At 60.2% G+C, this 55,862-nt stretch carries 54 protein-coding genes; 29 read left to right on the top strand and 25 right to left on the bottom strand.

Translation table 11 applies throughout. The annotated features are described in order from the left end of the window. Positions 1 to 51 precede the first annotated feature (51 nt). Positions 52 to 1,269 (top strand): argininosuccinate synthase, encoded by a 1,218-nt coding sequence (locus tag ACP7BX_RS03890; protein WP_038847848.1) that lies wholly within the window; start codon positions 52 to 54, stop codon positions 1,267 to 1,269. A 625-nt stretch (positions 1,270 to 1,894) separates the two neighbouring features. Then, positions 1,895 to 2,527, top strand: a complete 633-nt coding sequence (locus tag ACP7BX_RS03885; protein ID WP_010212736.1) for a response regulator transcription factor — start codon at positions 1,895 to 1,897, stop codon at positions 2,525 to 2,527. 84 nt (positions 2,528 to 2,611) lie between these two features. Here ACP7BX_RS03885 and ACP7BX_RS03880 read toward each other — a convergent pair whose 3' ends face one another. The 4 genes from ACP7BX_RS03880 to metG form a co-directional block, all read right to left on the bottom strand. Continuing rightward, positions 2,612 to 2,794, bottom strand: a complete 183-nt coding sequence (locus ACP7BX_RS03880) for a PA3496 family putative envelope integrity protein (protein ID WP_033899805.1) — start codon at positions 2,792 to 2,794, stop codon at positions 2,612 to 2,614. Positions 2,795 to 2,901: 107 nt separating this feature from the next. Next, the gene (nth, locus tag ACP7BX_RS03875) at positions 2,902 to 3,540 is read right to left on the bottom strand and encodes an endonuclease III (protein WP_038847851.1); all 639 of its coding nucleotides are present in this window, start codon (positions 3,538 to 3,540) and stop codon (positions 2,902 to 2,904) included. A gap of 58 nt (positions 3,541 to 3,598) precedes the next feature. Further along, the gene (rsxB, locus tag ACP7BX_RS03870) at positions 3,599 to 4,555 is read right to left on the bottom strand and encodes an electron transport complex subunit RsxB (RefSeq protein ID WP_426128418.1); all 957 of its coding nucleotides are present in this window, start codon (positions 4,553 to 4,555) and stop codon (positions 3,599 to 3,601) included. Between the two features lie 270 nt (positions 4,556 to 4,825). Continuing rightward, entirely contained in the window at positions 4,826 to 6,877 is a 2,052-nt protein-coding gene (metG, locus tag ACP7BX_RS03865) for a methionine--tRNA ligase (RefSeq protein WP_426128420.1), read from the bottom strand. 171 nt (positions 6,878 to 7,048) lie between these two features. Here metG and apbC point away from each other — a divergent pair, with 171 nt between their 5' ends. Next, positions 7,049 to 8,143, top strand: a complete 1,095-nt coding sequence (gene apbC / locus ACP7BX_RS03860; protein ID WP_426128422.1) for an iron-sulfur cluster carrier protein ApbC — start codon at positions 7,049 to 7,051, stop codon at positions 8,141 to 8,143. A gap of 492 nt (positions 8,144 to 8,635) precedes the next feature. Here apbC and fdxA read toward each other — a convergent pair whose 3' ends face one another. Both fdxA and mutS read right to left on the bottom strand, forming a co-directional pair. Next, positions 8,636 to 8,959: a ferredoxin FdxA gene (gene fdxA / locus ACP7BX_RS03855; RefSeq protein ID WP_033899812.1), complete on the bottom strand. Its 324-nt coding sequence runs from the start codon at positions 8,957 to 8,959 to the stop codon at positions 8,636 to 8,638. Positions 8,960 to 9,101: 142 nt separating this feature from the next. Beyond that, positions 9,102 to 11,693: a DNA mismatch repair protein MutS gene (mutS, locus tag ACP7BX_RS03850; RefSeq protein WP_177076295.1), complete on the bottom strand. Its 2,592-nt coding sequence runs from the start codon at positions 11,691 to 11,693 to the stop codon at positions 9,102 to 9,104. Between the two features lie 210 nt (positions 11,694 to 11,903). Here mutS and ACP7BX_RS03845 point away from each other — a divergent pair, with 210 nt between their 5' ends. From ACP7BX_RS03845 to recX, 10 genes are all read left to right on the top strand, one after another. Continuing rightward, the gene (locus ACP7BX_RS03845; RefSeq protein ID WP_314525263.1) at positions 11,904 to 12,638 is read left to right on the top strand and encodes a LexA family transcriptional regulator; all 735 of its coding nucleotides are present in this window, start codon (positions 11,904 to 11,906) and stop codon (positions 12,636 to 12,638) included. 592 nt (positions 12,639 to 13,230) lie between these two features. Continuing rightward, complete coding sequence (locus ACP7BX_RS03840; RefSeq protein WP_016977943.1) at positions 13,231 to 13,575, top strand: phage holin family protein; 345 nt, start codon at positions 13,231 to 13,233, stop codon at positions 13,573 to 13,575. 21 nt (positions 13,576 to 13,596) lie between these two features. Further along, a complete protein-coding gene (locus tag ACP7BX_RS03835; protein WP_426128425.1) occupies positions 13,597 to 14,154 on the top strand; it encodes a hypothetical protein in 558 nt (185 codons plus the stop codon). Further along, a complete protein-coding gene (locus ACP7BX_RS03830) occupies positions 14,148 to 14,333 on the top strand; it encodes a Com family DNA-binding transcriptional regulator (protein ID WP_314525270.1) in 186 nt (61 codons plus the stop codon). Before ACP7BX_RS03835 ends, ACP7BX_RS03830 begins: the two co-directional genes overlap by 7 nt. An 11-nt stretch (positions 14,334 to 14,344) precedes the next feature. Further along, a complete protein-coding gene (locus ACP7BX_RS03825) occupies positions 14,345 to 15,307 on the top strand; it encodes a hypothetical protein (protein WP_426128427.1) in 963 nt (320 codons plus the stop codon). Between the two features lie 391 nt (positions 15,308 to 15,698). Then, entirely contained in the window at positions 15,699 to 16,256 is a 558-nt protein-coding gene (locus ACP7BX_RS03820; RefSeq protein WP_426128429.1) for a glycoside hydrolase family 19 protein, read from the top strand. Then, positions 16,244 to 16,705 carry a lysis system i-spanin subunit Rz gene (locus tag ACP7BX_RS03815; protein ID WP_016977938.1) on the top strand — a complete coding sequence of 154 codons (462 nt, stop codon included), beginning with the start codon at positions 16,244 to 16,246 and terminating at the stop codon, positions 16,703 to 16,705. The genes ACP7BX_RS03820 and ACP7BX_RS03815 overlap by 13 nt, the downstream gene beginning before the upstream one ends. An 81-nt stretch (positions 16,706 to 16,786) precedes the next feature. Continuing rightward, complete coding sequence (locus tag ACP7BX_RS03810) at positions 16,787 to 17,287, top strand: nicotinamide-nucleotide amidohydrolase family protein (RefSeq protein WP_314525280.1); 501 nt, start codon at positions 16,787 to 16,789, stop codon at positions 17,285 to 17,287. A gap of 84 nt (positions 17,288 to 17,371) precedes the next feature. Continuing rightward, positions 17,372 to 18,430, top strand: coding sequence for a recombinase RecA (gene recA, locus ACP7BX_RS03805; RefSeq protein WP_003189042.1), 1,059 nt, complete (start codon positions 17,372 to 17,374; stop codon positions 18,428 to 18,430). A gap of 2 nt (positions 18,431 to 18,432) precedes the next feature. Next, positions 18,433 to 18,900, top strand: a complete 468-nt coding sequence (gene recX, locus ACP7BX_RS03800) for a recombination regulator RecX (protein ID WP_426128432.1) — start codon at positions 18,433 to 18,435, stop codon at positions 18,898 to 18,900. Positions 18,901 to 18,963: 63 nt separating this feature from the next. Here the strand turns inward: recX and ACP7BX_RS03795 are convergent, their stop codons facing one another. Together ACP7BX_RS03795 and ACP7BX_RS03790 are read right to left on the bottom strand one after the other, a co-directional pair. After that, a complete protein-coding gene (locus tag ACP7BX_RS03795; RefSeq protein WP_133074478.1) occupies positions 18,964 to 20,076 on the bottom strand; it encodes a TIGR00730 family Rossman fold protein in 1,113 nt (370 codons plus the stop codon). A 274-nt stretch (positions 20,077 to 20,350) separates the two neighbouring features. Continuing rightward, on the bottom strand, positions 20,351 to 20,785 hold the full coding sequence (locus ACP7BX_RS03790; protein ID WP_016977934.1) for a PA3611 family quorum-sensing-regulated virulence factor: 435 nt from the start codon (positions 20,783 to 20,785) through the stop codon (positions 20,351 to 20,353). Between the two features lie 179 nt (positions 20,786 to 20,964). On the opposite strand from ACP7BX_RS03790, the gene ACP7BX_RS03785 reads away from it, so the two are divergent. The 3 genes from ACP7BX_RS03785 to ACP7BX_RS03775 all read left to right on the top strand — a co-directional run bounded on the left by ACP7BX_RS03785 (position 20,965) and on the right by ACP7BX_RS03775 (position 22,912). Then, positions 20,965 to 21,684 carry a tRNA-uridine aminocarboxypropyltransferase gene (locus ACP7BX_RS03785; RefSeq protein ID WP_038847867.1) on the top strand — a complete coding sequence of 240 codons (720 nt, stop codon included), beginning with the start codon at positions 20,965 to 20,967 and terminating at the stop codon, positions 21,682 to 21,684. 139 nt (positions 21,685 to 21,823) lie between these two features. Further along, complete coding sequence (gene erdR / locus ACP7BX_RS03780) at positions 21,824 to 22,474, top strand: response regulator transcription factor ErdR (RefSeq protein ID WP_426128435.1); 651 nt, start codon at positions 21,824 to 21,826, stop codon at positions 22,472 to 22,474. 75 nt (positions 22,475 to 22,549) lie between these two features. After that, entirely contained in the window at positions 22,550 to 22,912 is a 363-nt protein-coding gene (locus tag ACP7BX_RS03775; RefSeq protein ID WP_003172176.1) for a diacylglycerol kinase, read from the top strand. A gap of 3 nt (positions 22,913 to 22,915) precedes the next feature. Here ACP7BX_RS03775 and ACP7BX_RS03770 read toward each other — a convergent pair whose 3' ends face one another. Then, positions 22,916 to 23,842 (bottom strand): LysR family transcriptional regulator, encoded by a 927-nt coding sequence (locus ACP7BX_RS03770; RefSeq protein WP_003189054.1) that lies wholly within the window; start codon positions 23,840 to 23,842, stop codon positions 22,916 to 22,918. Between the two features lie 123 nt (positions 23,843 to 23,965). Here ACP7BX_RS03770 and fpr point away from each other — a divergent pair, with 123 nt between their 5' ends. After that, positions 23,966 to 24,745: a ferredoxin-NADP reductase gene (fpr, locus tag ACP7BX_RS03765; RefSeq protein WP_003189055.1), complete on the top strand. Its 780-nt coding sequence runs from the start codon at positions 23,966 to 23,968 to the stop codon at positions 24,743 to 24,745. A gap of 53 nt (positions 24,746 to 24,798) precedes the next feature. Here fpr and tsaA read toward each other — a convergent pair whose 3' ends face one another. The 7 genes from tsaA to ACP7BX_RS03730 form a co-directional block, all read right to left on the bottom strand. Then, on the bottom strand, positions 24,799 to 25,494 hold the full coding sequence (gene tsaA, locus ACP7BX_RS03760) for a tRNA (N6-threonylcarbamoyladenosine(37)-N6)-methyltransferase TrmO (RefSeq protein ID WP_177111001.1): 696 nt from the start codon (positions 25,492 to 25,494) through the stop codon (positions 24,799 to 24,801). A 3-nt stretch (positions 25,495 to 25,497) separates the two neighbouring features. After that, positions 25,498 to 25,959, bottom strand: a complete 462-nt coding sequence (locus ACP7BX_RS03755) for a DUF1456 family protein (RefSeq protein WP_032893248.1) — start codon at positions 25,957 to 25,959, stop codon at positions 25,498 to 25,500. A gap of 70 nt (positions 25,960 to 26,029) precedes the next feature. Continuing rightward, positions 26,030 to 26,740, bottom strand: coding sequence for an rRNA pseudouridine synthase (locus ACP7BX_RS03750; protein WP_122724078.1), 711 nt, complete (start codon positions 26,738 to 26,740; stop codon positions 26,030 to 26,032). 71 nt (positions 26,741 to 26,811) lie between these two features. Further along, complete coding sequence (locus ACP7BX_RS03745) at positions 26,812 to 27,285, bottom strand: GNAT family N-acetyltransferase (protein ID WP_426128438.1); 474 nt, start codon at positions 27,283 to 27,285, stop codon at positions 26,812 to 26,814. A 104-nt stretch (positions 27,286 to 27,389) separates the two neighbouring features. Further along, positions 27,390 to 28,730, bottom strand: a complete 1,341-nt coding sequence (rimO, locus tag ACP7BX_RS03740) for a 30S ribosomal protein S12 methylthiotransferase RimO (protein WP_426128440.1) — start codon at positions 28,728 to 28,730, stop codon at positions 27,390 to 27,392. 181 nt (positions 28,731 to 28,911) lie between these two features. Continuing rightward, positions 28,912 to 29,247, bottom strand: coding sequence for an addiction module antidote protein (locus tag ACP7BX_RS03735; protein WP_426128442.1), 336 nt, complete (start codon positions 29,245 to 29,247; stop codon positions 28,912 to 28,914). Beyond that, on the bottom strand, positions 29,244 to 29,567 hold the full coding sequence (locus tag ACP7BX_RS03730; RefSeq protein WP_177111003.1) for a type II toxin-antitoxin system RelE/ParE family toxin: 324 nt from the start codon (positions 29,565 to 29,567) through the stop codon (positions 29,244 to 29,246). The genes ACP7BX_RS03735 and ACP7BX_RS03730 overlap by 4 nt, the downstream gene beginning before the upstream one ends. A 410-nt stretch (positions 29,568 to 29,977) precedes the next feature. Here ACP7BX_RS03730 and ACP7BX_RS03725 point away from each other — a divergent pair, with 410 nt between their 5' ends. The 4 genes from ACP7BX_RS03725 (at position 29,978) to ACP7BX_RS03710 (ending at position 34,143) form a co-directional block, all read left to right on the top strand. Beyond that, positions 29,978 to 31,879 (top strand): potassium transporter Kup, encoded by a 1,902-nt coding sequence (locus tag ACP7BX_RS03725; RefSeq protein WP_033899936.1) that lies wholly within the window; start codon positions 29,978 to 29,980, stop codon positions 31,877 to 31,879. Between the two features lie 127 nt (positions 31,880 to 32,006). Continuing rightward, complete coding sequence (locus ACP7BX_RS03720) at positions 32,007 to 33,113, top strand: NADH:flavin oxidoreductase/NADH oxidase (protein WP_033899937.1); 1,107 nt, start codon at positions 32,007 to 32,009, stop codon at positions 33,111 to 33,113. 104 nt (positions 33,114 to 33,217) lie between these two features. Then, entirely contained in the window at positions 33,218 to 33,763 is a 546-nt protein-coding gene (locus ACP7BX_RS03715) for a GNAT family N-acetyltransferase (protein ID WP_426128445.1), read from the top strand. Positions 33,764 to 33,957: 194 nt separating this feature from the next. Further along, entirely contained in the window at positions 33,958 to 34,143 is a 186-nt protein-coding gene (locus tag ACP7BX_RS03710) for a hypothetical protein (protein WP_269133043.1), read from the top strand. Between the two features lie 44 nt (positions 34,144 to 34,187). On the opposite strand, the gene ACP7BX_RS03705 is transcribed toward ACP7BX_RS03710, so the two are convergent. The 9 genes from ACP7BX_RS03705 to ACP7BX_RS03665 all read right to left on the bottom strand — a co-directional run bounded on the left by ACP7BX_RS03705 (position 34,188) and on the right by ACP7BX_RS03665 (position 46,225). After that, positions 34,188 to 35,813, bottom strand: coding sequence for a glucan biosynthesis protein D (locus ACP7BX_RS03705; protein WP_033899943.1), 1,626 nt, complete (start codon positions 35,811 to 35,813; stop codon positions 34,188 to 34,190). Between the two features lie 337 nt (positions 35,814 to 36,150). Further along, positions 36,151 to 38,013 carry an NAD(P)-binding protein gene (locus ACP7BX_RS03700; RefSeq protein WP_426129868.1) on the bottom strand — a complete coding sequence of 621 codons (1,863 nt, stop codon included), beginning with the start codon at positions 38,011 to 38,013 and terminating at the stop codon, positions 36,151 to 36,153. 63 nt (positions 38,014 to 38,076) lie between these two features. Next, positions 38,077 to 39,501, bottom strand: a complete 1,425-nt coding sequence (locus ACP7BX_RS03695) for a gamma-aminobutyraldehyde dehydrogenase (RefSeq protein WP_426129866.1) — start codon at positions 39,499 to 39,501, stop codon at positions 38,077 to 38,079. A gap of 21 nt (positions 39,502 to 39,522) precedes the next feature. Next, positions 39,523 to 40,332 carry an ABC transporter permease gene (locus tag ACP7BX_RS03690; protein WP_012722540.1) on the bottom strand — a complete coding sequence of 270 codons (810 nt, stop codon included), beginning with the start codon at positions 40,330 to 40,332 and terminating at the stop codon, positions 39,523 to 39,525. Then, complete coding sequence (locus ACP7BX_RS03685; RefSeq protein WP_016977918.1) at positions 40,322 to 41,251, bottom strand: ABC transporter permease; 930 nt, start codon at positions 41,249 to 41,251, stop codon at positions 40,322 to 40,324. Before ACP7BX_RS03685 ends, ACP7BX_RS03690 begins: the two co-directional genes overlap by 11 nt. A gap of 1 nt (position 41,252) precedes the next feature. Further along, positions 41,253 to 42,287 carry an ABC transporter ATP-binding protein gene (locus ACP7BX_RS03680; RefSeq protein ID WP_426129864.1) on the bottom strand — a complete coding sequence of 345 codons (1,035 nt, stop codon included), beginning with the start codon at positions 42,285 to 42,287 and terminating at the stop codon, positions 41,253 to 41,255. A gap of 211 nt (positions 42,288 to 42,498) precedes the next feature. Further along, the gene (gene ydcS, locus ACP7BX_RS03675) at positions 42,499 to 43,650 is read right to left on the bottom strand and encodes a putative ABC transporter substrate-binding protein YdcS (RefSeq protein ID WP_426129862.1); all 1,152 of its coding nucleotides are present in this window, start codon (positions 43,648 to 43,650) and stop codon (positions 42,499 to 42,501) included. Between the two features lie 72 nt (positions 43,651 to 43,722). Next, entirely contained in the window at positions 43,723 to 45,180 is a 1,458-nt protein-coding gene (locus tag ACP7BX_RS03670; protein WP_426129860.1) for a gamma-aminobutyraldehyde dehydrogenase, read from the bottom strand. Positions 45,181 to 45,313: 133 nt separating this feature from the next. Continuing rightward, positions 45,314 to 46,225, bottom strand: coding sequence for a LysR family transcriptional regulator (locus tag ACP7BX_RS03665; protein WP_003209548.1), 912 nt, complete (start codon positions 46,223 to 46,225; stop codon positions 45,314 to 45,316). A gap of 168 nt (positions 46,226 to 46,393) precedes the next feature. Here ACP7BX_RS03665 and ACP7BX_RS03660 point away from each other — a divergent pair, with 168 nt between their 5' ends. From ACP7BX_RS03660 to ACP7BX_RS03625, 8 genes are all read left to right on the top strand, one after another. Then, complete coding sequence (locus tag ACP7BX_RS03660) at positions 46,394 to 47,104, top strand: tellurite resistance TerB family protein (protein ID WP_426129858.1); 711 nt, start codon at positions 46,394 to 46,396, stop codon at positions 47,102 to 47,104. Between the two features lie 149 nt (positions 47,105 to 47,253). Continuing rightward, on the top strand, positions 47,254 to 48,876 hold the full coding sequence (locus ACP7BX_RS03655) for a methyl-accepting chemotaxis protein (RefSeq protein WP_033899957.1): 1,623 nt from the start codon (positions 47,254 to 47,256) through the stop codon (positions 48,874 to 48,876). Beyond that, entirely contained in the window at positions 48,876 to 49,388 is a 513-nt protein-coding gene (locus tag ACP7BX_RS03650; RefSeq protein ID WP_033899959.1) for a chemotaxis protein CheW, read from the top strand. The genes ACP7BX_RS03655 and ACP7BX_RS03650 overlap by 1 nt, the downstream gene beginning before the upstream one ends. Beyond that, the gene (locus tag ACP7BX_RS03645) at positions 49,385 to 50,644 is read left to right on the top strand and encodes a CheR family methyltransferase (RefSeq protein ID WP_426129856.1); all 1,260 of its coding nucleotides are present in this window, start codon (positions 49,385 to 49,387) and stop codon (positions 50,642 to 50,644) included. The genes ACP7BX_RS03650 and ACP7BX_RS03645 overlap by 4 nt, the downstream gene beginning before the upstream one ends. Continuing rightward, complete coding sequence (locus ACP7BX_RS03640; protein WP_033899964.1) at positions 50,641 to 51,342, top strand: chemotaxis protein CheW; 702 nt, start codon at positions 50,641 to 50,643, stop codon at positions 51,340 to 51,342. The genes ACP7BX_RS03645 and ACP7BX_RS03640 overlap by 4 nt, the downstream gene beginning before the upstream one ends. Then, entirely contained in the window at positions 51,339 to 53,609 is a 2,271-nt protein-coding gene (locus ACP7BX_RS03635) for a hybrid sensor histidine kinase/response regulator (RefSeq protein WP_314525353.1), read from the top strand. Before ACP7BX_RS03640 ends, ACP7BX_RS03635 begins: the two co-directional genes overlap by 4 nt. Further along, positions 53,606 to 54,616 (top strand): chemotaxis response regulator protein-glutamate methylesterase, encoded by a 1,011-nt coding sequence (locus ACP7BX_RS03630; RefSeq protein WP_033899968.1) that lies wholly within the window; start codon positions 53,606 to 53,608, stop codon positions 54,614 to 54,616. Before ACP7BX_RS03635 ends, ACP7BX_RS03630 begins: the two co-directional genes overlap by 4 nt. A 51-nt stretch (positions 54,617 to 54,667) precedes the next feature. Beyond that, positions 54,668 to 55,669, top strand: a complete 1,002-nt coding sequence (locus ACP7BX_RS03625; protein WP_133074457.1) for a diguanylate cyclase — start codon at positions 54,668 to 54,670, stop codon at positions 55,667 to 55,669. The last annotated feature ends 193 nt before the right edge of the window (positions 55,670 to 55,862 follow it).

Below are 55,862 nucleotides of genomic sequence, written 5' to 3'. Positions count from 1 at the left end.
TTTTGGTCGGTAGAATCGACGCCTTTCCGTACAACCCCGTGGAGTGATGGCATGGCCGACGTAAACAAGGTCGTTCTCGCGTATTCCGGCGGCCTGGACACTTCGGTGATCCTCAAGTGGCTGCAGGATACTTATAACTGTGAAGTGGTGACCTTCACCGCTGACCTGGGTCAGGGCGAAGAGGTCGAACCTGCACGTGCCAAGGCGCAAGCCATGGGCGTGAAAGAGATCTACATTGACGACCTGCGCGAAGAGTTCGTCCGCGATTTCGTTTTCCCGATGTTTCGCGCCAACACCGTCTACGAAGGCGAGTACCTGCTGGGTACCTCCATCGCACGTCCGCTGATCGCCAAGCGCCTGATCGAAATCGCCAACGAAACCGGCGCCGACGCCATTTCCCATGGCGCCACCGGCAAAGGCAACGACCAAGTGCGTTTCGAGCTGGGCGCCTACGCCCTCAAGCCAGGCGTGAAAGTGATTGCTCCTTGGCGTGAATGGGACCTGCTGTCCCGTGAAAAGCTGATGGATTACGCTGAAAAGCACGCAATCCCGATTGAGCGCCACGGCAAGAAAAAGTCCCCGTACTCGATGGACGCCAACTTGCTGCACATCTCCTATGAAGGCGGCGTGCTGGAAGACACCTGGACCGAGCACGAAGAAGACATGTGGAAGTGGACCGTCTCCCCGGAGAACGCGCCCGACAAGCCGCAATACCTGGAACTGACCTACCGCAACGGCGATATCGTCGCGCTGGACGGCGTCGAGATGACCCCGGCCACCGTGCTGGCGACCCTGAACCGTATCGGTGGCGAACACGGTATCGGCCGTCTCGACATCGTCGAGAACCGTTACGTGGGCATGAAGTCCCGTGGCTGCTACGAAACCCCTGGTGGCACCATCATGCTGCGCGCCCACCGTGCGATCGAATCGATCACCCTGGACCGCGAAGTGGCTCACCTCAAAGACGAGCTGATGCCCAAGTACGCCAGCCTGATCTACACCGGCTACTGGTGGAGCCCTGAGCGTCTGATGCTGCAGCAGATGATCGACGCTTCCCAGGCCCACGTGAACGGCGTTGTGCGCCTGAAGCTGTACAAGGGCAACGTGATCGTGACCGGTCGCAAGTCCGATGAGTCGCTGTTCGACGCCAACATCGCCACCTTCGAAGAAGACGGCGGTGCGTACAACCAGGCAGACGCGGCAGGCTTTATCAAGTTGAACGCATTGCGCATGCGCATTGCTGCCAACAAAGGTCGCTCGCTGTTCTAAGTCTCAGTCTGTTGTGAAGAATGGCCCCTTGTTCAAGGGGCCATTTTTTTTGTCCTGTGATTGTGTAGAGATGTTAGATGTTTATAACGATTAAACGACTGTGGATGTTTTTCCTCAAAATCTTTATCAGAAATGGGGTTTGAATGAATTGTTGTTGAAAGTTTGTAGGGGGAATGAATTTTTTACATCTATGTAGGAACTGGTCTTACAGATAATTCACTCATACAAGTGCGGAGAAGATACGAAGCGCCGAATAGTCTGTAGGAATTAAGGATGTAAGTGAATATGTTAAATGGAACTAAAGCAGACGGATCGTTCTGGCCGTTTTCCCCTGCAGCTGGTGAGAGGCAAGGGGCATTTCCTGAGAGTCATGTGCGGCACGTTTACCCAAACCCCTATAAGCCACGGATATTTCACTCAAAGTATGTAAGTCCCAGGAAAGGTCTGAAAGGATCCACAAAACCAGATCCCTCCGAGAGGGCGTTTTTTTGTAGGGCAATTCCTTTATCGCTGTGGGGTGGGTCTCTGCTTGCTGTTGCTTGGGGGGTAATGCTATGCCAACTAGGAAACGACTAGGCTATTGTGCTTGCTCTAAATAATTCGAACAGCGAAATTGGACTTTCTTATGAATAAAGTGCTGATCGTGGATGATCATCCCGTCATTCGTCTTGCTGTGCGTATGCTAATGGAACGTCATGGTTATGAGGTCGTTGCCGAGACCGATAACGGTGTCGATGCGTTGCAACTTGCACGGGAGCATATGCCGGACATTGTGATACTGGATATCGGGATTCCCAAACTTGATGGCCTGGAAGTTATTTGCCGGCTGTCTTCTACCAAGCAACCTGCGCCCTTCAAGGTGCTGGTGCTGACGTCCCAGGCCCCGGGTCATTTTTCCATGCGTTGCATGCAAGCGGGGGCTGCTGGCTACGTGTGCAAGCAACAGGACCTCACCGAGCTGCTGAGTGCGATCAAGGCGGTCTTGTCCGGCTACAGCTATTTCCCCAACCAGGCGCTCAACTCGGTACGCTCCACCATGGGCAACGCCAGCGAAGCCGATATGGTCGAGCGCCTGTCCGGGCGGGAAATGATGGTATTGCAGCAGTTGGCGCGGGGCAGGACCAACAAGGAGATTGCCGACGGCATGTTTCTCAGCAACAAGACCGTCAGCACCTACAAGACGCGTTTGCTGCTCAAGCTCAATGCGCGTTCGCTGGTGGACCTGATCGAACTGGCCCAGCGCAACGGCTTGGTATAGAGGAGGGCAAAGCACAGCGTATCGCCCGGGTCACCGGCAGAAAAAAGCCTCCCTGAAGGAGGCTTCCGGCTGTCGATCGCTCGATCAGAGATCGAAGTCGTAATCGGCCAGCTGTTTTTGCAAGCGTCGTTCTTCCAGTAGATTGTCGATAGTGCGGCGTTTGCTCAAATTGGTCTTGGCGACCTCTGCCACAGGTGTCTCCGCCCCCTCGTCGTCCGACTCAACGAGGTCGTCTTCCACTTCCAGTTGCTCTTTGCCAGTGCTCATAAGGTTCACTCCGGGCTAAGACTGCCGTTGGCGCTCCTTATAACGATAATCCATGATCCGGTAAAAAAGATTTTTTCAATCGACTGATCGAGAAAACCAATGATCCCTTAATCGTCGGACGTCTTGTCCTTGTATTCGCACAGGTCTTCGATGCGACAGCTGCCGCAGCGCGGCTTGCGGGCCTGGCAAACGTAGCGGCCATGAAGGATGAGCCAGTGGTGGGAATCCAGCAGATACGGCTTGGGCACGAACTTCATCAGTTGCTTTTCCACCTCCACCACGTTTTTGCCACGGGCGATGCCGGTTCGGTTGCTGACCCGGAAGATGTGGGTGTCCACGGCCATGGTCAGTTGCCGGAACGCGGTGTTGAGTACCACGTTGGCGGTTTTGCGGCCAACGCCTGGCAAGGCCTCCAGGGCTTCGCGGGTCTGCGGCACTTCACTGCCGTGCAGTTCCACCAGCAGGCGGCAGGTTTCGATGACGTTCTTGGCCTTGCTGTTGTACAGGCCGATGGTCTTGATGTATTCCGACAACCCCTCCACACCCAGGGCATAGATCGCCTCCGGCGTATTCGCCACGGGGTACAGCTTGGCCGTGGCCTTGTTCACGCCGACGTCCGTGGATTGGGCCGACAGGATCACCGCAATCAGCAACTCGAACGGCGTGGTGTAGGCCAGTTCGGTCTTGGGTTCTGGATTGTCTTCGTGGAGCCTGCGGAAAATTTCCAGGCGTTTTGCGGCGTTCATGGGGTGGGTTTTTCCTGGCAGTCGATCGGCGGGATTGTAGCAATACAGGCTTTGCGGGTCAGGCGTTGCCGTGGGCATCCACTTGGCGTTGCGCCTCGTCGAGGTCATGCTGCGCTTCGGCCAGTTGCTGCGGGTTGGCGTTCAGGTCCTGGGCTTTCTTCAACGCTGCGCGGCGCATCGCCAGTTGGATTTTGGCGCGTTTCAGGTCGGCGGTATTTCCGGTTGCTGCCATTGTCTTCGGCGCGGTGCCCAGCTCTAGCGTCGTCAGCGCGTGTTCTGCCGCTTCGAACTGCTGCTGCAAGACGATCAACTGCGACTGCTGTTCAAAGGTTGGCGGGTGACCGAAGGCCTTCAAGGACTTATGCAGTTGGGCGCGGCTCATGGCGACCGTGATTTTGGCTTTCTTGATCGCGGCATCCTGTGCTGCATCGGCTTGCACGGGTAAAACCGGCACTGAGCGTTTGGCCCGCGCCTGGCGTTCGGCAACTTTTTGCGCTTCCTCTCGTTGCAGCCGCGCGTTGCGTTGCTCATACCGCCGCCTTGCCCGGTCGCGCTTGAGGTGGCGTTCATGGCGTTGCTGATCATTTGTCGCCAGGCCACCGACGATTGGCAAGATCGTGGCTGTCGGGCGCATTTCAATGCAGTCAACGGGGCAGGGCGCGACGCAGAGGTCGCAACCGGTGCACTCATCGACGATGACCGTGTGCATCAGCTTGGCGGCGCCGACAATGGCGTCTACCGGGCAGGCCTGGATGCACTTGGTGCAACCGATGCATTCGGCCTCGCGGATATAGGCAATCTGGGCCGGGGCTTCCCCTCGGCTGATCTCCAGTTCCAGCACCGGAACGCGCAACAATTGCGCAAGGCCAGCAATGGTTTCCTGTCCACCAGGCGGGCACTTGTTGATCGCTTCGCCCTGAGCAATACCCTCGGCGTAAGGCTTGCAGCCTGGATGCCCGCATTTGCCGCATTGGGTCTGCGGCAGCAGCGCGTCGATACGTTGAATGAGGTTCATGGGGTGATCATGGGTAGGCCGGTTATGCAAACTTGGCTGGAGTGGTTGTGCTTTCTTGTGGTCAGCGGGCTTGTCAGTGGAGAGCGGGCTTTTGTGGTGAGCGGGCTTGCCCCGCGCTGGGCTGCGAAGCAGCCCCATCATTGCCACCGCGGTCTTTACAGATAGAACCGGGTGGCTGGTTTTAGGGCCGCTTCGCGCCCCAGCGCGGGGCAAGCCCGCTCACCACGGACAAGCCCGCTCACTACAACCACACCCACAGACCGTGCAGGCTTACTTGATACGTTGGCCCGGCTTGGCGCCGCTGTCAGGGCTGAGCAGGTAGATCTCTTCCCCACCAGGTCCGGCCGCCATCACCATGCCTTCGGAAACGCCAAACTTCATTTTCCGAGGCTTGAGGTTGGCGATCATCATGGTCAGGCGACCATCAAGCTTGGACGGGTCCGGATAAGCGCTCTTGATCCCGGAGAACACATTGCGTTGCTCGCCACCGAGGTCCAGGGTCAGACGCAGCAGCTTGTCGGCACCCTCCACGGCTTCGGCCTTGACGATCAGCGCGACACGCAGGTCCACGGCAGCAAAAGCATCAAAGTCGATTTCCGCAGAGATCGGGTCCTTGGCCAACTCACCATTGCCTGTAGGTGCAGCCGAACCGGTATCGGTCTGGCTGGCAACCAGGTCTTCTTTCGAAGCGTCGGTCATGGCCTGGACTTTCACCGGGTCGATACGGGTCATCAGCGGCTTGAACTCGTTCAACTGATGGTTGCTGAGCAAGGTGGCGTGATCGTTCCAGGTCAGCGGCGCCACATTGAGGAACGCCTCGGCGTCGGCGGCCAGCAACGGCAGCACCGGCTTGAGGAATATCACCAGTTGGCGGAACAGGTTGACGCCCGTGGCGCAGATCGCCTGGACTTCCGCCTGCTTGCCTTCCTGCTTGTTCAGCGACCACGGTGCCTTGTCGGCGATCCAGGCGTTGGCGCGGTCGGCCAGGCCCATGATCTCGCGCATGGCGCGGGCAAAGTCGCGCGCTTCATAAGCATCGGCAATGCTTGGCGCAGCGGCCAGGAACGCGTCAGTCAGTTCCGGCGCAGCGTTCTCGGCCACCAGCAGGCCCGCGTTGCCCTTGTGGATAAACCCGGCACAACGGCTGGCAATGTTGACGACCTTGCCGACCAGGTCCGAGTTGACCTTCTGTACAAAGTCTTCCAGGTTCAGGTCCAGGTCATCGACACCCCGGCCCAGCTTGGAGGCGTAGTAGTAGCGCAGGTATTCCGGCGACAAGTGGTCCAGGTAGGTGCGCGCCTTGATAAAGGTGCCACGGGACTTGGACATCTTCTGGCCGTTAACCGTCAGGTAGCCGTGCACCGCGATGGCGGTCGGCTTGCGGTAGCCCGACCCCTCAAGCATGGCCGGCCAGAACAGCGCGTGGAAGTTGACGATGTCCTTGCCGATGAAGTGGTACAGCTCGGCGGTGGAATCCTTGTTCCAGAACGCGTCGAAATCCAGCTCCGGCGTGCGGTCGCACAGGTTCTTGAAGCTGGCCATGTAGCCGATCGGCGCATCCAGCCACACGTAGAAATACTTGCCCGGCTCGCCTGGGATCTCGAAGCCGAAGTACGGCGCATCGCGGGAGATGTCCCACTGTTGCAGGCCGCTGTCGAGCCATTCGGAGAGTTTGTTGGCCACGGCGTCCTGCAGGGTGCCGCTGCGGGTCCAGGTTTGCAGCATCTGCTGGAAATCCGGGAGCTTGAAGAAGAAGTGCTGGGAGTCCTTGAGCACCGGGGTGGCGCCAGAAATTGCCGACTTGGGGTTCTTCAGCTCGGTGGGCGCATAGGTCGCACCGCATTTCTCGCAGTTGTCGCCGTACTGGTCTTCGGTGCCGCATTTCGGGCAGGTGCCCTTGATGAAGCGGTCGGCCAGGAACATTTTCTTTTCCGGGTCGAAATACTGGGTCACCGAACGCTGGTCGATATGCCCGGCTTCTTTCAAGCGCAGGTAGATCTGGCTCGACAGCTCACGGTTTTCTTCGGAGTGGGTCGAGTGGAAGTTATCGAAGTCCACCAGGAACTCGGCAAAGTCGGCGCTGTGTTCAGCCTGTACATTGGCGATCAGTTGTTCCGGGGTGATCCCTTCCTTTTCGGCGCGCAACATGATGGCCGAACCGTGGGCGTCGTCCGCGCAGACATAAATGCATTGATTGCCGCGATGCTTCTGGAAGCGCACCCACATATCGGTCTGGATGTACTCAAGCATATGGCCAAGATGGATGGAACCATTGGCATAGGGCAGGGCGCTGGTGACGAGGATCTTGCGTGGCTCGGACATGGGGCTCGGCTACTTGATGAAACGGAGGTCGGCCACTATAAAGCGCCGGGAAATATATTTCACCCCGTGGCGCTGTTTCAGAATCTTCCGAACCTGCGAAAGCATGCCGTAACGCCGCTGGAACGGTTAGGATAGCCGCCTGTTTCAGTCAGTCTTTTTCGGGAGTAGCCCATGAGCGCCGTCAATCGCGCAGCGGTGGAAGCCGTGCTTCGCCAGTACACCGACCCTTATTTGAACCAGGACCCGGTCAGTGCCGGCTGTGTGCGTGCCATCGAGGTCCAGGGCGACCAGGTGTCGGTTCAATTGGAACTGGGTTACGCCGCCGGCCTGTTCAAGAGCGGTTGGGCGCAGATGCTGCAGATGGCCATCGAGGGCCTCGACGGCGTGCGTTCGGCCAAGGTCGACATCCAGTGCGTGATCGCCGCGCACAAGGCCCAGGCGCAGATCCCGGGCCTGGCCAACGTCAAGAACGTGGTGGCCGTGGCCTCCGGCAAGGGCGGCGTGGGCAAATCCACCACGGCGGCCAACCTGGCCCTGGCCCTGGCCCGCGAAGGTGCGCGCGTGGGCATCCTCGACGCGGATATCTACGGCCCGAGCCAAGGCGTGATGTTCGGCATCGCCGAGGGCACACGGCCGAAGGTCAAGGACCAGAAGTGGTTCGTGCCAATTGAGTCCTTGGGCGTGGAAGTGATGTCCATGGCCTTCCTGACCGATGACAACACGCCGATGGTCTGGCGCGGGCCAATGGTCTCCGGCGCCTTGCTGCAACTGGTCACCCAGACCGCCTGGGGCGACTTGGACTACCTGGTGATCGACATGCCACCAGGCACCGGTGATATCCAACTGACCCTGGCACAGAAAGTCCCGGTGGCCGGTTCTGTGATCGTCACCACGCCCCAGGACCTGGCGCTGCTCGACGCGAGAAAAGGTGTGGAAATGTTCCGCAAGGTCAATATCCCGGTATTGGGCGTGGTGGAGAACATGGCAGTGCACATCTGCTCCAACTGCGGCCACGCCGAGCACCTGTTCGGCGAAGGCGGTGGCGAGAAGCTGGCCACCCAATATGGGGTGGAACTGCTGGCCTCATTGCCACTGTCGATGGTTATTCGTGAACAGGCGGACGGCGGCAAGCCGACGGTCGCGGCGGACCCTGATGGCCAGATCGCCATGGTTTACCAGGAACTGGCTCGCCATGTGGGCGCGCGTATTGTGCTGCAGGAAGCCGCTGCGCCAGTGATGCCGACCATCACCGTCAGCGACGACTGAGGGCATTGAAGGGAAAAAGCCTCGACGTTGTCGGGGCTTTTTCATATCTGGACGGTGGTCAAGGCGGGTTTATTTCTCATTTACGCAATTGGTCGTGTAAGCATTCGCTTACTTTTTCGTAAGCGTTTGGGTTTTTTACCCGCCAAGTCCGTCTCGGTTAAATGAAAGAGTTTTCTATCTTGTTGAAAAATAACAATTAATTATTGTCTGTTGAGCGTCGAAGCCTGTCAGCCACAGAAATGGATCCCGTTGAACTTCCTTTGGAACTCTCTAACATCAGCCCTGTGTCCACGGATTGACACAACCATCAAGGAACGATGGTTAAGGGAATATCGCAGGATGCGATTCATCAGGATGATGAAAAGGAATACAGGGACTAGGGAAAAAATGTGGGCGGGTCATACCGCCCCTTTTTTTTGCCTGTAGGAAAGTGACACCCACCTTCCAGAAACGCAAAAAGGCCCGCAAGGGGCCTTTTTGGACGCGACGCTATCAGCGTTCGAGGTCAGCAATTTTACCCGTCTTGCCATCCCATTCCGCAGCATCCGGCATCGGGTCTTTGCGCTCAGTGATATTCGGCCAGATTTCAGCCAGCTCGACGTTCAGCTGAATGAACTGCTCCATACCTGCCGGGACTTCATCCTCGGAGAAAATAGCGACGGCCGGGCATTCAGGTTCACACAGGGCGCAATCAATGCACTCGTCCGGGTGGATGACCAGGAAGTTCGGGCCTTCGTAGAAGCAGTCCACCGGACATACTTCCACGCAGTCGGTGTACTTGCACTTGATGCAGTTGTCGGTGACGACGAAGGTCATTTCTAATTTTCTCCTCAGGCGGCGGCAGCGAAACCCTTTGTGGCAGGGCTCGCGAGGTTCGGGAGCGATAGTCTGCAGGCCAGGCTAATAGCCTGCAGCATCCCAAACCGCGCGAGAGTCTACCAGCTTGCAAGCGTCAGCGTTATATCCGAGTCTTCAGTGCATATAACATTTCGAGCGCTTTTCGCGGCGTCAAGTCATCCAGGTCAAGCTTTGCCAACTCATCCAGCACCGGGTGGGGCAGGCTGGCGAACATATCACTCTGATGCGGCGCGGCCGGTTTGCTGGAGGCTTTGGCTGGGCTGGCGACCACGGTTTCATGGGGTAGGGCCGTGGTTTCCAGGCGGCTGAGGTGTTCGCGGGCGCGGGTGATCACGGCATTCGGCACACCGGCCAGTTGGGCAACGGCCAGGCCGTAACTCTGACTGGCCGGCCCCGGCAGCACGTGGTGCAGGAACACGATACGCTCGTTGTGCTCAGTGGCGTTCAGGTGCACGTTGGCCACCAGCGGTTCACTTTCCGGCAGCACGGTCAGTTCGAAATAGTGGGTGGCAAACAATGTATAGGCACGCAGATGCGCCAGGCGCTCGGCCGCCGCCCAGGCCAGGGACAGCCCGTCGAAGGTGCTGGTGCCGCGACCCACTTCGTCCATCAGCACCAGGCTGCGTTCAGTGGCGTTATGCAGGATGTTGGCGGTCTCGCTCATTTCCACCATAAAGGTCGAACGGCCACCGGCCAGGTCATCGCTGGAGCCGATCCGGGTGAAAATGCGATCCACCAAGGACAGCTCGCAACTGGCCGCCGGCACAAAGCTGCCGATGTGCGCCAACAGCACAATCAAAGCGGTCTGACGCATGTAGGTGGATTTACCGCCCATGTTCGGACCGGTGATCACCAGCATGCGGGTATCGTCGTCCAGCGACAGGTCGTTGGCGACGAACGGTGTGGTCAATACCTGCTCTACAACCGGGTGGCGACCTTGCACAATGCGCATGCACGGCTCGCTGACAAAACGCGGGCAGTTCAGGTCAAGGTTCAGCGCGCGCTCGGCCAGGTTGCTCAGCACATCCAACTCGGCCAGGGCGGCGGCGGTGTCCTGCAGCGGTGCCAACTGGCTGATCAGGTCTTCCAGCAGGTTTTCATAGAGCATCTTTTCCCGAGCCAGGGCACGGCTCTTGGCCGACAGTGCCTTGTCTTCGAATTCTTTCAGCTCTGGGGTGATAAACCGTTCGGCGCCTTTCAGTGTCTGGCGACGTTGATAGTCGATGGGGGCCGACTCGGCCTGCTTGCTCGGCAACTCGATGAAGTAGCCGTGCACGCGGTTGTACCCGACTTTCAGGTTGGCCAGGCCGGTACGGGCTTTTTCGCGGGCTTCCAGGTCAATCAGGAACTGCCCGGCGTTTTCGCTCAGGGCTTGCAGCTCGTCCAGCTCACTGTCGTAACCGGTCTTCAAGACGCCGCCGTCACGGATGATTGCCGGCGGGTTGTCGATGATGGCTTTTTCCAGCAGTGCCGCCAGTTCCGGATAAGTACCGGCGGTAACCGCGAGCTGTTGCAGGTGCGGTGTATCCAGTTCGGTCATCGCCGCTTGCAATTGTGGCAAGGCACCGAGGGCGTCACGCAGGCGCGCCAAGTCACGCGGCCGCGCATTACGCAGGCCGATCCGCGCCAGGATGCGCTCGATATCACCGATTTCCTTCAGCTGTGGCTGCAGCTTTTCAAAGCGATAGCCGTCCAGCAGGCAGGTAATAGAAGTCTGGCGCGCCTGCAGCACGCTCAAGTCGCGCAACGGTCGGTTCAGCCAGCGGGTCAGCAAGCGGCTGCCCATGGCGGTCTGGCAACGGTCGACCACCGATTGCAGGGTGTTATCACGCCCGCCGGCCAGGTTGGTGTCCAATTCCAGGTTGCGCCGGCTCGCGCCATCGAGCACCACAGTATCGTCCAGACGCTCATGGCGTAGGCTGCGCAAATGCGGCAGGGCGGTGCGCTGGGTTTCCTTGGCATAGCCCAGCAAGCAACCGGCGGCGCCGATGGCCAGGGTCAGGGTTTCGCAACCGAAGCCTTTAAGGTCCTGCACTGAAAACTGTTGGCACAGACTTTTCAACGCCGAGTCACGCTCAAAATCCCACGGCGCACGACGCTTGGCTCCACGGCGTTTTTCCGCCGGCAGATCCTTAGGCCAATCATCCGGAATCAACAGCTCAACCGGGTTGATGCGCTCCAGCTCCGCCAGCAGGTTCTCCCAGCCTTTGATCTCCAGCACGCTGAAGTTGCCGCTGGTGATATCCAGCACCGACAGGCCAAACAGACGCTCATCGCCCAACACTGCCGCGATCAGGTTATCGCGACGCTCATCCAGCAGCGCCTCATCACTCACCGTCCCCGGCGTAATAATGCGCACCACCTGACGTTCCACCGGCCCCTTGCTAGTGGCTGGGTCACCGATCTGCTCGCAGATCACCACCGACTCACCCAGTTTCACCAGCTTGACCAGGTAGCCTTCCAACGAGTGGTAAGGAATCCCACACATCGGAATCGACTGCCCCGCCGACTGCCCACGCGCCGTCAGGGTGATATCCAGCAGCTTGGCGGCCTTCTTCGCGTCTTCGTAGAAGATCTCGTAGAAGTCGCCCATGCGGTAGAACATCAACTGATCAGGGTGCTGGTTCTTGAGGCGCCAGTACTGCTGCATCATCGGGGTGTGGGAGGACAGATCGGACGTGTTTTTACTCATTGGGTCGTAGGCAAATTCGTTGAAAGGAGTGGGGCAAAGGTGGGGCATTCCGCCCTGCGATTTTGCGATGGGCGCAAGGTTAACACGCGAGGTCTGCCGTTCGCAGTCCACATCACCCCACTTGAAATAGCCCAGGAAATGCATCGAGTTTGCATAAATAATGCAAATTAGCATTTGCCAACCCCAAAATCTCCCGTCACTATCCCCGTTATGCAAAAACGCAACGTTTCTATCGTCTTACGCGAACTGCTGGACCGCGACCGGATCTCTCCCACGGAGCTTCACCGGCGTACCGGCGTGCCTCAATCCACGCTGTCCCGGATCCTCAGCGGCAAGATCGTTGATCCGTCGGACAAGCACATTTCCCGCATCGCCGAGTACTTCCGCGTGAGTACCGACCAACTGCGCGGGCGCGCGGCGGTGGGTGGTTCGCGGGAGGACGGGCGCGACCCGATGCATTCGGAACTCAAGGACATAAGCCTGTGGGACGACGACACGCCCGTTAATGACGACGAGGTGTCGATCCCCTTTCTGCGCGAGGTTGAATTGGCTGCTGGATCAGGAAGATTCGTCATCGAGGAAAGCGAGAAGGCCAGTCTGCGGTTCGGCAAGCGCAGCCTGCGGCATAACGGTGTGCAGTTCGACCAGGCCAAGTGTGTGACGGTGCGTGGCAACAGCATGTTGCCGGTGCTGCGTGATGGTGCGACGGTCGGGGTGAACGCGGGCAAAAGCGGCATTGGTGATATCGTCGATGGTGACTTGTATGCCATCAACCACAACGGCCAATTGCGGGTGAAACAGCTCTACCGCCTGCCTTCCGGAATTCGCCTGCGCAGTTTCAATCGCGACGAGCACCCGGATGAGGACTACAGCTTCCAGGATATCCAGGATGAGCAGATCAGCATCCTGGGTCATGTGTTCTGGTGGGGCATGTACGCCCGTTAACCTTCTTCTGTAAGAAAAAGCCCGCCAACGAGCGGGCTTTTTTTCGCCTGGAAAAAACCACCAAACCCGCTGTCCACAAGAACGAAAATGCATTCGTGCATTTGAGTGCTAAAAATAAATGCATTTGTGCATTGACTGTATATGCATACATGCATATTCTCCATCTCAAGCCAGCCAACAAGGCTTGGTGGAGGCGGCAAGGATGCTGCCAGTCAACACAAGGAAGGCACGCAACACCGGCAAGGACGCCATCCGAGCGATGGCAAGGACGCCAGCAACACCGGCAAGGATGCCGACGCTCTTTAGTTTCACCGCTTAACAAACAGGCAGCGATGAACCGGCCTTAACGGTTCAGAGGGTTGGCAACTGACCCGGGTGTGCAGCGTAAAGCACCAGAAGCAGTTATCCGGCAGACAGGGATCGTGGTCGGAAAAACATCGAGGAAAGGTCCGTACCGCGCCAGTAGCGCCGAAAGACCGAGGACATCATTACTGAAAAGCCCGGGCAATCGGGCTTTTTGGAATGCCTACCTACCCATGGATTTACCCAAGAGCCGGCCCCGTGCCGGTAGTGCTCAGCCAGGAGGCGTGACATGACAAACGAGCAGCAAGCGTTAGCGGAAATGCCTATCTGGCTGGTGATCGTACTGGCGCTGATTGGCGGTGTATCCGGCGAAATGTGGCGCGCCGACAAGGAGGGCGCCCGCGGTTGGTCGCTGATCCGGCGCCTGGCGCTGCGGTCCGGGGCATGCATGGTCTGCGGGGTATCGGCATTGATGCTGTGCTACGCCGCCGGCATGTCGATCTGGACCGCTGGCGCCATTGGCTGCCTGACGGCCATGGCCGGTGCGGACGTGGCCATCGGCCTTTATGAACGCTGGGCGGCCAAGCGTATCGGGGTCAACGAGACCCCAACCTCTCGCCCGGATCAGCAGTAACCGCTGCAAGGATGCAAGCAGATGACACTTCTCGAAAAACCTTCCCAACTGCCTGTGGCGATTGGGGGCGTGCTGAAGAGCGCTTTCCCACAGCTGCACGTAGGCAAGCACCATGACTTTCCCGGAACGGGCGATAAAGCTGGCATTTTGATCAGCGTGGAGCGCAATGGCCCCGGCGTGCGCTCTCTTGCAGGGCGCAAGGCGCACGCCTTGTCGGTTTCACTCAAGGCCATGGTTGCCAGCGGATCGGCACCCTTTGATGCCTGTGACCTGGCCAGCCAATTGATGGATCTGGCCCTGGATAACCGCTGGGGCCTGCCGCCTGATCAATGTGACCTGCCCACCGCGATTGTCGCGGCACCTTCCGTGCTCACCAGCGCGGAAACGGACTATGACACTTGGATTGTATCCTTCAACCAGAACTTTTACCTCGGACTGTCTCTGCTCAAAGATCCCGCAGGCATGCCGCCGTCTACGGACCTGTATGTAGGTGGGTGTGAGAGGGCGGCGAATGTAACGCCGCTTCCTAATCAATCACACGGAAAAGGTGGTTCAGTAAAAGGAATTTGCAGATGTTGAAAGAATTCAGATGCGGTAACTGCAACCGACTTCTCGCCCGCACGGGTGGGTTTACAGAGCTCCAGATCAAATGTTCCCGATGTGGGACGCTGAATCAAGTGAAGGCCGCGAGCCTCGAGCAATCGCCCATGAGCGCCATACGCCCAATCCAGAGGCCTGAACTTAAATCAGCTCAGTAACGGAGTTTAAAATGGAAAACGCAAACTCGGCGTCTCAAACCTTGCAAGATCTTTGGACTCAAGTACAACCGGTGGATAACACCGGCATGCTTAGGCGCGTGGTTTTTGCGCAAGGCAAGTTTTATGCGGTTGGTGGCAACGGCCTTACCACAACCACTCAGGTTGCCAGCGGAGGCGCAACTGGTACCGCGTGGACCAAGCTTAAGGGCGCCGTCACCTCTGATAGCGCAAAGGTCCTCAACGAGCTGTACTGGAACGGTATTGGGGTATCGCTTCAAGCCCTTTCTCAATCCGGCAATCTGCTCTTCGGCGACGCAGCACGCCCTGAAAGGGTTTGGACAGACCTTACGGCAACTGTTCGCGCGTCCGCGGACTTGCAAGGCATTGTGTTTTATCAACCAATTTCCGGTAACAGCTACACCTGGATACTGGTTGGGTCTAACGGTAAAGTATTTTCCCGTTATAGCGATTGGTCAGGCCTGGTGGAGCGCACTACCACCTTCACTTCTAGCGAGACTGTGTACTGCGTCAACGTCATTGGCAGTTTTGTGTTGGTTGCGGGATCGAATGGGAAGCTGCTTAGCGCAGTGAAGATGGCGACGGAAAATCCGCAAACATTCACGCCCAGAACCAGCACCTTTGGCACTAGCACTATCCTTTCCATGAAGCTTTGCAACGGGAAAATGTTTATCGTTGGTGCGGATGGCAAGATGGCATATTCATCCGATGGGCTTAGCTGGACTGCTGTTGAAGATACCAGTTTCGGTGGAACCATCATCCGCGACATTGCTTACGGTAATGGCAAGTATGTAGCTGTCGGCGACGGCGGCAAGACAGCCGTTTCCGAGGATGGGATCGGTTGGGTTCAGCAAGCCAACACTTTCGCAGGAACCGATATCCGGAGCGTCGCCTATGGCAACGGCAAGTTTATAGCTGTTGGTGCAGACGGCAAGATTGCTTACTGGATTCCATGATCTTCTGTCTCCTTGCGTAATAGAGCCCAGCCGTCGCGCTGGGCTTTTTCATTTCTGATTCAGGCTCGCCACAGCCAGGGTGGCCCTTCGGGGGATGCCTGGACGCTGATAAGCCGGTAGTGCAGCGCTACGGAAAAAAACCGGCAGCCCGTGCGCTCTGTTCACACCAGACTTCCAGAGTGGCGCGAGACTGGATTGGCGAGATCGATGCATTGGGGCGGTGATCGCCAGTTGTTGGCATCAGGACGACCTGGCGAATTGGCGTACCTGGGTGATCTTCTTAATCACTGGGGGCGCGAGTTCGTTGCACCTGGCTGGAATGGTCAGTGCCTATCGCAGTTCTAACACGGACGTTGGTTTGTCTACCTAGGGGGGGGTCAAGGTGACCGTGGTGGTGATAACGCAGCCTCAATTGATTCAAATCATTCCAGGCGCTAGCCGTATGGCAGGAGTTTTTTCAACCGCGTTGAATGCGTCTTTTGTTCGGTACGAAATCAACAGCGTGCTGCGCGTCGCCGCTTTTCTCGCGCAGATCGGCCACGAATCCGGCGAACTGCACTACGTGCGCGAACTCGGCAGCGATACTTATTTGAGCAAGTACGACACCGGTACGTTGGCCGCGCGCCTGGGCAATACGCCTGAAGCGGACGGTGACGGCCAAAAGTACCGGGGCAGGGGGCTGATCCAGGTCACCGGTCGCCGCAACTACCTGGCATGCAGCCAAGCGCTGTTCGGCGATGATCGCTTGCTGCAACGACCCGAATTACTGGAGCAACCACAATGGGCCTGTGAATCCGCCGCCTGGTTCTGGCAAAGCAATGGCTTGAATGAACTCGCCGACAAGGACCAGTTCACCACCATCACCCGGCGTATCAACGGCGGGCTCAATGGCCTGGAGGACCGTTTGCAGTTGTGGGCGCGGGCGAAGGCGGTGTTATGCGTTTCTTAGTTGCGATTGGTGTATGCGTGCTGGTGGTCGTTGTCTGGCAGGTGCAGGCGTGGCGGTACGGGGCACAGATTGAACGCTTGTCGGCCGCACAGACCCAGAAAGCCCTGCATCTACAGCAGGCCGAGCAAGACAGACGGCTGGCCCTTGAGCAACAGCTCAGTGCCATCGACCAACAACATGCCCGGGAGTTGAGCGATGCCCAACGTACTCAAGCAGCTTTGCGTGACCGCATTGCCACTGCTGATGTGCGGCTGTCAGTCCTTCTCGACGCCTCCAGTGGCTGCCCAATGCCAGCCGCCACCGCCGCCGGCAGCGTGGTTCATGCAGCCCCGCGAGCCCGACTTGACCCAGCGCATGCTCAGCGAATTATCCGCATCACCGACGACGGCGACAGCGCCCTGATTGCCTTGCGTGCCTGCCAGGCGTATGTGCGAGCCGTCGCCCGTTAGTGTCTTGAGACAGTCCGTCACTTGCGTGTGAGATTGTCTCCTGTAGGGTAGGCGAACCCCCGCCCACGACTGGAGACGACCTTGAAGGAAATCACTCAACTCGCTGCCGAACTGGGCCGCCGCCTGCAGGTGCTCAACGCCCATGTCACCACGGCCGAGTCCTGCACCGGCGGCGGTATCGCGGAGGCCATCACGCGAATTCCGGGCAGCTCAGCCTGGTTCGAGGCGGGCTATGTCACCTATTCCAATCGGCAGAAGACCCGGCAATTGAATGTGCCGGAGACATTGTTTGCAAAAGTCGGGGCTGTCAGCCAGGAAGTGGTGGAGGCAATGGTCCGTGGCGCCCAGGAAAAAAGCCTGGCGCGGTTTGCTGTCGCTGTCAGTGGCGTGGCAGGGCCGGACGGTGGTTCGCCAGACAAACCGGTGGGCACCGTATGGCTGGCGTTTGGCGTGGGCGAAGAGATCACGGCCGAGCTTGAGCACTTCACCGGCAACCGCGACGAGGTCCGCCGACAAACGGTAAAGGCCGCGCTAGAGGGCTTGTTGCGACGAGCTGCAACAGAAATAGAAAATCAGGGGTAGGCGATCTCCGATCTTTGTGGAACAATACTGTCTACTTATACAGGTGTTGGCCGCCCCGGCCTTATTGATTACGTGAGGACTTTAATGGACGACAACAAGAAGAAAGCCTTGGCTGCGGCCCTGGGTCAGATCGAACGTCAATTCGGCAAGGGTGCCGTAATGCGTATGGGCGATCACGACCGTCAGGCGATCCCGGCTATTTCCACGGGCTCTCTGGGTCTGGACATCGCGCTCGGCATTGGCGGCCTGCCAAAAGGCCGTATCGTTGAAATCTACGGTCCTGAATCTTCCGGTAAAACTACCCTGACTTTGTCGGTGATTGCCCAGGCGCAGAAAATGGGCGCCACCTGTGCGTTCGTCGACGCCGAGCACGCCCTGGACCCTGAATACGCCGGCAAACTGGGCGTCAACGTTGACGACCTGCTGGTTTCCCAGCCGGACACCGGTGAGCAAGCCCTGGAAATCACCGACATGCTGGTGCGCTCCAACGCCATCGACGTGATCGTGGTCGACTCCGTGGCGGCCCTGGTGCCCAAGGCTGAAATCGAAGGCGAAATGGGTGACATGCACGTGGGCCTGCAAGCCCGTCTGATGTCCCAGGCGCTGCGTAAAATCACCGGTAACATCAAGAACGCCAACTGCCTGGTGATCTTCATCAACCAGATCCGTATGAAGATCGGCGTGATGTTCGGCAGCCCGGAAACCACCACCGGTGGTAACGCGCTGAAGTTCTACGCTTCGGTCCGTCTGGACATCCGCCGTACTGGCGCGGTGAAAGAAGGTGACGAGGTTGTCGGTAGCGAAACCCGCGTTAAAGTCGTGAAGAACAAGGTGGCCCCGCCTTTCCGTCAGGCCGAGTTCCAGATTCTCTACGGCAAGGGTATCTACCTGAATGGCGAGATGATCGACCTGGGCGTGCTGCACGGTTTCGTCGAGAAATCCGGTGCCTGGTATGCCTACAACGGCAGCAAGATCGGTCAAGGCAAGGCCAACTCGGCCAAGTTCCTGGCGGACAACCCGGACATCGCTGCCACGCTTGAAAAGCAGATTCGCGACAAGCTGCTGACTGCCGCTCCAGACGTGAAAGCTGCCGCCAACCGCGAGCCGGTTGAAGAAGTGGAAGAAGCTGACACTGACATCTAAAGATGACAGTTGTACTGGATACACTCGTCGCCGTTCGGCGCACTGCAATGGACCTGCTCGCTCGACGCGAACATGGTCGAGTTGAGCTGACGCGTAAACTGCGTCAGCGCGGCGCAGAGCCCGAGATGATCGAAACCGCCCTCGACCGCTTGACGGAAGAGGGGTTGCTTTCCGAAGCCCGATACCTCGAAAGTTTTGTTTCCTATCGCGCTCGCTCGGGCTATGGCCCGGCGCGTATTCGTGAAGAGCTGAGCCAGCGTGGCCTGCAACGCGCTGATATCGACCTTGCCCTGCGCGAGTGCGGAATCAGTTGGCAGGCGCAGTTGGAAGACACCTGGCGGCGCAAGTTCTCTGGCCATCTGCCGATTGATGCCAAGGAACGGGCGAAGCAGGGACGATTCCTCAGCTATCGCGGGTTTTCGATGGAAATGATCACCCGCTTGTTGAGCGGCCGTGACATGGATGATTGATCTTCTGAACAAACAAAAAGACCCACTATGAAAATAGTGGGTCTTTTTTTTACCCTCAAAAAATCACGCTGGCTCCGGCGCCACTCGCTGCTGCGCCTTGCCCTGAGCCTGTGCCCAGTTCTCCGGTAAATTGATGTAGTCCACCAACTCCCGCAGCCGGCCCTGATCGCGCCCGTTGAAGTTGAACACCAGCCGCGTCAAATGACTGAACCTTGGTTCATCATGTTCCTCGCCGGTATACGCGAGCTGCTGAAACTCTCCACTCAGTCGCAGGCTGGCGAACTCGCCTTGCAAATGGGCCAATGCGCGTTCACTGAGCGGGTGATTCATGCGCACCACAAACTCGCGTTTCAGCCAACGGGTGGAGTGGAAGTTGGCATAAAACTGGTTGATCTCTTCCACCGCCTCTTCGGCGCTGTACACCAGGCGTACCAGCTTGAGGTCGGTGGGCAGGATGTAGCGGTTGGCTTCCAACTGGCTGCGGATAAAGTCCAGGGCGCCTTGCCAGAATCCGCCACCCGGCGCGTCCAGCAGCACCACTGGCACCAGCGGACTCTTGCCTGTCTGGATCAGGGTCAGCACTTCCAATGCTTCATCCAGGGTGCCGAAACCGCCTGGGCACAGCACCAGGGCATCGGCTTCCTTGACGAAGAACAGCTTGCGGGTAAAGAAGAAGTGGAAGGACAGCAGGTTCTCAGTGCCATCGATGGTCGGGTTGGCATGCTGTTCAAACGGCAGGGTGATGTTGAACCCCAGGCTGTGTTCCAGGCCCGCGCCTTCGTGGGCGGCGGCCATGATGCCGCCACCGCCGCCGGTGATCACCATCAGGTCCGAACGTGCCAGTGCCGCGCCGACTTCGCGGGCCAGTGCATACAACGGGCTTTCTATCGGTGTGCGAGCCGAGCCGAACACCGTGACCTTGCGGCGGCCCTTGAACTGTTCGAGCACGCGAAAGGCATTGTCCAGCTCGCGAATGGCTTGCAGGGTGATCTTGGCGTTCCAGCGGTTGCGGTCGTCCTGGGCCATGCGCAGCACGGTGAGGATCATGTCGCGATACAGGGGGATATTCGGGCTGTTGGGGGCGATCAGCTGGAGTTGTGCGTCGACCTGCTGGGTGAGGTCGGTGCCGTGTTGTTCAAAATGTCGGAGCAGGCGGTCATTCGGTTCGTAAGGCATTCAACTTCTCCTTCTTGCAGGGCACCTTCGCCGCAGGCGACGACACTGCTTGTGTCGCTGTTCGCCGCAGGGGGCAACCTTCTTTTGCCCTGAAAATGTTACAGAACAGCATGAAAAGCGCTGTAGATGAATGGTTGGGATGACTTGATCATGGGCCGGAAAACCTTTGGCTGGCAACCACTTATTGGTAGCGCAGTTCAGAGTCTAGCTGGCCGGAAGGCGTTGACGCGGGGGAGTGCGCGCCACCGGACGGCAGCACGCGAAGGTCGAGCCGTTACTTTTTCTTTTTTGCCGGAGCCGGGCAATCCGCTTCCACGAACTTCACCGACGCCACAGGACGGTTGGTCTTGTTCTCAGTGATTTCGTAACGCATCACCGCGCCCTTGGCCATCAACTCGCGGTAGCCCTTGTTCAGGCACACGCTCTGACCGAGCTGGAAGTACACCGCCTTGGGGTTGGCGCGCATCTGTTCGGCGCGGTCGGGCAGGACGCTCAGGTGGTCGATCAGTTGCATGCCTTCAACGGTGTAGGCCACTTCCAGGGTCTTTTCGTCGATTTCCCGGGGCAGGTCCTTGTTGCTCTCAGCCGCGACGCTTTGCAGCTTGCGGTTCATTTGGGCCTCCAGCAGCGAGGCCGCCTGGGCGCACACGGGCAATACCAGCGCGAGGGCGACGGATGGGGCGACAAGGCGCAGCATGGAACGCAGCATGAAACTCTCCTGATTCGGTTACTGGTGCATAGACCAGCCACTGCGCTGTGCGTTCAGTGGCGCGCAATTATAGGTGAGCCCTTGCCACTACAGCCAGGCGTATCGCTGGTAAACTGCCGCCACTTCAGCCGTCCACGAGTTTTCACCGTGTCGATCTACCCATCCCACCGGCGCATCCGATGAGCCACGCCGTTTCCCGCCTGCGCACCCAGCGCCTGGCCCGTGCCGTCCGGCCGTTCCTCAACCGTGGTTCGCGTGCCGAACGCTGCCCCGGCTGCCGGGTCATTCCTGAGTACTGCCTGTGTGCCTGGCGGCCCAACGTCGCCGCAACTTCAGCGATGTGCCTGCTGATGCACGACGTCGAACCCATGAAACCGAGCAATACCGGCTGGCTGATCGCCGATGTGATCGACGACACCACCGCGTTCGCCTGGTCACGTACCGAGGTCGATCCTGACCTGCTCACATTGCTGGCCGACCCGCAGTGGCAGCCCTATATCGTGTTCCCCGGCGAATTCGTCGCACCGGAGCGCGTCGTCAGCGAGGTGAAGGTCGAGGAGGGCAAACGTCCACTGTTCATCCTGCTGGACGGCACTTGGAGCGAAGCGCGCAAAATGTTCCGCAAAAGCCCGTACCTGGAGCATTTGCCGGTGCTCAGCCTGGCGCCCGAGCAGCTGTCGCGCTACAAACTGCGCCGTTCCAAGCGCGACGACCACTTCTGCACCGCCGAAGTCGCTGCTCTATGCCTTGAGCTGGCCGATGACCTGGTGGCCAGTGAAGTCCTGGACGCCTACCTGGATGTGTTCAGCACCCATTACCTGGCCGCCAAGTTCCAGATGCCGCTGGATCCGACGGATACTGTTCATACGCGCCTTGCTCCCTATATTGCGACGGTATAACCAGACGACGTTTGCATGATGGCACCCCAACCCCGCAACCCGCTAAAATGCCCACGGGCGTAGCGCTTGACCCTCCAGGCTACGCTGGGCATGCTGGGCGCCGATCAGGGCACCCCTAAAAAACAGGATCATTTAATCAATGGCCACATACGAAATCCTGATAGCCGATGACCACCCGCTGTTTCGCAGTGCGTTGCACCAGGCCGTGACCTTGGGCCTTGGCCCGGACGTCCGCCTGGTTGAAGTGGCCAGCATTGCCGAGCTGGAAGCCCGTCTCACCGAAAAGTCCGACTGGGACCTGGTGCTGCTCGACCTGAACATGCCCGGTGCCTACGGTTTCTCCGGGTTGGTGCTGTTGCGCGGCCAATACCCGCAGATCCCCGTGGTGATGGTCTCGGCCCAGGAAGAAGCCGACGTGGTGGTGCGCTCCAAGGAGTTTGGCGCCAGCGGTTTCATTCCCAAGTCCAGCGCGATGGAAGATATCCAGAAATCTGTGCGCACGGTGCTGGATGGCGATGTGTCATGGCCGCCACAGGCGTTCGAAGAAATCAACGTGTCCGACGAAGCCAAGGCCGCCCGTGATGGCCTTGCCAGCCTGACACCACAGCAGTTCCGGGTGCTGACCATGGTCTGCGAAGGCTTGTTGAACAAGCAGATTGCCTACGAGTTGAGCGTATCGGAAGCCACCATCAAGGCCCACGTCACGGCGATCTTCCGCAAACTGGGCGTGCGTACACGCACCCAGGCGGCGCTGCTCTTGCAACAACTTGAGTCAATTTCGCAGCATTAAGCTGTGATCGATTCACGCTTTTTTGACTTGGCGTGATCTAGTTTCCCCACTTCTTTGGTTCAGTTGCCTACGTCTATGTCGCCTTTCAAGGGTCAAACCGGTATCAAACGTATCTTCAATGCGGGGGGGTATTCCCTGGATGGCCTGCGTGCGGCTTTCACTGGCGAGGCGGCATTCCGTCAGTTGGTGTTGCTCAACGTGATCCTGATCCCATTGAGCTTTTTCCTGAATGTGAGCCGGGTCGAGCGTGCTTTGCTCATCGCCGTGTGCCTGCTGGCGTTGATTGTCGAGTTGCTCAACTCGGCAGTCGAAGCGGCAATCGACCGCATCTCCCTTGACCGCCACCCGCTGTCGAAAAACGCCAAGGACATGGGCAGCGCCGCGCAATTCGTTGCGCTGACCATGATCACCCTGGTCTGGGCCGTGATCCTGATCTAACCCTCAGGCAATGCTCGGCAGCACGATCTCGTCGCTGCGCTGAACCCCGGCGGTGAAGGCGCGGCACAGTTCCAGGAACTCGCGCATCGCCGAGGTCTGGTACTTCTGCTTATGCCAGATGAAGTAGAACTGCCGGGCCAGGTCCAGGTCCGGGGTTTCCACCGGTACCAGGCTGCCACGCCGGAATGCGTCGCGCAGGGCCAGCCGCGAAATACAGCCAATCCCCAGCCCCGACTCCACCGCGCGTTTGATCGCCTCAGTGTGTTCCAGCTCCAGGCGAATATTCAGCGCGCTACGGTGATGGCGCATGGCTTGGTCAAAGGTCAGGCGTGTGCCTGAGCCTTGTTCCCGCAGGATCCACGCCTCATGGGTCAACTCGTCCATGGTTGCCACGCCGCGCTTGGCTAAATGATGTTGCGGCGCGCAGAACACCACCAGTTCATCCTCCACCCAGGTTTGCACCTCGATATCCGGGTGGCTGCAGTCGCCTTCGATTAGACCCAGGTCAATTTCGTAGTGCGCCACCTGATGCACGATATGCGCAGTGTTCTGCACATGCAGTTTCACCTGGCTCTCGGGGTGTTGCTGCATGAAGCTGCCGATCAGCAACGTGGCCAGGTAATTGCCGATGGTGAGGGTGGCGCCGACCGCCAGGGAACCGAAGCCGGACTTGCCGTTAAGCAGGTCCTCGATCTCCTTGGCCTGGTCCAACAGCGCCACTGCCTGGGGCAATAGCTGATGACCGAGGGCGTTGAGGCTCAGGCGTTTGCCCGCGCGGTCGAATAATTGGCAGCTGGATTGGCGCTCCAGCTCGGTGATCGAGGTGCTGGCGGCGGATTGAGATAATGCCAGAAGGCCAGCAGCGCGCGAGACGCTTTCCTGCTGGGCGACGGCGACGAAGACTTGCAGTTGACGGAGAGTAAATCGCATATCGATATAACCGATAACCCTTATCTTAATAATCCAGTTAACAGATATTGTCGCCGCCATTAGAATGCTGTGCAATTGCGCAACTACATTTGGCGCAGACCCATTTCCAGGAGTCCCCCGTACATGAGCAACATGAACCACGAGCGTGTCCTCAGTGTTCATCACTGGAACGACACTCTGTTCAGCTTCAAGTGCACCCGCGATCCGGGCCTGCGCTTCGAGAACGGTCAGTTCGTGATGATCGGCCTGCAACAGCCCAACGGCCGCCCGCTCATGCGCGCTTACTCCATTGCCAGCCCGAACTGGGAAGAGCATCTGGAGTTCTTCAGCATCAAGGTGCCGGATGGCCCGCTGACTTCCCAATTGCAGCACTTGAAGGAAGGCGACGAGATCATCATCAGCAAAAAACCGACGGGCACCCTGGTGCTTGACGATTTGAAGCCGGGCAAACACCTGTACCTGCTCAGCACCGGTACTGGCCTGGCGCCGTTCATGAGCGTGATCCAGGACCCGGAGACCTACGAGCGCTTTGAAAAGGTGATCCTGTGCCACGGCGTACGTTACGTCAACGAAGTCGCTTACCGCGAATTCATCACCGAGCACCTGCCGCAGAACGAATTCTTCGGCGAGGCCCTGCGTGACAAGTTGATCTACTACCCGACCGTGACCCGCGAGCCGTTCGAAAACGAAGGCCGCCTGACCGACCTGATGCGCAGCGGCAAGCTGTTCAGCGACATCGGCCTGCCACCGATCAACCCCGAGGACGACCGCGCCATGCTGTGCGGCAGCCCAAGCATGCTGGACGAAACCAGCGAAGTGTTGAACAGCTTCGGCCTGAAAGTTTCGCCACGGATGCGTGAGCCGGGTGATTACTTGATCGAGCGTGCGTTCGTCGAGAAGTAAACACCGCTCAAAAAAATGTGGGAGCTGGCTCCCACATTTTGTTTCCGGTTTCTTCAGTGGGCGGGAAGCACTTCCAGCACACAAATCACCCCCGCCTCGGGATAGTGCCACCGCACATCCACATCCCAGAACTGCGCGCCATATTCCCGCTCCGGTCCCGGCGTTTGATACGCCGGCCGTGGATCCTGTGCCAGGCACTGATCAATCAGTTCCACCAGTGGCTCGCCCAGGCGCTGCGCATGGCCTTGTGCCTGTTGCAGGGCGGTCTTCAGCCACTGCACCGGAATCAGCTGCGGCGCTGCGCTCGCGATGTCGTTGGTCGCCGTGTCGAGTATGTCGGCATACGGCACATACGGCTTGATATCCAGCACCGGTGTGCCATCGAGCAGATCAATCCCGGAGATCCACAGCCGTCCCGGCTCCACTTTGTCCAACTTCACCACTGACTGGCCAATGCCATTCGGGCGATGAGTTGCACGGGTAGCAAACACGCCCATGGAGGTGTTGCCGCCCAGGCGGGGTGGGCGCACTTTCAGGCGTGGCTTGTCTTCCAGCGCCTGATGGAACAGGAACAACAGCCACACATGGCTGACCTGCTCCAGGCCTTGTACAGCCTCGCCGCCGTCGAACGGCGCCACCAACTCCAGCACACCACGGGCGGCAGGCGCCAGTTGCGGTTGGCGTGGGATGGCGAACTTCTCCTTGAAACAGGAGCGCACGAAGCCGACGGGCGAGACGTTGTAGCTCATGGCTTAAGCACGCACCCGCAGGGTCAGGCCCTTGAGGAAGTTGCGCAGCAACTGATCGCCGCAGGTGCGGTAGTTGGTGTGGCCGAACTTGCGGAACAGTGCGCTCAGCTCAGGCTTGGATACCGGGAACTCGGCGGCTTTGAGGATGGCGTGCATGTCGTCTTCTTTCAGCTCGAAGGCCACGCGCAGCTTCTTGAGGATGATGTTGTTGGTCACCGGGGTCTCGATCGGCTGCGGCGGACGGCTTTCGTCCTTGCCGCGCTTGAAGATCACCAAGCCGTCGAGGAAGTGCGCCATGACTTCATCCGGGCAGAACACGAAGCCTTCTTCCTCATCTTTCTTGAGATAGGTCAGCAGGTCGTCCTTGGTCACGTCCATGCCGCCGAGCTTGATGATCTCGACCATCTTGTTGTCGCTGATGTCGAGCATGTAGCGCACGCTGCGCAGTACGTCGTTGTGAATCATGGTGGGCAATCCTGGTATTCAACTGAGGACACCGCGCAATAGAGGCGGTGTCGGGAAATAGGGTAGCGGCTTAGAACTTCTCTTTGCCGGACAGGTAACGCCATTGGCCAACCGGCACCTTGCCGATGGACACGCCGCCGATGCGGATACGACGGATGGCGATGACTTTGAGGCCAACCGCTTCACAGAACAGCGCGATCACGCCTGGCTGCGGGTTTTTCATCGCAAAACGCAGGCGGTTTTCGTTCTGCCAGCTGGCTTTGACCGCCGGCAGCTCTTTGCCTTTGTAGGTCAGGCCGTGGTTCAGGCGATTGAGGCCGTGGGCAACCATGTCGCCTTCCACTTCCACCACGTACTCCTGCTCGATCTTGGCGGCATCGGCGGTCAACTTGCGCAGGATCTTCCAGTCCTGGGTAAACACCAGCAGGCCGCTGGCCTTGGCTTGCAGGTCGGCGCTGGCGGTGAGGCGCAGGAAGTGGCCCTTGAGCGGACGCTTGCCGAAGCGGTGTTCTTCCGAGAGGGTATCGGCGCTGATCGACGCCATGGCTGTTTCGGCATCTACCCCAGCTGGGGCGTGCAGCAGGATGGTCACGGGCTCGGGCGCGGTGGCCTTGGCGTCCGGGTCGAGTTCGACCTTCTGGGTGGTGACCTTGAACTGCGGTTCGTCGATCACTTCACCGTCCACCGAGACCCAGCCGCCTTCGATGAACAGCTCAGCCTCCCGACGGGAGCAACCGACCAGTTCGATAAGGCGTTTGGAGAGGCGTATGGGGTCAGTCATGACAAGGGCCGTAGCAAAAGGGGGCGGCTATTGTACCTGTGTGGGCGCGGTTAATCCCGGCCCCATTTCATTTAGCCCTGACTGGCTTGATGCTGCACCTGGCGCAAACGCATATGCAACAACGGATAGGGCTGCCCCAAGCCGTCATGCTCCGTGCGTCCGATCACTTCGAAACCCTGTTTGAAGTAAAAACCCAAGGCCTGGGTGTTTTGTTCGTTGACGTCCAGCTCATCGGCGTTCAGGTGCTCGATCGCATAGCGCAGCAGTTGCCGACCCAGGCCTTCGCCGCGGTGCTTGGGGGCGATGAACAGCATCTCCACCTTGCCCGACGCCACGCCGGCAAACCCGGTGATACGCTGACGCGGGTCTTTGGTGCAGATCAACATCACAGCGTCCAAGTAACGCGTCAGCACCAGGTTCTTCAGCAATACGATGTAACTGTCCGGTAGAAAATCATGGGTCGCACGGACCGAGTCTTCCCAGATTTGTGCCAATTGCGTGTAGTCGCTGGTTTTAGGTGTGTGGATAACCGAATGCTGACGCATGCCCGCTGCCCCTTGCCGATGATTGGCGTCGATGGGCAAAACGATAGACCTAAAAAAGCCCCGCATCTTGTCCAGAGGCGGAGCTTTTTCGGTTTATTTACGGCTTAGTCGCGCTTTTCAGCCCACAAGTCGTATTCGTCGGCATCGGTCACGGTGCACCAGACCTTGTCGCCCGGCTTCAACCCGCTGGCATCGTCGATAAACACGTTACCGTCGATTTCCGGCGCATCGAAGAAGCAACGGCCGACTGCGCCTTGCTCGTCGACTTCGTCGATCAGCACTTCGATTTCCTTGCCGATGCGCAGTTGCAGGCGCGCCGAGCTGATGGCCTGCTGGTGCGCCATGAAACGCTCCCAACGGTCCTGCTTGACGTCGTCCGGCACTACGGCCAGGTCCAGCAGGTTGGCTGGGGCGCCTTCCACCGGCGAGTACTGGAAGCAGCCGACGCGGTCCAGTTGGGCGTCGGTCAGCCAGTCCAGGAGGTACTGGAAGTCTTCTTCGGTTTCGCCGGGGAAGCCGACGATGAAGGTCGAACGGATGATCAGCTCGGGGCAAATCTCGCGCCAGTTCTTGATGCGCGCCAGGGTCTTGTCTTCGAACGCCGGGCGCTTCATGGCCTTGAGCACTTTGGGGCTGGCGTGCTGGAACGGGATGTCCAGGTACGGCAGGATCTTGCCGGCGGCCATCAGCGGGATCAGCTCGTCCACGTGCGGGTACGGGTAGACGTAGTGCAGACGCACCCACACGCCCAGGCTGCTGAGGGCTTCGCACAGTTCGGTCATGCGGGTTTTCACCGGCGCGCCGTTCCAGAAGCCGGTGCGGTATTTCACATCGACGCCGTAGGCGCTGGTGTCCTGGGAGATCACCAACAGCTCTTTCACGCCGGATTTGACCAGGCGCTGAGCCTCGTCGAGTACATCACCAACCGGACGGCTGACCAACTTACCGCGCATCGACGGGATGATGCAGAAGCTGCAGCTGTGGTTGCAGCCTTCGGAAATCTTCAGATACGCGTAGTGGCGCGGGGTCAGCTTGATGCCTTGCGGCGGCACCAGGTCGATCAGCGGGTTGTGGTCCTGGCGCGGTGGCACCACTTCGTGCACGGCGTTGACCACCTGCTCGTACTGCTGCGGACCGGTCACCGCCAGCACGCTCGGGTGCACGTTGCGGATATTGCCTTCTTCCACGCCCATGCAGCCGGTCACGATGACCTTGCCGTTTTCCTTGATCGCTTCGCCGATCACTTCCAGGGATTCCGCCTTGGCCGAATCGATGAAGCCACAGGTGTTGACCACCACCACGTCAGCGTCCTGGTAAGTGGACACAACGTCGTAGCCTTCCATACGCAGTTGCGTAAGGATGCGCTCGGAGTCGACAAGCGCCTTCGGGCAACCCAGGGAAACAAAGCCAACCTTGGGGTTGGCTTTTGCGATGGTGGTGGACATGTCTAACCTCGGTATTGAATGACGCCGCCAGTCGGGCACGACAAGGCTGCGGACGGGCGCTTGGTGCGCCTCTGATCAAAAAGTGCGCAATTCTAGCGACGGGCAACGCACTTGACCAGCTTTATGCAGGGAAATGCGACGAGTGCTGCATGGACGCATTCCCACAACCGCTGCTCCGCTCTTAAGCCCGAACGTCTTGCTCCGTGCGGTGCGATACAACTTTAGACATGCCTACACCTAACGCCTGAAGCACTTTCAGAAGGGTGGAGAGCTTAGGGTCGCCGCCAGCGGCGATGGATCTGTAGAGATTTGCTCGATTGAGCCCCGTATTCTGCGACAAGCTGAGCATCCCGCCGCGCGCTTCTGCTACACGACGGACAGCGACCAGGAATGCATCCTCCCCTCCTGCCTCATCGATTTCCTCAAGCGCGACAGAAAGGTATTCGAGGGCGAAGGCTTCGTCGTTTCGAAGCATTTCAAGCACGCTGTCTTCATGAGAACGAGTGCGAATAGTCATTTTTGCTGCACCTTGTAAGATTTCCAGAGGGCCTTGGCCTGATCGATGTCGTTCTGCTGTCTGGCCTTTGAGCCACCGCCCAATAGGAAAACAATTTTTCGATCCTGGATTGCGTAATACACGCGAAACCCGGGACCGAAGTCGAGCTTCATCTCAAACACCCCATCACCCACCGGCTCGGCAATGCCAAAGTGTCCAAGCGCCGCTCGGTCCACTCTCGTGGTGATTCTTGCTTTTGAACGCGTGTCTTGCACGGTATCTAGCCAAGCTTGGTAGATATCCACGCCATTGACGGAGAGTACGTGTTTCACTTCGTACATGAGGACTGTACCTTAAAAGAGACAAGTCGATGATTGAGTTTCTATATCGACTGGGCGGGCCATGCAGGAGCATGGTTTATTGATCGGATAAGCCAGCGAGGACTGCCTGCATGTGCCGCTAAGGCAGCAACATTGAGCCGGGAGAAAATATACGGCCAGCCGTGATGTGATCAATGCAGGCAAATAGGCGCCAAAATGCCCGGATCTCTTTTAATGGCATCAGAAAACCTAACCCGAATCACTTGAGCAGGGAAATACGACGAGTGCTGCGCTATGCTTCGCGCCGTTGCGCGTAGGTAATGTCCTAAGGTCAACAAAACGTCTGTTACGAGAAGTAAAACAGCGCATGCTAGGGTCAGCTTAGACGCGTTGTTAATAAAAGACCGCAGGTCAAAGGGCAGGAGTGGTTGATGGGTCACGCGAGTAATCAGGCAGCAGGTGCCGAGCAGTCAAACGCCAAGCCGATTGGCATGCTGGTGGCAGCGGTCGGGGTGGTTTACGGCGATATCGGGACCAGCCCGCTCTACACCCTTAAAGAGGTGTTCAACGGCGGTTATGGGGTTCAGGTCAATCATGACGGCGTGCTGGGGATTCTGGCGCTGATCTTCTGGTCGCTGATCTGGGTGGTGTCGATCAAGTACATGCTGTTCGTGCTGCGCGCCGATAACCAGGGCGAGGGCGGCATCATGGCGCTCACGGCACTGGCACGACGGGCGGCGGGGGAGCGCAAGAAGTTGCGCAGTTTCCTGGTGGTGTGTGGCCTGTGCGGCGCGGCGCTGTTCTACGGCGACAGCATGATCACCCCGGCGATTTCCGTGTTGTCTGCGGTTGAAGGCCTGGAACTGGCCTTCGACGGCCTGGAAAAATGGGTCGTGCCCATCGCCTTGGTGGTGCTGGTGGCGCTGTTCCTGATCCAGAAACATGGCACTGACCACATCGGCAAGCTCTTCGGGCCAGTGATGGTGACCTGGTTCCTGGTGCTGGGCGGCCTCGGTGTGTATGGCATCACCCTGCACCCTGAAGTACTCAGTGCGATGAACCCGATGTGGGCGGTGCGCTTCTTCGAGGCGCATCCTGGCATTGGCGTGGCCATCCTGGGCGCGGTAGTGCTGGCACTGACCGGCGCCGAAGCGCTGTATGCCGACATGGGCCACTTCGGCCGTAAACCCATCGCTCGCGCCTGGTTCATGCTGGTGCTGCCGGCGCTGGTACTCAATTATTTCGGCCAGGGCGCCATGCTGCTGGGTGACCCGGAAGCCGCGCGCAACCCGTTCTACCTGCTGGCGCCGAGCTGGGCGCTGATCCCGCTGGTGGTGCTGTCCACCCTGGCTACGGTGATCGCTTCCCAGGCGGTGATCTCCGGCGCGTTCTCGTTGACGCGCCAGGCGATCCAGTTGGGTTACATCCCGCGCATGCACATTCAGCACACTTCCAGCGCCGAGCAGGGCCAGATCTACATCGGCGCGGTGAACTGGTCGCTGATGGTGGGTGTGATCCTGCTGGTACTGGGCTTCGAATCGTCCAACGCCTTGGCGTCGGCCTACGGCGTGGCAGTGACCGGCACCATGCTGATGACCACCATTCTGGTGTCGGCAGTGATGCTGCTGCTGTGGAAATGGCCGCCAATCCTGGCCGTGCCGGTCCTGGTCTGCTGCCTGTTGGTGGACGGTCTGTATTTCGCGGCCAACGTGCCGAAGATCATCCAGGGCGGCGCCTTCCCGGTGCTGGCGGGCATCGTGCTGTTCGTGTTGATGACTACCTGGAAGCGCGGCAAGCAGTTGCTGGTGGAGCGTCTCGACGAAGGCGGCCTGCCGCTGCCGATCTTCATCAGCAGCATCCGCGTGCAGCCGCCTCATCGCGTGCAGGGCACCGCCGTGTTCCTCACCGCGCGCCCGGACGCCGTGCCTCACGCGCTGCTGCACAACCTGCTGCATAACCAGGTGCTGCATGAGCAAGTGGTGCTGCTGACGGTGGTCTACGAGGACATCCCCCGCGTACCGGCCGCACGGCGGTTCGAGGTGGATGCCTACGGCGAAGGTTTCTTCCGCGTGATCCTGCACTTCGGTTTCACCGATGAGCCGGACGTGCCAGAGGCGTTGAAGTTGTGTCACCTGGATGATCTGGACTTCAGCCCGATGCGCACCACCTACTTCCTCAGCCGCGAAACGGTCATCGCCTCGCGGATCAAGGGTATGGCCCGTTGGCGCGAAGCCTTGTTCGCCTTTATGTTGAAGAACGCCAACGGCAACCTGCGCTTCTTCAAACTCCCGGTAAACCGGGTGATCGAGCTGGGCACCCAGGTCGAAATGTAAGCTGTTGCAACACGGGGGCCGGCAATCGGCTCCCGCTTTTCGTTCTGAACCCTGTGCAATCCAGCGTTGTCGACTAGGCTCTAAGCACTGTTTGAATAGTGCCCACAGAACCCAGAAGAGGTGCGCCATGAGTCAGCTGCTCGAACCTTATACCCTCCGTCAATTGACCCTGCTCAACCGCATCGCCGTGTCGCCCATGTGCCAATACTCAAGCGTCGATGGCCTGGCTAATGACTGGCACCTGGTACACCTCGGCAGCCGTGCCGTCGGCGGCGCCGGGTTGATTTTCACTGAAGCCACCGCGGTGACTGCCGATGGCCGCATCACCGCCCAGGACCTGGGCTTGTGGAATGACGCACAAATCGAACCGCTGCAACGCATCACACGTTTCATTGCGGCCCAAGGCGCGGTGGCCGGCATTCAGTTGGCCCATGCCGGGCGCAAGGCCAGCACTCATCGGCCTTGGATCGGCAAGCACGGCAGCGTCAAACCGGAGGATGGCGGCTGGACGCCGGTAGGACCATCGCCGATTGCCTTCGACCCTCAGCACACCCAGCCCAAGCCATTGGACGAGGGCCAGATCCAGCAAGTGATCGCCGATTTTGTCGCCGCCGCCAAGCGCGCGTTGACCGCAGGCTTCGAAGTGGTGGAAATCCACGCGGCCCATGGTTACCTGTTGCATCAATTTCTCTCACCTATCAGCAACCAGCGTCAGGACCAGTACGGCGGCTCGTTCGAAAACCGCATCCGCCTGGTGCTGCAAGTGACCCAGGCCGTGCGTGAAGTCTGGCCCCAGGAGCTGCCGCTGTTTGTGCGGGTGTCGGCCACCGATTGGGTGGAAGACGGCTGGAACCCCGATGAAACCGTGGAGCTGGCGCGTCGCCTGAAGGACTTGGGGGTGGACCTGATCGACGTCTCCTCCGGTGGCACCGCCGCCAACGCCGAGATCCCCACCGGCCCCGGTTACCAGACCCGTTTCGCCGAGCGCGTGCGCAAAGAGTCGGGCATGGCCACCGGCACCGTTGGCATGATCACCGAGCCGGCCCAGGCCGAGCACATCCTGCGTACCTGCCAGGCCGATATCATCTTCCTGGCCCGAGAACTGTTGCGTGATCCGTACTGGCCGCTGCATGCCGACGATGACCTGGGCGGACGCAAGGCTATCTGGCCGGCGCAGTACCAGCGCGCTACGCACCGGGATCAGCCGATTCATGAATCGGACCTGCGTGACTGAACCTGCCTGATGTGCCCACCAAGCCCACCCTGACCCGGTGGGTTTTTTCTTGCTCGTTGTTAATACAAGCCTGATCCTTGGTCGCCTAAAAGCAGGAGGCCATCATGCTGGTGGAACGCGCGTTAACTGAAAGTGACATCCCGTTGCTGGCAACCATCGACCGCACGGAGCTGATCCACCAATGCTATCGCGTGGACGGTGGTCAGTTGGTGTTGTACGCCGCTTGCCACGACATGCGCGGTTGGCCGGAAGGTGAAGCTGAACAGGACGCCGTGGCGCTGCATGCCTGCCTGAAACGCGGCGGGTGGTTGCTGGGTGTATTCGACGGTCCCGCGTTGGTCGCGGCGGCGGTGGTGGACAATCGCACCCTCCATAACCCGCAGCTGCGCATGCGCCAACTGAAGTTCCTGCACGTCAGCCACGCGGCACGCGGCTTGGGGCTGGGAGGGCGTCTGTTCGCGCTGGCCTGTGAGCACGGCCGTCAAACCGGCGCGGAGGCGTTGTATATCTCGGCCACGGAATCGCGCAATACCGTGGACTTTTACCTACGCCAAGGCTGCCTGTTACTGCAGCAACCTGATCCAGAACTGTTTGCACAAGAGCCCCATGACATTCATCTCTACCGACCGTTAGGTGAGAAAGGGCTGTAGGTCTTTGTTACCGAAGCAAATATTTAAGTGATTACTCTAAAAAAGTCGCACGCTCGGCAAGAAGGTTTCTACGCTTAGGGTAAGTCTGATTTCTGGCCCAGGAAGTCAGTTGGTTTGCTCACTGAGGCATTGCGCTTCATGGGAGGCGGTTATGGGCAACGGGAGTATTTGATGGATATCAGGAGAAGCAGTCCATGGCCAAGTCCTATGGTGTAGCGGGGGTGGTGGCGTCATTTCTGGCCCGCAGGGTGTCTTTGCGTGGTCGAAGGCTGAGTTCGGATGAAGCTGAACTGCTGGCGCAATATCGCGCCCTGACCGAAAACGATCAGGTGGCGATGCGCTATTTGATTGGGGCGATGAAAAGTGTGTCGCGGTTCTGAGCCGCAGCAGGAGCGTTCCCACGCACGCGTGGGAACGCGGTCAATCAGGTGTACTTACGCTGGTCCGGAGCCGGCGGGAAGTACTGGTACAACCAGGTTTCACTCAAGGTGCGGTCCTGGGTGCGAATGAACAGGCGCAATTCCACCGGCTCCACGCTGTCGCTGGTCGGGTACCAGTCAAACAGGATGCGGTAGCCCTTGATGTTATCCAGCACCAGCACGCTGAAGTCTTTCACTTCGCCATGGGAGCAGGTCACCACCGGCTCGATCCCGGTGCCCGGTGGCAGGCGATCCAGGCCGCCGCCCTTGAAGTCCACGGCAAAACGGCGTGCCCACACGGGTGGGTAGTGCTCGCCCGGTGCCCAACCTTCGGTAAAGCCACCCATGCCTGAGCGGGTCGCGTCGACTTGTGCCAGCGGCGTACTCACCGGTGGCAGGGCGCTCCAGTACAGCTTGTAGCCATAGTTGAGCGAGTCGCCGGCTGCCACGGGTTTTTTCGGGGTCCAGAAGGCCACGATGTTATCCAGGGTCTCGCCGGTGGTAGGAATTTCCAGCAGGTCGATGGAGCCTTCGCCCCACGCAGTGGTCGGTTCGACCCACAGGCTTGGGCGCTTGCTGTACCAGTCCACCGTATCCTGGTAACTGGCGAACTCATGGTCGGTCTGCACCAGGCCGAAGCCTTTCGGGTCTTTGTCGGCAAAGGCGTTGAATTGCAGCTTGGCCGGGTTGTTCAGCGGGCGGCAGATCCACTCGCCGTTGCCGCGCCACATGGCCAGGCGGTCCGAATCGTGGATCTGCGGGTGGATGGTGTCGCACATGCGCCGTTCGTGGGTGCCGCAGCTGAACATGCTGGTCATCGGTGCGATGCCCAGTTGTTCGATGGTGGTACGTGCATTGATGTGTGCGTCGATCGCCATCACCACCTGGTTGGCCTGGCAGTCGATATCGAAGCGATAGGCGCCCGTGGCGCTCGGGGAGTCGAGCAGGGCGTAGACCACAAAGCGGGTGGCGTTCTTGTCCGGGGTCTCGAACCAGAACTGCGTGAAGTCGGGGAATTCCTCGCGCTTTTTCGCGTAGGTGTCGATGGCCAGGCCACGGGCCGAAAGACCGTACTGCCCGGTGTTGTCCACCGCGCGGAAGTAGCTGGCGCCGAGAAACGACAGCACGTCATGGCGGTCCAGCTCCGGCGCCTTGAACAGCTTGAAGCCCGAGAAACCCAAGTCGCCGGTCAACTGCTTGGTATCGACCGTGGTTTTCTCATAGTTGAACAGTGACGGGCGGAAATGCACTTCACGCGCTTCGCGGGTCTTGGGGTCGACACTGTGCATGCGCACTGGCGTCTTGAAGCCCATGCCGACGTGGAAGAACTGCACGTCCAGTTGGCCGTTCAACTCCTTCCACAGCGAATGGTTGCCGTCGTAGCCGATGGCGTTGAAATTCTGCGGGGTCATGGTCGCCAGCGTCGGCGGCAGCACCTGTTTGGTGTCCTTGTAAGCGGTCCCGGCCAGTTGTTTGGCCTGGGCCTTGAGCGAGTCGAAATCGAACGCCACGGCCTTGCCATCGGCGGCACGGTTCCCGGCCCAGGCCTGGGCGGCAAGCAGGCCGCTGGCCGACAAACCCGTGTAAGCCGCAATGGCCATGGACGCTTTGAGCAAATTCCTGCGGTGCATAGAGACAACCTGTCGTGAGCAAATCCCGCGCCGTTCCTGGCACGTAGCGGATCAGAAATTACGGTTCGGACATGCCTTCGACCAAACGCAACGGACATTAAACAGACGCCGGATAGCTTAAGCGGTTCGATGACGTAGGAAAATTGATTGATAGCGGGATGATGGCGTTGCATGTGCGACAAGACATTTCCAGCGCTGTGGCCGAACACTTTCCTTGAACCTTATGACGATCAAATGTGGGAGCGGGCTTGCTCGCGAATGCGGTGTGTCAGCTGATACATCTTTCACTGATCCACCGTCTTCGCGAGCAAGCCCGCTCCCACATTTAGACTGTATTTCAGCTCACTTCGCCGACTGCTCGGTAAGCCTCATCAATCGCCGCATGCGCATACGCACTCCACGCCGCGTCCGAGTTGGCGATGCTCACATGCCCTACCGGCTTTTTCGCCAGGTTCATCCACGCCTCGCTCTGGTCCGCATCGTCGAACAAGCTGTTGGAGAAACTCGCATAACCGTGTGACCAGCGGTTGACAGTGATCGCCAGAATGTCGGTCTCATGGTTGAACCCACCCGGCCCTAGCATGCGTTGCAACTGGTCACGCAACTGCGCTTCCAGCTGTTCGAACGTCTGCCCATAGAGTTTGCCGCGTCCGGCGCGGGCCTGGTCGCGGGCGTTCATGCCGCTGTTGGGGCTGGTGGGTACGTAGACCATGTGCAAGCCGATCGGCTGCGTCGGGTCGCGCGGGTGGTCGTAGCCGCCCATGCTCACCGGGTAATCCAGCTTGATGCGGCTGTAGGGCTGGGTCGCCGCGTAGATTTCATGCACGCCCAACTTCTGGAACGACTGCCAATTGCGGATCACCACCTTGGTGTACACCAGCGGGTACTTCACGTTCTGGCTCAGGGCTTGGGCTTGGGTTGCCGGCAGGTCTTTCAGCAGATACGGAATCATCATGTTGTAGCAGGCCAGGATGCAGCGTTTGCCGCGCACCTGTGCGAGTTGTCCGCCACGGCTGTAGCCGATATGCACGCTGCTGCCGACGTTACGCACGCTGACTGCCGTGCTGTTCAAGCGCAAGCGCACGGCCGCCTTGGGCTGGTCGAGCTTGGCGTAGTCAAACGCCGCCAGCACGATATCGTCCATGGTGTGTCCTGGCGCCACGCCCGGAATCAGGCTGCGCACCAGCAACCGCGCCACCGACGCATTGCCATCTGGGAAGTGGTAGATGTAGGGCTCTTCCATTTCCGCTGCCGCTTCTTCGCTGATCGGCGCCAGGTTCATCCCGGCAAAGCCTGGGAAACCCACGCTATAAGCGTCAGCAGCAGCGACGGCATCGATGCTCAACGCCATGAAGTCATTGGTGCGACTCTGGAAGTACTTCACTGCGCCTTCGGATAATCCTACGTTCTTGAGCAGGAAATCGCGGTAGCTGGTGGTTGCCAGGGTGTCGGCCTTTTCTTCGGCCGTCTTGCCCGGCAGGTAATCCTTGGGCGCGGTGTGCAGTTCGATCAGGGCCTGGCGGTCGGCCGCTGGCAAGGGGAAGTCATTGATGAAGTCGCTGATGGCTCGGGCATTCAACTGGTCGGGTGCAATATCGTCGGCCACCATTGGCGTCGGGTCGCCGGTCACCAGTTTGTCTTCGCCGAAGTTTTCCTTGTCGAAAAACACCCCGCGCGACAGCCCAAGGCCTGGGTAGAACTGGCGGTCGAAGGCGGTTTCGAAGCGCTTGATATTCACCCCGAGCTTTTTCAACAACCCGTTCACTTCCTGGCTGTACAGGTGGTTGGGCGACTGGAACGCCTCGCTGCCGCCGTAGCCGATGATCATGCGGCCACCGGCCTGGAATTCGTTGCGCTTGGCGTGACCGCCGAAGTCGTCGTGGTTTTCCAGGATCAGGATCTTCGCCTTGGGGTGCTTCTCGCGGTAGAACCACGCCGCTGACAAACCACTCAAGCCGCCGCCCACGACCACCAGGTCATAGTCCTCGGTGATCGGCAGTGCGTCGGTGTTGAACACCTTCTTTTCCCAGCCCATCTGGTGCGCCACTTCGAACGAGCCGGCATGGCTGCCGCGCAGGCCGGTGAGGGCGGGTGGGTAGTAACGGCCATCGGGAGCGGCTTGCAGGATTTGCAGCGGGGTCATGCCGGCGGCAATGGTGACAGCGACGCCGTTGAGGAAGTCGCGGCGGGTGATATCCATGGGGGATCCTGAAAATTATTGTTATAGGTTCCCGGCATCCAGGGAGGATGCCGGGTTAAATCGTCAGTGCTTGAACATCACATGGCGCACGGTGGTGTAGTCCTCCAGCCCGTACATGGACATGTCCTTGCCATACCCGGACAGTTTCTGGCCGCCGTGGGGCATTTCGCTGACGAGCATGAAGTGGGTGTTCACCCAGGTGCAGCCGTACTGCAGGCGTGCGGCCAAGCGGTGGGCGCGTCCTACATCGGCGGTCCACACGGATGACGCCAGGCCGTAGTCCGAATCATTGGCCCAGCCCAGTACCTGTGCTTCATCAGTGAACTTGGTCACCGACACCACTGGCCCGAACACCTCTCGGCGCACGATTTCGTCGTCCTGCTGTGCGTCGGCCAATACCGTCGGTTCGAAGAAGAAACCATTGCCTTCCACGGCCTTGCCACCGGTGACCAGGCGAATGTGCGACTGCGCCACGGCGCGTTCGACAAACCCGGCGACACGGTCGCGATGCTGCGCGGTAATCAATGGGCCCAGCTCGGTGGCCGGGTCATCCTGCAAGCCATACTGGATGCTGGCGACCGCCGCGCCGAGCTTCTCGACAAACGCATCGTAGATATCCGCCTGCGCATAAATCCGGCAGGCCGCCGTGCAATCCTGACCGGCGTTGTAGAAACCAAAGGTACGAATACCGTCCACGGCGGCGTCGATGTCCGCGTCGTTGAAGATGATCACTGGCGCCTTGCCACCCAACTCCATGTGCATGCGCTTCACGCTGTCGGCGGTGCTGGAGATGATGTTTGCGCCCGTGGCGATGGAGCCGGTCAGCGACACCATGCGCACTTTCGGGTGGTTCACCAGCGGGCTGCCGACGGTTGGCCCACGGCCGAACACCAGGTTGAGCACACCGGCCGGGAAGATTTCAGCGGCCAGTTCGACCATGCGTAGCGCGGTCAACGGGGTTTGCTCCGACGGCTTGAGCACCACGGTATTACCGGCGGCCAGGGCCGGGGCGATTTTCCAGGCGACCATCATCAGCGGGTAGTTCCACGGTGCGATGGACGCAATCACCCCCACCGGGTCGCGGCGGATCATCGAGGTATGGCCAGGCAGGTATTCACCGCCGGCCGAGCCGCTCATGCAACGGCTGGCGCCGGCAAAGAAGCGGAATACGTCGGCAATCGCCGGAATTTCATCGTTCAGGGCGGCGCTGTAGGGCTTGCCGCAGTTGTCCGATTCCAGCTTGGCCAGCTCTTCGCCATGGGCTTCGATGACGTCCGCCAGTTTCAGAAGCAGCAGCGAACGGTCCTTGGGCGCGGTTTGCGACCAGCTTTCGAAAGCCGCATCGGCTGCGCGCACGGCGGCGTCGACCTGGGCTTCGCTGGCTTCGTTGATTTCCACCAGCACGCGGCCGAGCGCCGGGTTGAATACCGCCTGGGCCGGGCCTTCGCCCTCGACCAGTTGGCCATTGATCAGCAGTTTGGTTTGCATCGCCATGTCCTCTTCAAACAATTATTTACCGCCACTACCGGCCACGCTTTCACCGCCGCGCGTCAGGTAATAGGCACCGAGAATCGGGAACATCGTCACCAGCATCACCAGCATCGCGACCACGTTGGTCACCGGCACATCCCGTGGGCGGCTCAGTTGGTTGAGCAGCCACAACGGCAAGGTGCGTTCGTGGCCGGCAGTGAAGGTGGTGACGATGATTTCGTCGAACGACAGCGCAAAGGCGAGCATGCCGCCGGCCAGCAGCGCCGAGCCCAGGTTGGGCATGATGATGTAGCGGAAGGTCTGCCAGCCGTCGGCGCCCAGGTCCATCGAGGCTTCGATCAGGCTGTGGGAGGTACGGCGCAGGCGGGCGATGACGTTGTTGTAGACGATCACCACGCAGAAGGTCGCGTGGCCGACGATGATGGTGAACATCCCCGGCTCGATGCCCAGCGTCTTGAAGGTCGCCAGCAGCGCGATACCGGTGATGATCCCTGGCAGCGCAATCGGCAGGATCAGCATCAACGACACGCCTTGCTTGCCAAAGAACTCACGGCGATACAGCGCCGCCGAGGCCAGGGTGCCGAGCACCATGGCGATCAGGGTAGCGATGGCCGCAATCTGCAACGACAGCTTGATCGCTTCCAGCACATCCGGCCGGGCGAAGGCCACGCTGAACCACTTCAACGTGAAGCCCTGTGGCGGGAAGCTGAACGCCGCCTCTTCGGTGTTGAAGGCGTAGAGGAAGATGATCAGGATCGGGAAGTGGAGAAAAACCAGTCCACCCCAAGCTGCGATCTTCAGACCCATGGAAGATTTTTCAGAGTGCATCGAAGGCCCCCAGGCGTTTGACGATGGACAGGTAAACCGCGATCAGCACGATAGGCACCAGCGTGAACGCTGCGGCCATGGGCATGTTGCCGATCGCGCCTTGCTGCGCGTAGACCATGCCGCCCACGAAGTAACCCGGCGGGCCCACCAGCTGCGGCACGATGAAGTCGCCCAGGGTCAGCGAGAAGGTGAAGATGGAGCCGGCGGCAATCCCCGGAATCGACAGCGGCAAAATCACCTGCATGAAGGTCTGGCGCGGCTTGGCGCCCAAATCCGCTGACGCTTGCAGCAATGAGGGCGGCAAACGCTCCAGTGACGCCTGGATCGGCAGGATCATGAATGGCAGCCAGATATAGACGAACACCATGAAGCGACCCAGGTGCGAGGTGCTCAAGGTGCTGCCGCCCACGCCGGGAATGCCCAGCACGAACTGCAACACCGGCTCCAGACCCAGGTGCTGCACAAACCACTGCGCCACGCCGCCCTTGGCCAGCAGCAAGGTCCAGGCATACGCCTTGACGATGTAGCTGGCCCACATCGGCATCATCACCGCGATGTAGAAGAACGCCTTGGTCTTGCCCGTGGTGTAGCGCGCCATGTAGTAGGCAATCGGGAACGCAACGACGGCGCTGGCGATCGACACCACAATCGCCATGCTCAGGGTGCGCACGATGATGTCGAAGTTCGACGGCTGGAACAGCGCGGCGAAGTTGGCCAGGGTCAGGTCCGGGGTGACCGCCATGGTGAAGTCATCAAACGTATAGAAACCTTGCCACAGCAGGGTCAGCAGCGAGCCGAGGTAGATCGCGCCGAACCAGATCAGCGGCGGCACCAGCAGCATCGCCAGGTAGAGGTTGGGCTTGCGGTACAGCAGGTTGGAAAACCTGCGCATCGGCGGTTGGGAAAGGGCCAGGCTCATGTCACACCTCGCCTGCGATGTCGGTCAGCGGCACCATGGCTTCACGGGCCCAGCGCGCGGTGAGGGTTTGGCCGACCTGGTGGCCGGCGCTGGTGTCCAGCCACTGATTGTTGGCGCGGCTGATGTTCAGGGCCTGGCCGTTTTCCAGCTTCAGTTCATAGCGGGTGGCGCTGCCTTGGTACTGGATGTCGTGGAGCAAACCGCTGATTTCCACTTCGCCAGCGCCCAGCGGGCCTTCGGCAAAGCGCACATGTTCCGGGCGGATCGAGAAGGGTTGTGCAGTGCCGCTGAGGCGCTGGGCCAGCTCGCCACGAATCACGTTGGAGGTGCCGACAAACTCAGCGACGAACGACGTGGCCGGTTTCATATAGAGGTTGCGCGGGGTGTCGACCTGCTCGATGCGGCCTTTGTTGAACACGGCCACGCGGTCGGACATCGACAGCGCTTCGGTCTGGTCGTGGGTCACGAAGATAAAAGTGATGCCCAACTGGCGTTGCAGCTTTTTCAGCTCGCTTTGCATCTGTTCGCGCAGCTTGAGGTCGAGGGCACCCAAGGGTTCGTCCAGCAGCAACACCCGTGGACGATTGACCAGGGCGCGGGCCAGGGCCACACGCTGGCGCTGGCCGCCGGAGAGTTGCACCGGCTTGCGGTCGCCGTAGCCGCCGAGGGCGACCATGGCCAGCGCCTCTTCGGCACGGTGCAGGCGTTCCGCCTTGCCCACGCCCTTGACCTTGAGGCCGTAGGCCACGTTGTCGCGCACATTCATATGGGGGAACAGCGCGTAATCCTGGAACACGGTGTTCACATCGCGCTGATATGGCGGCAAGCCGGCGGCTTCCTCGCCATGGATACGGATCGAGCCTGCGCTCGGCTGCTCAAACCCGGCGATCAGGCGCAGGCAGGTGGTCTTGCCCGAGCCGGAAGGGCCGAGCATGGAAAAGAACTCGCCGTCCTGGATGTCGATGGAAACCCGGTCAACGGCTTTCACTTCGCCGAACTGACGGGAAACGTGGGTGAATTGGACTGCAAGCGTCATGGTGCGGTGCTCCAAAAAGGCGCGGGTCGTCGCAGCGGCCCGGCCTGGACTTCTGAAAAATCTGGGAATCTGTTAACGCAAATGAAATGTGGGAGCTTTTCTGTGGGAGACGGGCTTGCCCGCGATGCAGGCGCCTCGGTGTGTCTGTTGCACCGAGGTGATGCCATCGCAGGCAAGCCAGCTCCCACAGGGATCTCTTTCAGTTCAGGAACTAGCGGCCACCCATGATCGCAATGTAATCCTGGGTCCAGCGGCTGTACGGCACGAACTTGCCGCCTTCAGCCTGCGGGGTTTTCCAGAAGGCGATCTTGTCGAACTGGTCGAAACCGTTGGTCTTGCAGCCTTCGGCGCCGAGCAACTCGCTTTCCTTGCACGCCGCAGGCACCGCCGGCAACGAACCGAACCAAGCGGCAACGTCGCCCTGGACCTTCGGCTGCAGCGACCAATCCATCCACTTGTAGGCGCAGTTCGGGTGCTTGGCTTCGCTGTGCAACATGGTGGTGTCGGCCCAGCCGGTGGCGCCTTCCTTTGGAATGGTCGAGGCAATCGGCTGTTTCTCGTTCTGCAGGCCGTTGACCTGATACGGCCAGGCGCTGGAGGCCACTACGCCTTCATTCTTGAAGTCACTCATTTGCACGGTGGTGTCGTGCCAGTAGCGGTGGATCAGCGGCTGTTGCGCGCGCAGCAATTCGAGCACGGCCTTGTACTGGGTTTCGGTCAGTTCATAGGGGTTCTGGATGCCCAGTTCCGGCTGGGTCGACTTGAGGTACAGCGCCGCATCGGCAATGTAGATCGGGCCGTCATACGCCTGCACGCGGCCTTTGTTCGGCTTGCCGTCCGGCAGGTTTTGCGCTTCGAAGAGCACATTCCAGCTGGTGGGCGCGGTCTTGAACACGTTGGTGTTGTACATCAACACGTTCGGGCCCCACTGGTACGGGGTGCCGTAGGTTTGCTGGCCGACCACATACCACGGCGCATCTTTCAGGCGCGGGTCGATGTTCTTCCAGTTGGGGATCAGCGAGGTGTTGATCGGCTGCACACGCTTGCCAACAATCAGCCGCAACGATGCATCGCCCGACGCGGTGACCAAGTCGTACCCGCCCTTGGCCATCAAGCTGACCATTTCGTCAGAGGTGGCGGCGGTTTTCACGTTGACCTTGCAGCCGGTTTCCTTCTCGAAACCGGTGACCCAGTCGTAGGCCTTGTCGCTTTCGCCACGTTCGATGTAACCGGGCCAGGCGACGATATCCAACTGGCCTTCACCGGCGCCCACCGCTTTGAGCGGTTCAGCGGCCTGGAGGCTGGCGCTGGCCAGCAGCGCGGTGGTCAGGGCACTGAGCAGTGCGGTCTTGTGCGCAGACATGGGGGTTCCCTCTTCTTTAATTATGGTCGGGGCAGTGTTTGAAGCCGGTAACGCAACAGCTTAGTTGTTGTTTTAAAGATGCTGGCCGTGGCGCGCCATGATGTGGCGCACCACGCTGTAGTCCTGCAGCGAATCGCTGGACAGATCCTTCCCATACCCCGAGCGCTTCAAGCCGCCGTGTGGCATTTCGCTGACCAGCATGAAATGGCTGTTGATCCAGGTGCAGCCGTATTGCAGGCGCGCCGCCACCTGCATGGCCTTGTCCAGGTTCTGGGTCCACACCGAGGAGGCCAGGCCGTATTCGGAGTCGTTGGCCCAGTCCACCGCCTGTTCCAGCTCATCGAAGCGGGTCACGGTGACCACCGGGCCGAACACCTCGCGCTGCACGATTTCATCGTTCTGTTTACAGCCGGCGAGCAAGGTCGGCTGGTAATAGAAGCCCGCACCGGAATGCACGGCGGCGCCGGTGATGCGTTCGATATGCGGCTGGCCGAGGGCGCGCTCGACAAAACTGGCGACGCGGTCGCGCTGACGCGTGCTGATCAGCGGGCCGAGCTCATTGTCGGCATCGCGCTTGCCGGCAAAACGCAGGCTGCTGACCGCCGCGCCCAGCTCAGCCACCAGTTTGTCGTGGATCCCGGCCTGGGCGTAGATGCGGCACGCGGCGGTGCAGTCCTGGCCGGCGTTGTAATAGCCATAGGCGCGCACGCCTTCGACCACAGCTTGCAGGTCGGCGTCGTTGCACACGATCACCGGCGCCTTGCCGCCCAGTTCCAGGTGTGTGCGCTTGAGGGTTTTGGAGGCGGCTTGCAGGATTTTCTGCCCGGTGACGATATCGCCGGTCAACGAGACCATGCGCACCTTGGGGTGACTGACCAAGTGACTGCCGACGCCTTCGCCGCCACCACACAGAATGTTGATCACGCCACGTGGCAGCAGCTCTTTAAGCACGGGCGCCAGGGCCAGGATCGACAGCGGCGTGTGTTCCGACGGCTTGAACACCAAGGTATTACCGGCAGCCAGGGCTGGGGCGATCTTCCACGCGGCCATCATCAACGGGTAGTTCCACGGCGCAATCGAGGCCACTACGCCAATCGGATCGCGACGCACCATGCTGGTGTAGCCCGGCAGGTATTCACCGCTCAACTGCCCGGTCTGGCAACGCACGGCCCCGGCAAAGAAGCGGAATACATCGACGGTGGCACTCAAGTCATCCTGGCGGGCCAAGTGCAACGGCTTGCCGCAGTTCAGGGATTCGAGGCGGGCCAGGTAGTCAGCTTGTTTTTCGATGGCGTCGGCGATGCCGAGCAGGATGTTCGAACGCTGCTGCGGCGTGGTGCGTGACCAGCCCGCAAAGGCGCGGTGGGCGGCGAGGATCGCGGTTTCGACCTGCTCGGTGCTGGCTTCGCCGATCTGGGTGAGCACTTCACCGGTGGCCGGGTTGAGGATCGGCTCGGCAAACCCCTGGCCCTGGACCAGTTCGCCGTCGATCAGCAACGCAGTGAGCAGCGGGGTGGGCGCGCCGGACATTTTTCGCGATCTCTTTTCTTGTGTGGCCATGGGCGTTCTCTTACAAGGCGCCTGACCTTCTCTTATGGGATGAACAAAGACTAGAGGTCAGGCGCGAGGTCAACAAATACTAAATACTGAATGCAGCATTCGATTAAATAGATGGCTTGCGTGGGTGCGGCTGTTCGCGGGCCACCGTCAGGAACGGGTCCACCAGCGCCGGACGTGCGGTGCCACGGCGCCAGGCCAGGCCGACGTCGAGGGTCTGGCTGAGGTCGGCAATCGGCCGGGCTTCAATGATGTCGCCTTCCAGCGACCAAGGCCGGTAGGTCATGTCCGGCTGGATCGACACGCCGAGGCCCGCGGCCACCAGGCTGCGCACGGCTTCGGTGGAGGCGGTGCGCAACGTCACGCGCGGTTGCAGGCCCGCGCCGGTCCACATGCGCTGGGCGTTGTGGCCCATTTCATCGACGTTCAGCTGGATCAGCGGTTCACGTGCCACATCGGCCAGGTTGATGCTGTCGTGCTCCAGCAGTGGATGCTGCGCCGGTAGCCACAAGCGGTGCGGGGAGTGGGTGAGGACTTCGGTCTGCAAGGCATGGCGGTCTTCGAGGTTGGAGAGGATCAGCACGCCCACATCGATTTCGCCGCTGACCAGCAAATGCTCGATATACGGGCGCTCATCCTCCATCACACGGATTTCCACATTGGGATAAGCGCGCTGGAATCGCGTCAGCAGGTCCGCGAGGTAATAACCGGCCACCAGGCTGGTCACACCGATGATCAGCTGTCCGGCTACCTGATCAGTACTTTGTTGCAGGCTGCGCTTGGCGTTGTCGACAGTGGCAAGGATCAGGTGCGCCTGGCGCAGGAATTGATGGCCCTGGTGGGTCAGGGTCATGCCCTTGGCATGCCGGTTGAACAGGTTGACGCCGATTTCCTGCTCCAGTTGCTGGATCGCCAGGGTCAGGGTGGACTGGGAAATGAACGCGGTCTGCGCGGCGGCAGAGATCGAGCCGGTCTCGGCCACGGCGATAAAATGCCGGATTTGACGCAAGGTCATCATGCTGGAATTACCAGTGGGGTGTTTTTATAGATTTGTTCGAGTGTATATCGATTTAAGCGAAGGGCGGCCGCGTTACATCTGGAAGCACTCTAGATCGAGGCTTTTTGGCACTTAGTTTTACGCTGGGGGCCTATTGGTCCTATGAACCCTAGTGTCTGGAGGCTACGAATGAATACCCGTGGATTGCTTGATCAGTTGCTCAAGTCTGGCCAGGACATGTTGCAAAACAAGGCTGGCGGCCAGCGTAAGCAGGACGACAAAGGTGCACTGGGCGGTTTGCTCGGCGGTGGCGGCCTGGGCAGCCTGCTCGGCGGCGCGGGCGGCGGTGCCTTGGCGGCCGGCGCCATGGGCCTGCTGCTTGGCAACAAAAAAGCCCGCAAATTCGGCGGCAAGGCCCTGACCTACGGCGGTTTGGCGGCATTGGGCGTGATTGCCTACAAAGCCTACGGCAACTGGCAGGCCAGCCAAGCCAATGCACCCCAAGGCGAGCCGCAGACCATTGATCGCCTGCCGCCGGCCCAGGTCGAGCAACACAGCCAAGGCATTCTCAAGGCGCTGGTCGCCGCCGCCAAGGCCGACGGCCATGTGGATGAGCGCGAGCGTGCGCTGATCGAGGGCGAATTCACCAAACTGGACAGTGACCGCGAACTGCAAAGCTGGCTGCATGCCGAACTCAACAAACCCCTCGACCCGGCCGACGTAGCACGGGCTGCCGGCACGCCGGAAATGGCCGCCGAGATGTACATCGCCAGTGTGATGCTGGTGGATGAGGAAAACTTCATGGAAAAGTCCTACCTCGACGAACTGGCGCGCCAACTGAAACTGGAGCCGGGTTTGAAGCTGGAGCTGGAAAAACAGGTGCGCCAAGCGGCGCTCTGACCCCATCGCTTTATCGAAAACACCCCGGATGCCATAAAGGCCCGGGGTGTTTTTGCATTCTGTGAGCGCTACATCAAAACCCGTTGATAAATGAGGGCTTCTGCTCAGCTATACTCCCCGGCATTTGATCGGCCCTTCGAGGAATTACTGTGAAGAACTGGACCTTGCGCCAACGGATCTTGGCAAGCTTTGCGGTCATTATCGCCATCATGCTGTTAATGGTTGTGGTCTCCTATTCACGGTTGCTGAAGATCGAAACCAGCGAAGTCGCGGTGCGCGATGACGCGGTGCCGGGGGTCTATCTCAGTTCAATGATTCGTAGCGCCTGGGTCGACAGCTACCTGCAGACCCTTGAATTGCTGGGCCTGCGTGAGAACAAGCAACTGAGCGACGCTGATCGGGCGGAGTTCAAGTCCTTCGAAGCGCGCATCCTGCAGCAGATGAGCAATTACGATAAAACCATTGCCGGCAGTGAAGACCGTTCCGAGTTCGACAAATTCGAAGCCCTGCACCAGGCCTACAACAAGAGCCTGTCCACGGTGCTCGACAGCCTGCAACGCGGTGACCTGGCGGCCGCCCGCAAAGAGTTCGATACGCAGCTGACGCCGACCTGGACCGCAGGCCGCATGAAGCTCAACGACATCATCACCGAGAACAAGAACGTCGCCGACCGTGCGACCAACGCCATCGATGATGCGGTTTCCGCTGCTAAAATCAGCATGTTCGTATCGCTGGTCGTCGCCATCCTCGCCGCCGGCCTGTGTGGCCTGCTGCTGATGCGCGCGATCATGGCGCCGATGCAACGCATCGTCGATATCCTCGAAACCATGCGCGACGGCGACCTGAGCAAGCGCTTGAACCTGGAGCGCAAAGACGAATTCAATGCGGTGGAAACCGGCTTCAACGACATGATGACCGAGCTGACGGCCCTGGTATCCCAGGCCCAGCGTTCGTCGGTGCAGGTCACCACCTCGGTCACCGAGATTGCTGCCACGTCCAAGCAGCAACAGGCCACCGCCACTGAAACCGCTGCGACCACCACTGAAATCGGTGCCACCTCCCGCGAAATCGCGGCCACGTCCAAGGACCTGGTGCGCACCATGACCGAAGTGTCCACCGCCGCCGACCAGGCTTCGGTCGCCGCCGGTTCCGGCCAGCAAGGCCTGGCACGCATGGAAGAAACCATGCACTCGGTGATGGGCGCGGCCGACCTGGTCAACGCCAAGCTGGCGATCCTCAATGAGAAGGCCGGCAACATCAACCAAGTGGTGGTGACCATCGTCAAGGTTGCTGACCAGACCAACCTGCTGTCCCTCAACGCGGCCATCGAGGCTGAAAAAGCCGGCGAATACGGTCGCGGTTTTGCCGTGGTGGCCACCGAAGTGCGTCGCTTGGCCGACCAGACGGCCGTGGCCACCTACGACATTGAGCAGATGGTGCGCGAGATCCAGTCGGCGGTGTCCGCTGGCGTGATGGGCATGGACAAGTTCTCCGAAGAAGTGCGTCGCGGCATGTTTGAAGTGCAGCAAGTGGGCGAGCAGTTGTCGCAGATCATCCATCAGGTGCAGGCCCTGGCGCCGCGCGTGTTGATGGTCAACGAAGGCATGCAGGCCCAGGCCACCGGTGCCGAGCAGATCAACCACGCCCTGGTGCAACTGGGCGATGCCAGCAGCCAGACCGTCGAGTCCCTACGTCAGGCCAGCTTTGCCATTGACGAGCTGAGTCAGGTGGCGGTCGGTCTGCGCAGCGGCGTGTCGCGTTTCAAAGTCTGATGAGCGACCTCGCGGCTAAACGCGGCGCCGTCCCGGCAGCGAAAAAGGCGTTGTTCCTGGTGTTCCACATCGGCAACGAACGTTACGCCCTCAAGGCCACCGAAGTGGCCGAGGTGCTGCCGCGCCTGCCTTTGAAACCCATCGCCCATGCGCCGCTGTGGGTGGCGGGCATTTTTGCCCACCGTGGTGCACTGGTGCCGGTGATCGACCTCAGCGCCTTGACCTTCGGCACCGCCGCCCAGGCGCGTACCAGCACGCGGCTGGTGCTGGTCAATTACCAGCCCGAGCCCTGGATTGAAGCGCGCTGGCTGGGGCTGATCCTGGAGCAGGCCACCGACACGTTGCGCTGCGACCCGGCGGAGTTTCAGCCCTATGGCCTCGACAACCGCCAGGCGCCGTACCTGGGGCCGGTGCGTGAAGACGCGTTGGGCTTGATGCAATGGATCGGCGTGAATGACCTGCTCACCGATGAGGTGCGCGCCGTGCTGTTTTCTGCCGAGCTGAGCCTATGAGCAGCGATCCGCGTTTCTTTGCCTTCCTTAAAGAGCGCATCGGCCTGGATGTGGCATCGGTGGGCGAAGCCATCATCGAGCGCGCGTTGCGCCAGCGTAGCCAGGCCGTCAATGCGCAGACGGCCGGCGAGTACTGGCAGCACCTGCAAAGTTCCGAGGATGAGCAGCAGGCGCTGATCGAAGCGGTAATCGTCCCGGAAACCTGGTTTTTCCGGTACCCCGAATCGTTCGCGACCCTGGCCCGCTTGGCCAAGGCGCGGCTGATCGAAATCAAGCAGATGCGCGCACTGCGCATCCTCAGCCTGCCGTGCTCCACCGGTGAAGAACCTTATTCGATTGCCATGGCATTACTGGACGCTGGCCTCGCGCCGCACCAGTTCAAGGTGCTGGGCCTGGATGTCAGCCCGCTGTCGGTGGAGCGTGCGCGGCGCGGGGTGTATGGCAAGAACTCGTTTCGCGGTGGCGATATCGCCTTTCGCGATCGCCATTTCACCGAGTATGGCGACGGTTACCACATTGCCGACCGTGTGCGCGAACAGGTGCGCCTGCAAGTGGGCAACCTGCTCGATCCGGGCTTGCTGGCGAATGAGGCGAGCTACGACTTCGTGTTCTGCCGCAACCTGCTGATCTACTTCGACCAGCCGACGCAGAAGCAGGTGTTCGATGTGCTCAAGGGCCTGACCCATGTGGACGGCGTGCTGTTTATCGGCCCGGCCGAAGGCAGCTTGTTGGGGCGCCATGGCATGCGTTCGATTGGGGTGCCGCAGTCGTTTGCGTTCAGTCGGCATGCCGAGCCGGTCAAGCCTGAACCCGTGTTTGTGCCGATTGCCGCGCCTATCCCGCAACGCAGTGCGGCGCCGATTCCGAGCAAGCCACGGCCGTTCAGCACGGCCAGCGCCCAGGTGGTGCCGATCAAGGCGCCGCATACCGATGCGGGCGACCTGCTCAGCCGCATCGCCACCCTGGCCAATGAAGGCAAGAGTGCCGAAGCCCGCACCGCGTGCGAGCAGTATTTGAGCAACCACCCGCCGGCCGCCCAGGTGTTCTACTGGCTCGGGTTGTTGAGTGATGTGGCCGGCAGTGCCCTGGAAGCCCAGGGTTATTATCGAAAAGCCTTGTACCTGGAGCCCCAGCACCCGCAGGCCTTGATGCACCTGGCCGCGTTGCTCCAATCCCAGGGCGACAGTGCGGGAGCGCGCCGCTTGCAGGCGCGGGCTGCCCGTAGCGAGCGAGCTGACAGTGAGTCCAAACGATGAGTAACACCGAGGCGCTCGACACCGCCGGCCTGGACCTGACCCTGGCCGACACCCAAGCCATCGACGACTGCTGGAACCGCATCGGCATCCATGGCGACAAATCCTGCCCGCTGTTGGCAGACCATATCCATTGCCGCAACTGCTCGGTGTACTCGGCGGCGGCCACGCGACTGCTGGACCGCTACGCCTTGCAGCAGGACGCGCATCGCCCGCATGCCGCTGTCGAGCTGGGCGAAGATGTGGTCACCCGTTCGTTGCTGATGTTCCGCCTCGGCGAAGAATGGCTGGGCATTGCCACCCGTTGCCTGGTGGAAGTCGCGCCGTTGCAACCGATACATTCCCTGCCGCACCAACGCTCGCGTGCCTTGCTCGGCGTGGCCAATGTGCGGGGTGCGCTGGTGGCGTGCCTGTCGCTGGTGGAGCTGCTGGGCCTGGATGTCACCAGCAACGGCGCCAGCGGCGGCCGCATCATGCCGCGCATGCTGATCATCGCCGCCCAAGACGGCCCGGTAGTGGTGCCGGTGGATGAAGTCGACGGGATCCACGCCATCGATGAGCGCACCTTGAAGGCGGCTTCGGCCTCCGGCACCCAGGCCAGCGCGCGCTACACCCAAGGCGTGTTGCAGTGGAAAGGTCGCAGCCTGCGTTGGCTGGACGAGGTGCAATTGTTGTCCGCCGTGACCCGGAGCCTCACATGACCCCCGACCAGATGCGCGATGCCTCGCTGCTGGAGCTGTTCAGCCTGGAAGCCGACGCGCAGACCCAGGTGCTGAGCGCGGGCCTGCTGGCCCTGGAACGCAACCCGACCCAGGCCGATCAGCTTGAAGCCTGCATGCGCGCCGCTCACTCGCTCAAGGGGGCGGCGCGTATCGTCGGGGTCGACGCCGGGGTCAGCGTGTCCCATGTGATGGAAGATTGCCTGGTCAGCGCCCAGGAAAGCCGCCTTTACCTGCAACCCGAACATATTGATGCGTTGCTGCAAGGCACCGACCTGCTGATGCGCATCGCCACGCCCGGCAATAACGTGGGGCCGGCGGATATCGAAGCCTATGTGGCGTTGATGGAGCGCCTGTTGGACCCGTCCCAGGCGCCGGTCAAGCCTGTGGCGCCGCCGCCAGAGCCTGTACCTGTCGTTGAAGAACTGCCGCCGGAACCCGAGCCTGCGCCGCCGGTGGTTGCCGAGCCGCTGCGCCAGAACAAACGCATGACCGAAGGCGGCGAGCGCGTGCTGCGGGTAACCGCTGAGCGCTTGAACAGCCTCTTGGACCTGTCGAGCAAATCCTTGGTGGAAACCCAGCGGCTCAAGCCGTATTTGGCCAGCCTGCAGCGCCTCAAGCGCATTCAAAGCCAGAGCGTGCGGGCCCTGGATGCGCTGGACGGGCAGCTCAAAACTGAGAACTTGAACCTCGAAGCTCAAGAGGCGCTGGCCGATACCCGCCGTCTGCTCAGCGAAGCCCAGGCCCTGCTGGCGGAAAAAACCGCCGAGCTGGACGAGTTTGGCTGGCAGGCCGGGCAGCGCGCCCAGGTGCTCTACGACACCGCGCTGGCCTGCCGCATGCGCCCGTTTGCCGATGTGCTGGCCGGGCAAGTGCGCATGGTGCGCGACCTTGGCCGCAGCCTCGGCAAACAGGTACGCCTGGAGATCGAGGGCGAAAAGACCCAGGTCGACCGTGACGTGCTGGAAAAACTCGAAGCGCCGCTCACCCATTTGTTGCGCAATGCGGTCGACCACGGCATCGAAATGCCTGAGCAACGCCTGCTCGCAGGCAAGCCGGCTGAAGGCCTGATCCGCCTGCGCGCGTCCCACCAGGCTGGCTTGCTGGTGCTGGAATTGAGCGATGACGGTAATGGCGTCGACCTGGAACGCCTGCGCGGCACCATCGTCGACCGGCATCTGTCGCCGCTGGAAACCGCCCTGCGCCTGAGCGAAGAAGAGTTGCTGACGTTCCTGTTCCTGCCGGGGTTCAGCCTGCGTGACAAGGTCACCGAAGTCTCCGGGCGCGGCGTCGGCTTGGACGCGGTGCAGCATATGGTCCGCCAGCTGCGCGGCGCGGTGGTGCTGGAGCAGACGGCGGGGCAGGGCAGCCGCTTCCACCTGGAAGTGCCATTGACCCTGTCGGTGGTGCGCAGCCTGGTGGTGGAAGTCGGCGAAGAAGCCTACGCCTTTCCGCTGGCCCACATTGAGCGCATGTGCGACCTGGCGCCGGACGATATTGTGCAACTGGAAGGTCGCCAGCATTTCTGGCACGAAGGCCGGCACGTCGGCCTGGTTGCCGCTAGCCAGTTGCTACAGCGTCCGGCGGGGCAGGGCCAGTCGGACACCTTGAAAGTCGTGGTGATCCGCGAGCGTGATGCGGTGTATGGGATTGCCGTGGAGCGTTTTATCGGCGAGCGTACCCTGGTGGTGCTACCGCTGGATGATCGCCTGGGCAAGGTCCAGGATATTTCCGCTGGCGCGTTGCTGGACGACGGTTCGGTGGTGCTGATCGTCGATGTCGAAGATATGCTGCGTTCGGTGGACAAACTGCTCAACACCGGCCGCCTGGAACGTATCGCTCGGCGCAGTCAGCAGGCCACCGAAGCGCCGCGTAAGCGGGTGTTGGTGGTGGACGACTCGCTGACCGTGCGTGAACTGCAACGTAAATTGTTACTTAATCGTGGTTATGAAGTGGCCGTTGCGGTCGATGGCATGGACGGCTGGAACGCCTTGCGCTCCGAAGACTTTGACCTGTTGATCACTGATATTGATATGCCTCGTATGGACGGTATTGAATTGGTCACACTCTTGCGCCGAGACAGTCGCCTGCAATCGTTGCCGGTGATGGTGGTGTCCTACAAGGATCGCGAAGAAGACCGACGTCGTGGACTGGACGCCGGCGCCGACTATTATTTAGCCAAAGCCAGTTTCCATGATGATGCCCTGCTGGATGCCGTGGTGGAACTGATCGGAGGCGCGCGGGCATGAGGATTGCGATCGTCAATGACATGCCCCTGGCAGTGGAGGCCTTGCGCCGCGCCTTGAGCTTCGAGCCCGCGCATCAAGTCGTCTGGGTGGCCGCCAATGGCCTCGAAGCGGTGCAGCGCTGCGCTGAACTGACGCCGGACCTGATCCTGATGGACCTGATCATGCCGGTGATGGACGGCGTGGAAGCCACCCGTCAGATCATGGCCGAGACCCCGTGCGCCATTGTGATCGTGACCGTCGACCGCCAGGCCAACGTCAGCCGGGTATTTGAAGCCATGGGCCACGGCGCGTTGGACGTGGTGGACACACCGCCCCTGGGCGTGGGCAACCCCAAGGATGCGGCGGCGCCGCTGCTGCGCAAGATCCTCAATATCGGCTGGCTGATCGGCCAGCGCGGCAGCCGCGTACGGGCCGAAACCGTTGCGCCGCGAATGACCGGTAAACGCCAGAGCCTGGTGGCAATCGGTTCATCGGCCGGTGGCCCGGCTGCCCTGGAAATCCTGCTCAAGGGTTTGCCCCGGGACTTTCCCGCCGCCATTGTGCTGGTGCAGCATGTGGACCAGGTGTTCGCCGCCGGCATGGCCGAGTGGCTGGGCAGCGCCTCCGGCCTGCCGGTGCGCCTGGCCCGTGAAGGCGAGCCCCCGCAAAGCGGCGTGGTGCTGCTGGCCGGCACCAACCACCACATTCGTTTGCTGAAAAATGGCACGCTGGCCTATACCGCAGAGCCGGTGAACGAGATTTACCGGCCTTCGATCGACGTGTTTTTCGAAAGCGTGGCCAGCCATTGGAATGGCGATGCCGTCGGCGTATTGCTGACCGGCATGGGGCGTGACGGGGCCCAGGGCCTCAAGTTGCTGCGTGAACAAGGTTATTTGACCATCGCCCAGGATCAGCAAAGCTCGGCGGTGTATGGCATGCCCAAAGCGGCGGCGGCAATTGATGCTGCTGTTGAAATTCGCCCACTGGATAGAATTGCGCCCCGATTGCTGGAGGTCTTTGCAAAATGAACATGACCTCTCGCGGTGCTGGCTGGCAGGTAGTAATTCAGGTGACTGCACATGAATGATTTACAGATCGACGACATCAAGACCGACGAAAATGCCGCCATGGTGTTGCTGGTCGACGACCAGGCCATGATCGGCGAAGCCGTGCGACGCGGCCTGGCCCATGAAGAAAATATCGACTTCCACTTCTGCGCCGATCCACACCAGGCGATTGCCCAGGCGATCCGCATCAAGCCGACCGTGATCCTGCAGGATCTGGTGATGCCCGGCCTCGACGGCCTGACCCTGGTGCGCGAATACCGCAATCACCCGGCCACCGCGAATATCCCGATTATCGTGCTGTCCACCAAAGAAGATCCGCTGATCAAGAGCGCGGCTTTTTCTGCAGGGGCCAATGATTACCTGGTCAAGCTGCCGGACAACATCGAATTGGTGGCGCGCATTCGCTATCACTCGCGGTCCTACATGACCCTGCTGCAGCGGGATGCGGCTTATCGTGCGCTGCGGGTCAGCCAGCAACAGTTGCTGGACACCAATCTGGTACTGCAACGGCTGATGAACTCCGATGGCCTGACCGGGCTGTCCAACCGTCGTCACTTTGATGAATACCTGGAGCTGGAGTGGCGTCGGGCCATGCGTGATCAGACTCAGTTGTCGTTGTTGATGATTGATGTGGATTTCTTCAAGACCTATAACGACAGTTTTGGGCACGTTGAGGGTGACGAAGCCTTGCGCAAGGTGGCGGCGACCATTCGTGAGGCCAGCAGTCGGCCTTCGGATTTGCCGGCGCGCTACGGGGGGGAGGAGTTTGCGTTGGTATTGCCGAATACTTCGCCCGGAGGGGCGCGACTGGTGGCGGAAAAACTGCGGATGGCGGTGGCAGCACTGAAAATCCCGCATAACGCACCGACGGAAGGTTCCAGCCTGACCGTGAGCATTGGGCTGTCGACTATGACGCCGCAGCAGGGGACGGACTGCCGGCAGGTGATCTTGGCGGCGGATAAGGGGTTGTATACGGCTAAGCATAATGGGCGGAATCAGGTGGGGATTGAGTAGGGCTGTGTACATATCCGTTATTTAGGTAACGGCCACCTATGGTTCCGCTCTTACAGCGGCTCACTTTTGGAAAGGCCGGAATGCCGGCCCAGCCAAAAGTAAGCAAAAGGCCTTCGCCCCAACACTCGGCACCTCGCCTAGGCTCGGTGTGCCCTCACTCCGGCTTGAATCCGTGGGCCGCCGCGATGGGCCC

The organism is Pseudomonas sp. DWP3-1-3b3 (genome assembly GCF_049896305.1).
GTDB lineage: Bacteria > Pseudomonadota > Gammaproteobacteria > Pseudomonadales > Pseudomonadaceae > Aquipseudomonas > Aquipseudomonas azotoformans_A.
The sequence above is the reverse complement of the archived record's forward strand: the minus strand, read 5'-3'. Positions and strand labels throughout refer to the sequence as shown.

Excerpts from the sequence above, each read along its gene's own strand:
- ACP7BX_RS03880 (WP_033899805.1), bottom strand. The coding sequence starts at position 2,794 with ATGAGCACTGGCAAAGAGCAACTGGAAGTGGAAGACGACCTCGTTGAG.
- ACP7BX_RS03770 (WP_003189054.1), bottom strand. The coding sequence starts at position 23,842 with ATGCGATTTACTCTCCGTCAACTGCAAGTCTTCGTCGCCGTCGCCCAG.
- ACP7BX_RS03700 (WP_426129868.1), bottom strand. The coding sequence starts at position 38,013 with ATGGATATCACCCGCCGCGACTTCCTCAACGGCGTCGCTGTCACCATT.
- rsxB (WP_426128418.1), bottom strand. The coding sequence starts at position 4,555 with ATGAACCTCATTCAACGTATCGACGCGCTGCTGCCGCAGACCCAATGC.
- ACP7BX_RS03885 (WP_010212736.1), top strand. The coding sequence starts at position 1,895 with ATGAATAAAGTGCTGATCGTGGATGATCATCCCGTCATTCGTCTTGCT.
- ACP7BX_RS03720 (WP_033899937.1), top strand. The coding sequence starts at position 32,007 with ATGAGTCAGCTGCTCGAACCTTATACCCTCCGTCAATTGACCCTGCTC.
- recA (WP_003189042.1), top strand. The coding sequence starts at position 17,372 with ATGGACGACAACAAGAAGAAAGCCTTGGCTGCGGCCCTGGGTCAGATC.
- ACP7BX_RS03650 (WP_033899959.1), top strand. The coding sequence starts at position 48,876 with ATGAGCGACCTCGCGGCTAAACGCGGCGCCGTCCCGGCAGCGAAAAAG.
- erdR (WP_426128435.1), top strand. The coding sequence starts at position 21,824 with ATGGCCACATACGAAATCCTGATAGCCGATGACCACCCGCTGTTTCGC.
- ACP7BX_RS03835 (WP_426128425.1), top strand. The coding sequence starts at position 13,597 with ATGACACTTCTCGAAAAACCTTCCCAACTGCCTGTGGCGATTGGGGGC.
- ACP7BX_RS03750 (WP_122724078.1), bottom strand. The coding sequence starts at position 26,740 with ATGACTGACCCCATACGCCTCTCCAAACGCCTTATCGAACTGGTCGGT.
- metG (WP_426128420.1), bottom strand. The coding sequence starts at position 6,877 with ATGTCCGAGCCACGCAAGATCCTCGTCACCAGCGCCCTGCCCTATGCC.
- mutS (WP_177076295.1), bottom strand. The coding sequence starts at position 11,693 with ATGAGTAAAAACACGTCCGATCTGTCCTCCCACACCCCGATGATGCAG.
- ACP7BX_RS03735 (WP_426128442.1), bottom strand. The coding sequence starts at position 29,247 with ATGACTATTCGCACTCGTTCTCATGAAGACAGCGTGCTTGAAATGCTT.
- ACP7BX_RS03630 (WP_033899968.1), top strand. The coding sequence starts at position 53,606 with ATGAGGATTGCGATCGTCAATGACATGCCCCTGGCAGTGGAGGCCTTG.
- ACP7BX_RS03725 (WP_033899936.1), top strand. The coding sequence starts at position 29,978 with ATGGGTCACGCGAGTAATCAGGCAGCAGGTGCCGAGCAGTCAAACGCC.
- ACP7BX_RS03670 (WP_426129860.1), bottom strand. The coding sequence starts at position 45,180 with ATGTCCGGCGCGCCCACCCCGCTGCTCACTGCGTTGCTGATCGACGGC.
- ACP7BX_RS03785 (WP_038847867.1), top strand. The coding sequence starts at position 20,965 with ATGAGCCACGCCGTTTCCCGCCTGCGCACCCAGCGCCTGGCCCGTGCC.
- ACP7BX_RS03890 (WP_038847848.1), top strand. The coding sequence starts at position 52 with ATGGCCGACGTAAACAAGGTCGTTCTCGCGTATTCCGGCGGCCTGGAC.
- ACP7BX_RS03830 (WP_314525270.1), top strand. The coding sequence starts at position 14,148 with ATGTTGAAAGAATTCAGATGCGGTAACTGCAACCGACTTCTCGCCCGC.
- recX (WP_426128432.1), top strand. The coding sequence starts at position 18,433 with ATGACAGTTGTACTGGATACACTCGTCGCCGTTCGGCGCACTGCAATG.
- ACP7BX_RS03845 (WP_314525263.1), top strand. The coding sequence starts at position 11,904 with ATGCAAAAACGCAACGTTTCTATCGTCTTACGCGAACTGCTGGACCGC.
- ACP7BX_RS03690 (WP_012722540.1), bottom strand. The coding sequence starts at position 40,332 with ATGCACTCTGAAAAATCTTCCATGGGTCTGAAGATCGCAGCTTGGGGT.
- ACP7BX_RS03640 (WP_033899964.1), top strand. The coding sequence starts at position 50,641 with ATGAGTAACACCGAGGCGCTCGACACCGCCGGCCTGGACCTGACCCTG.
- nth (WP_038847851.1), bottom strand. The coding sequence starts at position 3,540 with ATGAACGCCGCAAAACGCCTGGAAATTTTCCGCAGGCTCCACGAAGAC.
- ACP7BX_RS03775 (WP_003172176.1), top strand. The coding sequence starts at position 22,550 with ATGTCGCCTTTCAAGGGTCAAACCGGTATCAAACGTATCTTCAATGCG.
- ACP7BX_RS03665 (WP_003209548.1), bottom strand. The coding sequence starts at position 46,225 with ATGATGACCTTGCGTCAAATCCGGCATTTTATCGCCGTGGCCGAGACC.
- ACP7BX_RS03635 (WP_314525353.1), top strand. The coding sequence starts at position 51,339 with ATGACCCCCGACCAGATGCGCGATGCCTCGCTGCTGGAGCTGTTCAGC.
- ydcS (WP_426129862.1), bottom strand. The coding sequence starts at position 43,650 with ATGTCTGCGCACAAGACCGCACTGCTCAGTGCCCTGACCACCGCGCTG.
- ACP7BX_RS03755 (WP_032893248.1), bottom strand. The coding sequence starts at position 25,959 with ATGATTCACAACGACGTACTGCGCAGCGTGCGCTACATGCTCGACATC.
- ACP7BX_RS03625 (WP_133074457.1), top strand. The coding sequence starts at position 54,668 with ATGAATGATTTACAGATCGACGACATCAAGACCGACGAAAATGCCGCC.
- ACP7BX_RS03730 (WP_177111003.1), bottom strand. The coding sequence starts at position 29,567 with ATGTACGAAGTGAAACACGTACTCTCCGTCAATGGCGTGGATATCTAC.
- apbC (WP_426128422.1), top strand. The coding sequence starts at position 7,049 with ATGAGCGCCGTCAATCGCGCAGCGGTGGAAGCCGTGCTTCGCCAGTAC.
- ACP7BX_RS03645 (WP_426129856.1), top strand. The coding sequence starts at position 49,385 with ATGAGCAGCGATCCGCGTTTCTTTGCCTTCCTTAAAGAGCGCATCGGC.
- ACP7BX_RS03660 (WP_426129858.1), top strand. The coding sequence starts at position 46,394 with ATGAATACCCGTGGATTGCTTGATCAGTTGCTCAAGTCTGGCCAGGAC.
- rimO (WP_426128440.1), bottom strand. The coding sequence starts at position 28,730 with ATGTCCACCACCATCGCAAAAGCCAACCCCAAGGTTGGCTTTGTTTCC.
- ACP7BX_RS03705 (WP_033899943.1), bottom strand. The coding sequence starts at position 35,813 with ATGCACCGCAGGAATTTGCTCAAAGCGTCCATGGCCATTGCGGCTTAC.
- ACP7BX_RS03795 (WP_133074478.1), bottom strand. The coding sequence starts at position 20,076 with ATGCCTTACGAACCGAATGACCGCCTGCTCCGACATTTTGAACAACAC.
- ACP7BX_RS03790 (WP_016977934.1), bottom strand. The coding sequence starts at position 20,785 with ATGCTGCGTTCCATGCTGCGCCTTGTCGCCCCATCCGTCGCCCTCGCG.
- tsaA (WP_177111001.1), bottom strand. The coding sequence starts at position 25,494 with ATGAGCTACAACGTCTCGCCCGTCGGCTTCGTGCGCTCCTGTTTCAAG.
- ACP7BX_RS03715 (WP_426128445.1), top strand. The coding sequence starts at position 33,218 with ATGCTGGTGGAACGCGCGTTAACTGAAAGTGACATCCCGTTGCTGGCA.
- ACP7BX_RS03695 (WP_426129866.1), bottom strand. The coding sequence starts at position 39,501 with ATGCAAACCAAACTGCTGATCAATGGCCAACTGGTCGAGGGCGAAGGC.
- ACP7BX_RS03825 (WP_426128427.1), top strand. The coding sequence starts at position 14,345 with ATGGAAAACGCAAACTCGGCGTCTCAAACCTTGCAAGATCTTTGGACT.
- ACP7BX_RS03815 (WP_016977938.1), top strand. The coding sequence starts at position 16,244 with ATGCGTTTCTTAGTTGCGATTGGTGTATGCGTGCTGGTGGTCGTTGTC.
- ACP7BX_RS03710 (WP_269133043.1), top strand. The coding sequence starts at position 33,958 with ATGGCCAAGTCCTATGGTGTAGCGGGGGTGGTGGCGTCATTTCTGGCC.
- fpr (WP_003189055.1), top strand. The coding sequence starts at position 23,966 with ATGAGCAACATGAACCACGAGCGTGTCCTCAGTGTTCATCACTGGAAC.
- ACP7BX_RS03685 (WP_016977918.1), bottom strand. The coding sequence starts at position 41,251 with ATGAGCCTGGCCCTTTCCCAACCGCCGATGCGCAGGTTTTCCAACCTG.
- ACP7BX_RS03680 (WP_426129864.1), bottom strand. The coding sequence starts at position 42,287 with ATGACGCTTGCAGTCCAATTCACCCACGTTTCCCGTCAGTTCGGCGAA.
- ACP7BX_RS03840 (WP_016977943.1), top strand. The coding sequence starts at position 13,231 with ATGACAAACGAGCAGCAAGCGTTAGCGGAAATGCCTATCTGGCTGGTG.
- fdxA (WP_033899812.1), bottom strand. The coding sequence starts at position 8,959 with ATGACCTTCGTCGTCACCGACAACTGCATCAAGTGCAAGTACACCGAC.
- ACP7BX_RS03745 (WP_426128438.1), bottom strand. The coding sequence starts at position 27,285 with ATGCGTCAGCATTCGGTTATCCACACACCTAAAACCAGCGACTACACG.